Annotated in this window: 56 protein-coding genes (2 of these 56 cut by a window edge); 32 read left to right on the top strand and 24 right to left on the bottom strand. The window is 56.4% G+C overall.

The genetic code is table 11. The features are described from left to right. The 4 genes in view from BM205_RS13795 to BM205_RS13780 are tightly spaced (at most 33 nt apart) and all read left to right on the top strand, a layout consistent with a single transcriptional unit that may run on beyond the window. Positions 1 to 49, top strand: the final stretch of a protein-coding gene (locus BM205_RS13795) for a response regulator transcription factor (protein ID WP_092415357.1). Its footprint begins 686 nt before the window's first position; 49 of the gene's 735 nt are visible here — the last part of the coding sequence; the start codon falls outside the window, past its left edge; it ends in the stop codon at positions 47 to 49. Between the two features lie 9 nt (positions 50 to 58). Then, the gene (locus tag BM205_RS13790; RefSeq protein WP_092415355.1) at positions 59 to 1606 is read left to right on the top strand and encodes a sensor histidine kinase; all 1548 of its coding nucleotides are present in this window, start codon (positions 59 to 61) and stop codon (positions 1604 to 1606) included. 33 nt (positions 1607 to 1639) lie between these two features. Continuing rightward, positions 1640 to 1906, top strand: a complete 267-nt coding sequence (locus BM205_RS13785) for a DUF4212 domain-containing protein (protein WP_254783885.1) — start codon at positions 1640 to 1642, stop codon at positions 1904 to 1906. Continuing rightward, positions 1903 to 3939 (top strand): sodium:solute symporter family protein, encoded by a 2037-nt coding sequence (locus BM205_RS13780; RefSeq protein WP_092415353.1) that lies wholly within the window; start codon positions 1903 to 1905, stop codon positions 3937 to 3939. Before BM205_RS13785 ends, BM205_RS13780 begins: the two co-directional genes overlap by 4 nt. A gap of 24 nt (positions 3940 to 3963) precedes the next feature. On the opposite strand, the gene BM205_RS13775 is transcribed toward BM205_RS13780, so the two are convergent. The 4 genes from BM205_RS13775 to BM205_RS13760 form a co-directional block, all read right to left on the bottom strand. Further along, positions 3964 to 4908, bottom strand: coding sequence for a transglutaminase family protein (locus BM205_RS13775; protein ID WP_092415351.1), 945 nt, complete (start codon positions 4906 to 4908; stop codon positions 3964 to 3966). Further along, positions 4905 to 7451, bottom strand: coding sequence for a circularly permuted type 2 ATP-grasp protein (locus BM205_RS13770; RefSeq protein WP_092415349.1), 2547 nt, complete (start codon positions 7449 to 7451; stop codon positions 4905 to 4907). The genes BM205_RS13775 and BM205_RS13770 overlap by 4 nt, the downstream gene beginning before the upstream one ends. 127 nt (positions 7452 to 7578) lie before the next feature. Continuing rightward, positions 7579 to 10932, bottom strand: coding sequence for a transglutaminase family protein (locus BM205_RS13765; protein ID WP_092415347.1), 3354 nt, complete (start codon positions 10930 to 10932; stop codon positions 7579 to 7581). Between the two features lie 60 nt (positions 10933 to 10992). Next, positions 10993 to 12216, bottom strand: a complete 1224-nt coding sequence (locus BM205_RS13760; protein WP_092415345.1) for a polyhydroxyalkanoate depolymerase — start codon at positions 12214 to 12216, stop codon at positions 10993 to 10995. 166 nt (positions 12217 to 12382) lie between these two features. Between BM205_RS13760 and BM205_RS13755 the strand changes: the two genes are divergently transcribed. The 6 genes from BM205_RS13755 (at position 12383) to BM205_RS13730 (ending at position 18009) form a co-directional block, all read left to right on the top strand. After that, positions 12383 to 13036: a glutathione S-transferase family protein gene (locus BM205_RS13755; protein WP_092415343.1), complete on the top strand. Its 654-nt coding sequence runs from the start codon at positions 12383 to 12385 to the stop codon at positions 13034 to 13036. Between the two features lie 15 nt (positions 13037 to 13051). Continuing rightward, on the top strand, positions 13052 to 13507 hold the full coding sequence (locus BM205_RS13750) for a cupin domain-containing protein (protein WP_092415341.1): 456 nt from the start codon (positions 13052 to 13054) through the stop codon (positions 13505 to 13507). 247 nt (positions 13508 to 13754) lie between these two features. Next, entirely contained in the window at positions 13755 to 15170 is a 1416-nt protein-coding gene (locus tag BM205_RS13745; protein ID WP_092415339.1) for a circularly permuted type 2 ATP-grasp protein, read from the top strand. A 1-nt stretch (position 15171) separates the two neighbouring features. Continuing rightward, positions 15172 to 16188 (top strand): alpha-E domain-containing protein, encoded by a 1017-nt coding sequence (locus BM205_RS13740; RefSeq protein WP_092415337.1) that lies wholly within the window; start codon positions 15172 to 15174, stop codon positions 16186 to 16188. A gap of 8 nt (positions 16189 to 16196) precedes the next feature. After that, positions 16197 to 17009, top strand: coding sequence for a transglutaminase family protein (locus tag BM205_RS13735; protein ID WP_092415472.1), 813 nt, complete (start codon positions 16197 to 16199; stop codon positions 17007 to 17009). Between the two features lie 127 nt (positions 17010 to 17136). Then, positions 17137 to 18009: a proteasome-type protease gene (locus BM205_RS13730; protein WP_092415335.1), complete on the top strand. Its 873-nt coding sequence runs from the start codon at positions 17137 to 17139 to the stop codon at positions 18007 to 18009. A 97-nt stretch (positions 18010 to 18106) separates the two neighbouring features. Here the strand turns inward: BM205_RS13730 and panB are convergent, their stop codons facing one another. The 7 genes from panB to BM205_RS13695 form a co-directional block, all read right to left on the bottom strand. Then, positions 18107 to 18961, bottom strand: a complete 855-nt coding sequence (gene panB, locus BM205_RS13725; RefSeq protein WP_175511263.1) for a 3-methyl-2-oxobutanoate hydroxymethyltransferase — start codon at positions 18959 to 18961, stop codon at positions 18107 to 18109. A 2-nt stretch (positions 18962 to 18963) separates the two neighbouring features. Beyond that, complete coding sequence (locus BM205_RS13720; RefSeq protein ID WP_092415333.1) at positions 18964 to 19611, bottom strand: deoxynucleoside kinase; 648 nt, start codon at positions 19609 to 19611, stop codon at positions 18964 to 18966. Between the two features lie 91 nt (positions 19612 to 19702). Next, the gene (folK, locus tag BM205_RS13715; RefSeq protein WP_092415332.1) at positions 19703 to 20200 is read right to left on the bottom strand and encodes a 2-amino-4-hydroxy-6-hydroxymethyldihydropteridine diphosphokinase; all 498 of its coding nucleotides are present in this window, start codon (positions 20198 to 20200) and stop codon (positions 19703 to 19705) included. Next, positions 20197 to 21576 (bottom strand): polynucleotide adenylyltransferase PcnB, encoded by a 1380-nt coding sequence (pcnB, locus tag BM205_RS13710; RefSeq protein WP_092415330.1) that lies wholly within the window; start codon positions 21574 to 21576, stop codon positions 20197 to 20199. The genes folK and pcnB overlap by 4 nt, the downstream gene beginning before the upstream one ends. Next, positions 21573 to 22247: a histidinol-phosphatase gene (locus BM205_RS13705; RefSeq protein WP_092415469.1), complete on the bottom strand. Its 675-nt coding sequence runs from the start codon at positions 22245 to 22247 to the stop codon at positions 21573 to 21575. Before BM205_RS13705 ends, pcnB begins: the two co-directional genes overlap by 4 nt. 2 nt (positions 22248 to 22249) lie before the next feature. Next, complete coding sequence (gene hda, locus BM205_RS13700; protein ID WP_092415328.1) at positions 22250 to 22945, bottom strand: DnaA regulatory inactivator Hda; 696 nt, start codon at positions 22943 to 22945, stop codon at positions 22250 to 22252. Positions 22946 to 23067: 122 nt separating this feature from the next. Beyond that, positions 23068 to 24150, bottom strand: a complete 1083-nt coding sequence (locus BM205_RS13695; protein WP_092415326.1) for an AI-2E family transporter — start codon at positions 24148 to 24150, stop codon at positions 23068 to 23070. A gap of 264 nt (positions 24151 to 24414) precedes the next feature. Between BM205_RS13695 and purM the strand changes: the two genes are divergently transcribed. Then, on the top strand, positions 24415 to 25467 hold the full coding sequence (gene purM, locus BM205_RS13690) for a phosphoribosylformylglycinamidine cyclo-ligase (RefSeq protein WP_092415324.1): 1053 nt from the start codon (positions 24415 to 24417) through the stop codon (positions 25465 to 25467). A gap of 118 nt (positions 25468 to 25585) precedes the next feature. On the opposite strand, the gene can is transcribed toward purM, so the two are convergent. The 5 genes from can to grpE form a co-directional block, all read right to left on the bottom strand. Beyond that, positions 25586 to 26254, bottom strand: coding sequence for a carbonate dehydratase (can, locus tag BM205_RS13685; RefSeq protein WP_092415322.1), 669 nt, complete (start codon positions 26252 to 26254; stop codon positions 25586 to 25588). A 134-nt stretch (positions 26255 to 26388) separates the two neighbouring features. Further along, positions 26389 to 26988 carry a chalcone isomerase family protein gene (locus tag BM205_RS13680; RefSeq protein ID WP_254783884.1) on the bottom strand — a complete coding sequence of 200 codons (600 nt, stop codon included), beginning with the start codon at positions 26986 to 26988 and terminating at the stop codon, positions 26389 to 26391. Between the two features lie 235 nt (positions 26989 to 27223). After that, entirely contained in the window at positions 27224 to 28351 is a 1128-nt protein-coding gene (gene dnaJ, locus BM205_RS13675; protein WP_092415467.1) for a molecular chaperone DnaJ, read from the bottom strand. 132 nt (positions 28352 to 28483) lie between these two features. Beyond that, complete coding sequence (gene dnaK / locus BM205_RS13670; RefSeq protein WP_092415318.1) at positions 28484 to 30418, bottom strand: molecular chaperone DnaK; 1935 nt, start codon at positions 30416 to 30418, stop codon at positions 28484 to 28486. A gap of 96 nt (positions 30419 to 30514) precedes the next feature. Then, positions 30515 to 31054, bottom strand: coding sequence for a nucleotide exchange factor GrpE (gene grpE, locus BM205_RS13665; RefSeq protein WP_092415316.1), 540 nt, complete (start codon positions 31052 to 31054; stop codon positions 30515 to 30517). A gap of 144 nt (positions 31055 to 31198) precedes the next feature. Here grpE and BM205_RS24310 point away from each other — a divergent pair, with 144 nt between their 5' ends. Further along, complete coding sequence (locus BM205_RS24310) at positions 31199 to 31603, top strand: hypothetical protein (RefSeq protein WP_092415314.1); 405 nt, start codon at positions 31199 to 31201, stop codon at positions 31601 to 31603. On the opposite strand, the gene hemH is transcribed toward BM205_RS24310, so the two are convergent. From hemH to BM205_RS13645, 3 genes are all read right to left on the bottom strand, one after another. Then, complete coding sequence (gene hemH / locus BM205_RS13655; RefSeq protein WP_092415312.1) at positions 31597 to 32703, bottom strand: ferrochelatase; 1107 nt, start codon at positions 32701 to 32703, stop codon at positions 31597 to 31599. The genes BM205_RS24310 and hemH overlap by 7 nt on opposite strands. Positions 32704 to 32747: 44 nt before the next feature. After that, entirely contained in the window at positions 32748 to 34418 is a 1671-nt protein-coding gene (gene recN / locus BM205_RS13650; RefSeq protein ID WP_092415310.1) for a DNA repair protein RecN, read from the bottom strand. Positions 34419 to 34482: 64 nt separating this feature from the next. Beyond that, positions 34483 to 35412 (bottom strand): NAD kinase, encoded by a 930-nt coding sequence (locus BM205_RS13645; RefSeq protein WP_092415466.1) that lies wholly within the window; start codon positions 35410 to 35412, stop codon positions 34483 to 34485. Between the two features lie 67 nt (positions 35413 to 35479). Between BM205_RS13645 and BM205_RS13640 the strand changes: the two genes are divergently transcribed. From BM205_RS13640 to BM205_RS13630, 3 genes are all read left to right on the top strand, one after another. After that, positions 35480 to 36223, top strand: a complete 744-nt coding sequence (locus BM205_RS13640; RefSeq protein WP_254783882.1) for an HAD family hydrolase — start codon at positions 35480 to 35482, stop codon at positions 36221 to 36223. A 79-nt stretch (positions 36224 to 36302) separates the two neighbouring features. Beyond that, a complete protein-coding gene (hrcA, locus tag BM205_RS13635; RefSeq protein WP_092415306.1) occupies positions 36303 to 37325 on the top strand; it encodes a heat-inducible transcriptional repressor HrcA in 1023 nt (340 codons plus the stop codon). Between the two features lie 28 nt (positions 37326 to 37353). Beyond that, the gene (locus BM205_RS13630; RefSeq protein ID WP_092415304.1) at positions 37354 to 37725 is read left to right on the top strand and encodes a TfoX/Sxy family protein; all 372 of its coding nucleotides are present in this window, start codon (positions 37354 to 37356) and stop codon (positions 37723 to 37725) included. Between the two features lie 48 nt (positions 37726 to 37773). Here BM205_RS13630 and fur read toward each other — a convergent pair whose 3' ends face one another. Then, on the bottom strand, positions 37774 to 38199 hold the full coding sequence (gene fur / locus BM205_RS13625; protein ID WP_092415302.1) for a ferric iron uptake transcriptional regulator: 426 nt from the start codon (positions 38197 to 38199) through the stop codon (positions 37774 to 37776). 80 nt (positions 38200 to 38279) lie between these two features. Between fur and bamE the strand changes: the two genes are divergently transcribed. The 17 genes from bamE (at position 38280) to bfr (ending at position 54035) form a co-directional block, all read left to right on the top strand. Further along, on the top strand, positions 38280 to 38852 hold the full coding sequence (gene bamE, locus BM205_RS13620) for an outer membrane protein assembly factor BamE (RefSeq protein WP_371326491.1): 573 nt from the start codon (positions 38280 to 38282) through the stop codon (positions 38850 to 38852). Between the two features lie 41 nt (positions 38853 to 38893). After that, positions 38894 to 39700 (top strand): 4-hydroxy-tetrahydrodipicolinate reductase, encoded by an 807-nt coding sequence (dapB, locus tag BM205_RS13615; protein ID WP_092415300.1) that lies wholly within the window; start codon positions 38894 to 38896, stop codon positions 39698 to 39700. Positions 39701 to 40079: 379 nt separating this feature from the next. Continuing rightward, positions 40080 to 41615, top strand: a complete 1536-nt coding sequence (locus BM205_RS13610) for a DUF535 family protein (RefSeq protein ID WP_092415298.1) — start codon at positions 40080 to 40082, stop codon at positions 41613 to 41615. Positions 41616 to 41878: 263 nt separating this feature from the next. Next, a complete protein-coding gene (gene leuS, locus BM205_RS13605) occupies positions 41879 to 44524 on the top strand; it encodes a leucine--tRNA ligase (RefSeq protein ID WP_092415296.1) in 2646 nt (881 codons plus the stop codon). Between the two features lie 103 nt (positions 44525 to 44627). Next, positions 44628 to 45212, top strand: a complete 585-nt coding sequence (gene lptE, locus BM205_RS13600) for an LPS-assembly lipoprotein LptE (protein WP_254783881.1) — start codon at positions 44628 to 44630, stop codon at positions 45210 to 45212. Positions 45213 to 45230: 18 nt separating this feature from the next. Beyond that, entirely contained in the window at positions 45231 to 46247 is a 1017-nt protein-coding gene (holA, locus tag BM205_RS13595) for a DNA polymerase III subunit delta (protein WP_092415292.1), read from the top strand. Between the two features lie 19 nt (positions 46248 to 46266). Further along, complete coding sequence (locus tag BM205_RS13590; RefSeq protein ID WP_092415290.1) at positions 46267 to 47532, top strand: glutamate-5-semialdehyde dehydrogenase; 1266 nt, start codon at positions 46267 to 46269, stop codon at positions 47530 to 47532. Positions 47533 to 47759: 227 nt separating this feature from the next. Then, positions 47760 to 48182 (top strand): CopD family protein, encoded by a 423-nt coding sequence (locus tag BM205_RS13585; protein ID WP_092415288.1) that lies wholly within the window; start codon positions 47760 to 47762, stop codon positions 48180 to 48182. 28 nt (positions 48183 to 48210) lie between these two features. Beyond that, a complete protein-coding gene (locus BM205_RS13580; protein ID WP_092415286.1) occupies positions 48211 to 48813 on the top strand; it encodes a 2-hydroxychromene-2-carboxylate isomerase in 603 nt (200 codons plus the stop codon). Between the two features lie 74 nt (positions 48814 to 48887). Continuing rightward, the gene (locus BM205_RS13575) at positions 48888 to 50123 is read left to right on the top strand and encodes a THUMP domain-containing class I SAM-dependent RNA methyltransferase (protein WP_092415284.1); all 1236 of its coding nucleotides are present in this window, start codon (positions 48888 to 48890) and stop codon (positions 50121 to 50123) included. Between the two features lie 309 nt (positions 50124 to 50432). Further along, on the top strand, positions 50433 to 50630 hold the full coding sequence (gene hemP, locus BM205_RS13570) for a hemin uptake protein HemP (RefSeq protein WP_092415282.1): 198 nt from the start codon (positions 50433 to 50435) through the stop codon (positions 50628 to 50630). A 96-nt stretch (positions 50631 to 50726) separates the two neighbouring features. Further along, positions 50727 to 51047, top strand: a complete 321-nt coding sequence (locus BM205_RS13565; protein WP_092415280.1) for a hypothetical protein — start codon at positions 50727 to 50729, stop codon at positions 51045 to 51047. Between the two features lie 110 nt (positions 51048 to 51157). Further along, positions 51158 to 51388, top strand: coding sequence for a (2Fe-2S)-binding protein (locus tag BM205_RS13560; protein ID WP_092415278.1), 231 nt, complete (start codon positions 51158 to 51160; stop codon positions 51386 to 51388). A gap of 21 nt (positions 51389 to 51409) precedes the next feature. Then, the gene (locus BM205_RS13555) at positions 51410 to 52099 is read left to right on the top strand and encodes an energy transducer TonB (protein ID WP_092415276.1); all 690 of its coding nucleotides are present in this window, start codon (positions 51410 to 51412) and stop codon (positions 52097 to 52099) included. A gap of 93 nt (positions 52100 to 52192) precedes the next feature. Next, the gene (locus BM205_RS13550) at positions 52193 to 52933 is read left to right on the top strand and encodes a MotA/TolQ/ExbB proton channel family protein (RefSeq protein ID WP_092415274.1); all 741 of its coding nucleotides are present in this window, start codon (positions 52193 to 52195) and stop codon (positions 52931 to 52933) included. Continuing rightward, entirely contained in the window at positions 52933 to 53349 is a 417-nt protein-coding gene (locus BM205_RS13545; RefSeq protein ID WP_092415464.1) for an ExbD/TolR family protein, read from the top strand. The genes BM205_RS13550 and BM205_RS13545 overlap by 1 nt, the downstream gene beginning before the upstream one ends. A gap of 215 nt (positions 53350 to 53564) precedes the next feature. After that, positions 53565 to 54035, top strand: a complete 471-nt coding sequence (bfr, locus tag BM205_RS13540; RefSeq protein WP_092415272.1) for a bacterioferritin — start codon at positions 53565 to 53567, stop codon at positions 54033 to 54035. Positions 54036 to 54119: 84 nt separating this feature from the next. On the opposite strand, the gene BM205_RS13535 is transcribed toward bfr, so the two are convergent. The 4 genes from BM205_RS13535 to BM205_RS13520 form a co-directional block, all read right to left on the bottom strand. After that, positions 54120 to 54479, bottom strand: coding sequence for a DUF167 domain-containing protein (locus tag BM205_RS13535; RefSeq protein WP_092415270.1), 360 nt, complete (start codon positions 54477 to 54479; stop codon positions 54120 to 54122). Between the two features lie 18 nt (positions 54480 to 54497). After that, positions 54498 to 55040 carry a YggT family protein gene (locus BM205_RS13530; protein WP_092415462.1) on the bottom strand — a complete coding sequence of 181 codons (543 nt, stop codon included), beginning with the start codon at positions 55038 to 55040 and terminating at the stop codon, positions 54498 to 54500. 335 nt (positions 55041 to 55375) lie between these two features. Next, the gene (locus BM205_RS13525) at positions 55376 to 56137 is read right to left on the bottom strand and encodes a histone H1-like repetitive region-containing protein (RefSeq protein WP_092415268.1); all 762 of its coding nucleotides are present in this window, start codon (positions 56135 to 56137) and stop codon (positions 55376 to 55378) included. 515 nt (positions 56138 to 56652) lie between these two features. After that, a protein-coding gene (locus tag BM205_RS13520; RefSeq protein ID WP_092415266.1) for a ribonucleotide-diphosphate reductase subunit beta crosses the window boundary here: on the bottom strand, positions 56653 to 57040 show its 3' portion. It continues 770 nt past the right edge of the window; only the last 388 of its 1158 coding nucleotides appear in the window; the start codon falls outside the window, past its right edge — the gene reads right to left on this strand; it ends in the stop codon at positions 56653 to 56655.

Raw genomic sequence — 57040 nt, 5'->3', positions numbered from 1 at the left:
AATTTCCGCCGCACCGCTGTCCCCGGTGGATTCGTCCAGCCGCCGTTAATACTTGCCCATGCGCGACACTCAATCCCTGGCCGCGCAGCCAAGCCCGACCAACCCATCTGTCAACCACACTGAAGAGCGGGTACAACGCTCCCTGTTCGGCGAGATCCTGGACTGGATGCTGGTGCCGCTGTTGCTGCTATGGCCGATCAGCATCGCGATTACCTATGTCGTCGCGAAGTCGATCGCCAACCAGCCCTTCGACCAGGCGCTGGACGATAGCGTAACGGTATTGTCGCAGCAGGTCAGCGAAGTCAACGGCAAGGTAGTGACGCGCCTGACCAATCCATCCCGCGATTTCCTGCGCGCCGACGATGTCGATAATGTCTATTACCTGATCACCGGGCCCCATGGCGAATATGTCGACGGCGACCGTGACATGCATTTGCCGGTGACGGAAGAAGATCCCTTGCACCCGGGCACGGTCAGGTTTTTGGACAGTTCCGTGCACGGCAACGATGTCCGTATCGCCTACACCTATGTCGATCTGCGCAGTGCGCTCGACGCCAATGACGCTGCCGGCAAGAAAGAACCGCCACGGCTAGCGCTGGTGCAGGTAGGAGAAACGCTGGAAAAGCGCGCCCGGCTGGCGAACGAAATCATCAAGGGCGTGATCCTGCCGCAATTCCTGATCCTGCCGATCGCGCTGGCGCTGATCTGGTTTGCCTTGTCACGCGGGCTATCGCCATTATCCGAATTGCAGCAGCGGATCCGGGCCCGGCGCCCGGACGACCTGAGCCCGATCGATTCAGGGCAGGTGCCCGAAGAAATCTCGCCGCTGGTGCGTTCACTTAACGATATGCTGTCGCGCCTTTCACTTTCGATTCAGACCCAGAAGCGTTTCATTGCCGACGCCGCGCATCAAATGAAAACGCCGCTGGCCGGCATGCGCATGCAGTCCGAACTGGCATTGCGGCAGACCAGCCACCACGATATTCACCGGTCACTAGAACAATTGGCAAAGAGTTCTGAGTCGGCGACCCGGTTAGTCAATCAATTGTTATCTCTGGCGCGGGCGGAAAACCAGTCGCAGGAGAGCGCGCCGTTTGTGCAAGTCGATTTATCCGAATTCGCGCGTGCCGTGGTGCAGGACTGGGTCCAGGCTTCATTCACCCAGCGTATCGATTTCGGCTTTGAACAGGCAGATCACGCGCTGCCGGTCTTGTGTAACCCGCTCATGTTGCGCGAACTGCTTGGCAACCTGATCGACAATGCCCTGCATTACACGCCGGTCGAGGGCAGCGTTACGGTCCGGGTGCGCGGCGAGCCGGCAACAGGATTGGCGATACTCGAAGTCGAGGATACCGGCGCCGGTATTCCGCCAGCCGAGCGCGACCACGTGTTCCAACGCTTCTACCGCATCCTCGGCAGCGGCGGCGGCAATGGCAGCGGCCTGGGGCTGGCAATCGTGCGCGAAATCGCGCAGCAGCATGATGCAGAAGTGACGATTTCCTACAATCCGCGCAGCACCGATCCGGAATTGCCAGGCAGCTTGTTCCGTGTCAGCTTTCGCTTGTTGGAAAATCCTGTTTCAGAATCCAATACAGATTTCCACTAACGACAACCATTAGTCATCGGATTAGAACTACGTATGATGAAAACCCGCCCGCGCTATCCCGCCAGTCACTGGCAAAGCACCAGACGACTGACGTTGGGGCTGTTGCTGATCTGGTTTGCGCTGACCTTCTCCGTCATCTTCTTTGCACGAGAGCTGTCGCATATAAGCCTGTTCGGCTGGCCGCTATCGTTTTACATGGCGGCGCAGGGACTGGCGCTGATCTACCTGCTGATCGTCGCGGTATATACCTGGCAAATGAAAAAAACAGATCAACGGCAGCCGGACCGCGAGCAGCAATGAACGATAAATCTTTCTTCTGGCGGCTGGTACGCTATTACGGCTGGTATACAGGCGGCTTCATCCTCTTGCTGGTGGTATTGGCGATCCTGGAAAAAGAAGGCTTGCCGCGCACCTGGATCGGCTATCTGTTCATGTTTGCGACTATCGTCCTGTATGCCGGCATCGGCATCGTCAGCCGTACTTCGGACGTATCGGAATACTATGTGGCAGGACGGCGCGTGCCGGGGCTGTTCAACGGCATGGCAACCGCTGCCGACTGGATCTCTGCCGCCACGTTCATCAGCCTGGCCGGCGGTCTCTACTTGCAGGGTTTCGACGGCCTGGCTTACGTCATCGGCTGGACCGGCGGCTATTGCCTGGTCGCCTTGATGATCGCCCCGTATCTGCGCAAGTTCGGCCAATACACGATCCCGGATTTCCTCGCCGCGCGCTACCGCGGCCACACCAACAGCAATCCCATACGAATAGTTGCGGTGGCGGCAACCGTAGTGATTTCTTTCATCTATGTAGTGGCGCAAATCTACGGCGTCGGCCTGATCACCTCACGCTTTACCGGCGTTGATTTTTCCGTCGGCATTTTCCTCGGCCTGGCCAGTATCCTGGTCTGCTCCTTCCTGGGCGGCATGCGGGCGATTACCTGGACCCAGGTAGCGCAGTACATCATTATTCTGTTTGCCTATTTGATTCCGGTCATCTGGCTATCGACCGTGCATACGCACAACCCGGTAGCGCCATTTTCCTACGGCTCGGTGCTGTCGCAAATCGACAGCATCGAAAAGAAACTGGATAAAGATCCGAAAGAAATCGAAGTACGGGCGATGTTCAAAGCCAACGCCGATGACTTCGATACGCGCCTGCGCAATCTGCCGAAATCCTGGGAACAGGGGCGCATAGATGCACAACGACATCTCGAACTACTCAAGCGTAACAACAGTTCACTGATCGAGATCCGCGCCGCCAATCGCGCCTTGAACAACTATCCGAAAACGCCGGAGGAAGCCGAGCGCAAGTGGCAGCAGGATAAAGCCGCCAACCTGGCGCGCGCCGAACCGCCGCTACCGCAGGTAACACCATATCCCGGCGCGACCCAGGAGGCATCGGATATCAAACGGAATAATTTCCTGGCTTTGGTGTTTTGCCTGATGTTGGGTACGGCTTCCCTACCGCACATCCTGATGCGCTACTACACCACGCCATCGGTGCAAGAAACCCGCAAATCGGTATTCTGGACGCTGTTTTTCATCGTGCTGATCTATCTCACGGTGCCGGCGCTGGCGGTGCTGGTGAAATACACCATCTACACCTCGCTGGTCGGCTCCCAGTATGCGCACCTGCCGGAATGGGTATCGTACTGGGCTAATATCGACAAGAGCAATCCGCTGGTCAGTATTATCGATCTTAACCATGACGGTATTGTGCAGCTGTCGGAGATCAACCTGGACGGCGACATGATCATGTTGGCGACGCCAGAGATCGCCGGGCTGCCCTATTACATTTCCGGACTTGTGGCGGCCGGCGGACTGGCGGCAGCGCTATCGACCGCTGACGGCTTGCTGCTGACGATTTCCAACGCTTTGTCGCACGATGTCTATTACAAGATGATCGATCCGCATGCCTCCAACGCCAAGCGCGTCACCGTATCCAAGTTGCTGTTGCTGGTGGTGGCGTTGCTGGCGGCGTACACCGCCTCCTTGAAACCGGGCGACATCCTGTCGATGGTAGGTGCGGCATTTTCGCTAGCGGCGTCGACCTTGTTCCCGGTGCTGGCGCTGGGTGTGTTCTGGAAACGCGGCAACCAGCAAGGCGCGATAGCCGCCATCGTGGTTGGCTTCAGCACCTGCATCTATTACATGCTGCACACCTATCCTGCGCTCGGCGGCTCGGTCAGCGGTCAATGGTTCCATATCGCGCCAATGGCTGCCGGTGTTTTTGGCGTGCCGGCAAGTTTGTTGACGCTGATTGTTGTGAGTTTGCTGACACCGCCGCCGGATCCGCGCGCGGTTGCGTTGCTGCATCAGATTCGGGCGCCTTAATACAGGTACCCGGAACTTGTCGCCTTACACCGCAAAACCAAACCCCGGCGCCTCGTGCGCCGGCAATACCGTCACTGCCACATCCATGGTTTGCTGGCCGCCGCCGATCAACACTCCGCGCAAAGGCGAGACGTCGAGAAAATCGCGGCCCCAGCCGAGCGTTATGTGGCTGGTGTCCGGAAAGATGCCATTGGTCGGATCGGCATCTATCCAGCTGCTGGGCTGGCCATCGACGCTTGGGCAATATACCGATACCCAGGCATGTGAAGCGTCGGCGCCGATCAGACGCGGCTGTCCCGGTGGCGGTTCGGTCAGCAGATAGCCGCTGACGTAGCGCGCCGCCAAACCCAATGAACGCAGGCAGGACAGCATGAAGTGCGCGAAATCCTGGCATACGCCGCGTCTGGTGGCAAACACTTCGGTGACCGGGGTTGATACCGTGGTGGCCAACGGGTCGAAGGTGAATTCCTGGAAAATCCGCGTCATCAAGGCCTCTATCCCTGCCAACAAAGGTAACCCAGGTGTAAACGACTCTGCGGCATAAGCCAGAAGCTCGCGTTTGATCCGCACGTGCGCCGATTCAAACAGATAACGCGTGGCTTCCAGATCGTCGGGCAACAAGAACTGGCCTGCGTGATACGAAAGCGCGGCACGCGCCTGCTCCCAGGTTGGCGTGACTGCAGGCAATTGACGCGACGTCAACGTCACCCACGATTCAGCTAGTGCACGCAGATCGGTATGGTCGCTTTCCAGGGAAAACGATTGCATCGGATTGCCGAAACTATCCAGCAGCAATCGCAGGTTTTGCGGTTCGGGCGTAATACTGATGCCGTGCGAAGTACAGGTTTGCCATGGCAACGAACGCGGCGTCAGGCGTAGCATCTGATGCGACAAGCGCACTGCTTGCGAATACGCATAATGCGTATCGTGACGAATGTGATAAGTATAAGAAGAATGCTCGCTCATCATGACACTCCCTGGCTCACCGGCGCGTTCAGGGGCGTGAAGAAATGCCGCGCCAATTCGTCGGACAGAGAAAAAGCGCCGGCAATCGCATCGCGCATCAGTTGCACCAGGCGGGCGTGGGCGTCGGCCACGAATAAGGAATCGTGGCTTAAGTCCTGCAATTCAAACTCACGCAGCAAGGCCGATAAATGTGCCGGCGTATCCATGTTGAGGGTACCGAGTTGTTCCGCGATATCGCTCAAATAGCGCTCCAGCATATGGAACTGGAATGCAATGCCATGCGGATTGCTGACGTCGAACACCAGCAGATGCAATACCGGCAGCCATTCCGGCGCCCGCCGATAGCGCACGCGATAAGTGACCACGCTATTGGCAGACTCCAGCAACCACGGCAGCGCCCTGTTCTGACGCTCCGTAGGCAACCGCAGGAACTGGCCGAACAAGGTCGCCAGATGGGTCATGCGCTCTATGTGCCGGCCCAGCATCAGGAAATGCCAGCCTTCGTCGCGTGTCATGTCGTCCAACGCGTGCCCGGCCAGGCCCACGCAAGCCTGGATTACGTTGTTCAGTATGGTCAATGCGCCGACAGGCGTCGCACCGGCGTGAGCACCGCCGTCCGCCGTCAGGCCTGGCATGCGATTGAGTGCCTGCCAGTTATCCAGCGAAAGATGTTCGCGCACCTGGTAACCGCAATGATGCAAATGACGCAGATTGGCAGCGATGCTGACGCTCGCGGTTGGGTCGACGATGGCGGCAATCAGGCCTTGCTGCATGGCGTTGACGGTTGGCCGCCCTGCCAGTGATGCGCTTGGCAAAGTAATCCCGAGGCCGCGGCAGATTTCGCAGAGCTGGTAGAAGGTCTCGCGCGCTTCACCCTGCAGATCGCTGCTGCGCTGCAGGGTCGCCCTGAGCAAATGCGCCAGGTTATCGCAGCGCTCGGCGTAGCGCCCCATCCAGAACAGGTTTTCGCCGGCATGCGATGAAATATCGACGGTGCTGTAAATCGTATCCAATGAGCGCTGCCGGGCGTCGATGGACTCTAACGGTGCTGCCAGTGGCGCGGCCGCTTCGCTCACTTCCGGGCGCATCTGACTCAGCACCCAGACATCTTTGCTGGCGCCACCCTGTTGCATCGAGACCACATCCTTGCGCTGGCGCGGTGCGACCCGTGTCAGGCCGCCCGGCATCACATGGTAGCTACCGTCGGCAGCAGCGACCACGAATACCCGCAAGCTCACCGCGCGGCTCATCAAACGATATTCGCCGCTGCGCGACAATACTGGCGCCTGCGACAAGCGCACCCATTCCTGCGCTACATAGGCGTGCGGTTGGGCCAGCAAGCTATCGATCACGCGTTGGCGCGATTGTGCATTCAGGCTGTGGCCATAGACCGGTTGCATGCGCATCGATGGAAACGCCGGCATGATCACCAGCTGCTCCAGATTGGCCAGGGTGTAATCTAACGCCGGCTTTTCGCCGCACCACCACGACGCCACTGCCGGCAGCGCTAGCGGCTGGCCCAGCAAGCGTTCGCAGATGGCTGGCAGGAAACCATGCAAGGCGCCAGATTCGAGCACGCCGCTGCCGAGTGAATTGGCAATCAGCACATTGCCGAGACGTGCCGCCTGCACCAGGCCCGGAATGCCGAGGGCCGAATCGGCGCGCAATTCGAGCGGATCGCAATAATCGTCATCCAGCCGCCGCAGGATCGCATGGACGCGCCGCAAACCGCTTAGCGTCTTCAGGTACACCATGTCGCCACGCACCATCAGGTCAGCCCCTTCGACCAGCGGGAAGCCCAGGGTATGCGCCAGGAATGCGTGCTCGGAGTAAGTTTCGTTGTACGGCCCCGGGGTCAGCAACACCACCAGCGGCGGTTCACCGCCGGCCGGCGCCAGCGTGTTCAGGCTGTCGTGCAGTGTGTGAAAAAATTTCAACAGGGATTGGACATGCATGTCGCGCACCGTATCCGGCAATGCGCGCGACATGATCTGCCGGTTCTGCAAGGCATACCCTGCACCTGACGGTCCCTGGGTGCGATCCGACATGACCCACCAATGGCCATCCGGTGAACGCGCCAGATCAATCGCGTACAGGTGCAGATGTATGCCGGCCGGCGGTTCTATGCCGCGGCAGGGCCAAAGGTAGCCATGCTGGCCGAATACCAAGGCTGGTGGCAGCAATCCTTCGGAAAGCAGTGTTTGCGGGCCGTACAGATCGGCCAGCACCGCGTTGAGCAGACGCGCACGCTGGGTTACTGCGGCGGACAAGGTCTGCCACTCATCCGCGGAGATGATTTGTGGCAACAGATCCAGTTCCCACGGGCGGTTGGCGCCTTGCGGATCGGCGTACACATTGTAGGTAACGCCTTCTGCAGCAATCGCTTCGCGCACCTCGCGGGCGCGGCGGCGCAGAATCTCTGGCGACAAGCCTTCCAGCTGATCGATCAGCGTACGCCAATGCGGCCGCAGGCGACCGCCGGCTTCAAGCATTTCGTCGTAACGATCCGCTTCTGCGGGGTAACTTTCAAGTAAGCGCTGGTACATAGTTGATCGCTTGCGTCACCTGGAACGATTTAAATGCAAGCTCTACCACCAGCAGTCCCGAAAAATCGCAGCGCCGCATGAAAATAGCCGCGCTACGATCTTCCTGCACCCTGCCTGTAAAACTTGATCAGAAGTGACGTAAGTCTAACGTAAATGGGAACTCGATGGACGCTATCGGCATAGTTACCTGCATCTGTCCCGGGGTGTGATTGAGGCGGAAATAACGTGCCAGCCGCCGGCTTTCGGCTTCGAAAGCATTAACCGGGAACGTCTCGTAGCTACGTCCGCCCGGATGCACCACGTGATATTGGCAGCCACCCAGGCTACGGCCGTTCCAGGTGTCCACCAGATCGAAGGTCAGCGGCGAATCGATGCCGATGGTCGGATGCAGGGCTGACGGTGGTTGCCAGGCGCGGTAACGCACGCCGCTGACAAACTCGCCGACGCGCCCTGTCGGCTGTAAAGGCACGGGTACGCCATTGCAGGTCAGCACATAGCGATCCGGCGCCATGCCGCTTACTTTCACCTGCAACCGTTCGAGCGAGGAGTCGACGTAACGGGCGTTGCCGCCGGAGCGGCTTTCCTCGCCCAGCACATGCCATGGTTCCAGCGCCGTGCGCAGTTCGAGGGCGATGCCATTGACGGCAAAATCGCCGATCTTTGGAAAGCGGAACTCGAAGTGCGGCGCAAACCATTCCGGCTTGAGCGCATAACCGGCCTGCTGCATATCGTCCATCACATCGCAGAAATCCTGCCAGATGAAATGTGGCAACAAGAATCGATCGTGCAACTCGGTGCCCCAGCGCACCAGGCGAGACGGCTTGTATGGTGTTTTCCAAAAGCGCGCTACCAGTGCCCGCAGCAGCAATTGCTGGGTCAGGCTCATGCGTGCATGCGGCGGCATTTCAAATGCGCGTAATTCCAGCAAGCCAAGGCGGCCGGTGCTGCTGTCGGGCGAATACAGCTTATCGATGCAAAACTCGGCGCGGTGCGTGTTGCCGGTCACGTCGATCAACAGATTGCGCAGCAGCCGGTCCACCAGCCATGGTGCGCAACCATCAGCGGCGAGTTGCTTATCCATCTCTGTGAACGCCAGTTCCAGTTCGACCACGGCATCGTTACGCGCTTCGTCCACGCGCGGCGCTTGCGAAGTGGGGCCGATGAACATGCCGGAAAACAGATAGGACAACGACGGATGGTTATGCCAATAACTGATCAGGCTACGTAACAGATCGGGGCGCCGCAAGAATGGCGAATCGCCGGTGGTGGCGCCTCCAAGAACCAGATGGTTACCGCCGCCGGTGCCGGAGTGATGACCATCGAGCATGAATTTCTCTGTGGTCAAACGAGTCTCGCGAGCGACGTCGTACAGGTAAGTAGTGTTGGCAACCAGCTCGCTCCAGCTATGCATGGGCTGGATATTTACTTCAATCACACCGGGATCGGGAGTGACGCTGAACTTGCCCAGACGCGGATCGTTCGGCGGTTCATAGCCTTCCATTAACAACGGCTGCTTCAATGCCTGGGCTGTGGCTTCGATCGCTGCCACCAGTTCCAGATAATCTTCCAGCCGGGCCAGCGGCGGCATGAACAGATACAGCACGCCCTGCCGCACTTCTGCGCACAAGGCAGTGCGCGCAATCTCATCGGCAGACTCGAATGGCGCCGGCGCCGCCGGTGTTTCGCTGGCGAAGGCAGAACTATATTTCGGCGCATCAGCCGCGGCTGTCTTATCCTTGCCGGCTGTAGATGCCGGTGTCGCAAGTCGATGCCGGATTTGCTGGGCAATCGGCAGCGGCTGGAAGGCCTGCGTAGGATCGGGTTGATGCACGTAAGGGTAATCATCAGTCTTGACCCAAGGCTGCGAATCGAGCGGCAGCCGGTAGCCTAACGGCGAATCGCCGGGCAGCAGATAACAGAACTCGCCGCGCAAATACCAGCTACCGCTTTTCCACTCGCGTTCATCGTTGCTGCGGGCCAGCGGCAATACGTAGCCGGCAACTTTGCGCAAGCCTTGCGAAAAGACTCGTGCCAGCCTGGCGCGCTCCTGCTTGTCATCCAGCCGCGCATCGGACGGATCGACGTTAATCGCCAGACGGCGCTCGCGCCACAGGTAATAGTAGATATCTTCATAGGCGGCAAAAACGTGTTGACGATCCAGCGACAGGCGCGCGGCAACGCCTTGCAAGAAACGCTCGGCGACATTGTCATCGCCGGCTTTCACTTGTGCCTGCGTTTCGTCGGCGATCAATGCCGGCGTGGTCCAGATCGGTTCGCCGTCGCGACGCCAGTAACAATTGAGCGACCAGCGCGGCAACTGTTCGCCCGGATACCATTTCCCCTGGCCGAAATGCGGCAAGCCTTGCGCCGCATATTGCTGCCGCAGCCGATGATAGAGTTCAGCGGCCAGCGGTTTCTTGGTGGGGCCCATCGCAGCCGTGTTCCATTCCTCGCCATCCGGATGATCGAGCGCGACAAAAGTCGGTTCACCGCCCATCGTCAGGCGCACATCGAGCGTATCCAGGTCGTCGTCGATGGCATGGCCCAGTTCTTCAATCTCCTCCCATTGCTGTTCGCTATACGGCTTGGTGACGCGCGGCGATTCCCAGATGCGACGTACGCTCATGGCGTGTTCGAATTCTACTTCGCATGGCTCGACCATGCCGCTGACCGGTGCTGCCGACGACGGCTCCGGCGTGCACGACAGCGGGATGTGCCCCTCCCCTGCGAACAAACCGGAGGTTGGATCGAGACCGATCCAGCCGGCGCCGGGCAGGTACACCTCGCACCAGGCATGCAGGTCGGTGAAATCGGTTTGCGGTCCGGATGGGCCGTCCAGCGATTTCTGGTCGGCCGTCAGCTGGATCAGGTAACCCGATACGAAACGCGCTGCCAAACCCAGGTAGCGCAGTATCTGCACCAGCAGCCACGACGAATCGCGGCAGGAACCTGAACCAAGGCCGAGCGTCTGCTCCGGCGTTTGCACTCCCGGTTCCATGCGAATGGTATAGCTGATCATTTGCGCCAACTGCTGGTTCAAGCTGACCAGGAAATCCTCCGTGCGGATTCTTTCACGCGGCACCTGATCCAGGAATTTTTGCAGCAACGGCGTCAGCGGCAATTTCTTGCGGTATGGCTCCAGCTCGTTCTGCAATTCCGGTGCGTAGGAAAACGGTACTTTCTCGGCATACGGCTCAAGAAAAAAATCGAAGGGATTGAGTACCGACATTTCGGCGACCAGATCGACTTCAATGCGGAATTCACTGGCCTTTTCCGGAAACACCAGCCGCGCCAGATAGTTGGCCTGCGGGTCTTGCTGCCAGTTGATGAAATGCGGTTCCGGCAATATCCGCAGCGAATAACTCAGGATCCGGGTGCGGCAATGCGGCGCCGGCCGCAAGCGGATGATTTGGGGACCCAGGCTGATCGGACGTTCGTAGCGATAGGTGGTGAGATGATTGAGTGCTACGTGAATTGACATGGATATCCTCTGCGACAATCAATAATTTTTTCGTAGCGTGGGTACAAAGGCGTGCCCACCCTACTGGTGGCTATAAATAAATTCGCGCAGGCGCGGATAAATTTCCTTGTCCCACCGGTGGCCATTGAATACGCCATAGTGGCCGACCCCGGTTTGCACATGATGCGTCTTCATGTACGGCCGTATGCCGCTGCACATGTCCTGCGCCGCCACGGTCTGGCCTACCGCGCAGATATCATCCTTCTCCCCCTCTACGGTAAACAATGCGGTGCGGCGAATCGCCGCCGGTTCTATCGTACGCCCTAATGCCTGCATTTCGCCAAGCGGCAGTGCGTGATCCTGGAAAACGCTTTGTACCGTTTCCAGATAAAACTCTGCCGCCAGATCCGACATGGCGAAATACTCAGCATAGAAAGTCTTGATGACATTGGCTTTGTCGTCTTCGCCTTCCACCAGATAGTTGTACAGGTTTTGAAAAGCCTTGAGGTGGCGTTCCAGATTCATGCTCATGAATGCATTCAGCTGCAGGAAACCGGGATAGACCTGGCGCTGGCTGCCGGCGAAACGGCCGGGCACGGTACTAACCAGGTTGTCTTCAAACCAGGAAATCGGCTTGCTTTTCGCCAGGTGATTGACTGCTGTCGGATTGATTCGGGTATCGATGGGGCCGGCCATCAAGGTCATGCTGGATGGCTGCGCCGGATGCCGTTCGGCAGCCATCAGCGCTACCGCCGCCAGCGCCGCCACAGTTGGCTGGCAGACCGCCACCAGATGCGTGCCGGGGCCGATCGTCTCGATGAAACGGATCAGGTGCCCGACATATTCGTCGAAGCCGAAACGGCCGTCGCTCAAGGCCACGTCGCGCGCGTTGTGCCAGTCGGTGATGTACACATCATGATCGCGCAAGAGCGTGCTCACAGTGCCGCGCAGCAAGGTGGCGAAATGTCCCGACATCGGCGCCACCACCAGTACACGCGGCTGCACTACCTCGCTGTCTTTGCGGAAATGCAACAAAGTACAGAATGGCGTCTGCTCGGCTACTTCTTCATGCACCGAAACCGTGCAACCATTCTCTTCCACGCTGCTTATCCCGAATGCGGGGCGTTGATGCGTCAACTGGGTGCAAGAAAACACTTCGCAGGCGGCGGCCAGCCTGCGCAGCGCCAGGCTGTCAGGCCATCCTTGCCACTTGTAGCCCAACACCGGTGCGGCCATGCCAGCCCACACACGCATCGGATCGCTAAGATCCGAATAGCCCTGATATGCCTGGTAAATTTTAGTCATGGGACTACCCTGTTATTGGAATGCGGGCAAACGCTACATATGCAGCTACATTGACAGCCACTTCTGCAATATCCATGCCCATATCTCTGGCACGGCCTTTGCTCAGTAGTTGTCAAACCGGTTTGCCAATCACGTCACTTTCGATCCAATACGGAAGAATATTGCCATGCCTAAGACCACATTGAGCATTACCAGTAAAAATTATTCGTCGTGGTCGTTGCGCGGCTGGCTGATGACGCGGTTTTCCGGTCTTGAGTTCCAGGAAAACCCGATCTCGCCGGACGATCCGGATGCGCGCGCCGAAATCCTGCTGCTGTCGTCGTCGATCCTGGTGCCCTGCCTGTATCACGGCAATATCGTGGTGTGGGATACCTTGGCTATCGGTGAATATCTGCACGAAATCCGGCCCAAGGCCGGGCTGCTGCCGGCGGACCGTGCCGCGCGCGCCCACTGCCGTTCGATCTGCGGCGAAATGCATTCCGGCTTCAGCGCCTTGCGTTCGGCGCTGCCGATGAACATCAAAGCGCATTTTCCCGACTTCAAGGTGTGGTCACGCGCCGAAGCCGACATCAAACGCATCACCACCATCTGGAAACAATGCCTGGCGACCTACGGCGGACCATTCCTGTTTGGCGAACGCTCGATAGCCGATGCCATGTATGCACCAGTGGCGACCCGGTTTTTGACGTACGATGTAAAACTGGATTCCGTCTGCAGCGCCTATTGCAAGCGTATCCTGGCCATGCCGGAAATGCAGGAGTGGATCAAGGCCGCCAAGCTTGAACCGGACGATATCAATGAACTGGATGTAGAGTTTTGAGAAAGGATAGCTGCGATGGATACAAGCACAAGTACAAGCACAACTGCCAGCCCGGCCACCTCGTTCTCGCATGTCCGCGAGGGTGACACTGAATTCGAATCCGGCGGCCTGCGTGATTTTTTCCTGTATCGCGATCTCGGGATTGCCGCCGCCACCGGCGGCCAGGTGGTGGCGCATCTGGTGAAAGCCAACATGGCGCCGGAAGTAGGCACCGGCTGGCACCGGCATGAAGCCAATTTCCATATCGTCTACATGCTCAAGGGCTGGGCCCGTTTCATGTACGGCGATAAAGAAACGCTGGTCAAGGCCGGCGACTGCGTGCACCAACGCCCAGGCATAGTGCATTTTTTATTCGACTACTCGGAAGACATGGAGTATCTTGAAATCGTTAGCCCGGCGGCATTCACTTCAATCGACATGCCGGCACCGTGCGCCGTTCCGGCGCCGACGCCATGGGTTAAGTCTGGTTGAGCTGCATAGGACACCAGGTTTTTGCAATCAAAACATCATGGAGGACGCCACCCAGATTACGCAAAATTTGCTAAGTGCTGACCCGGCATTGCTGAAATAAAGCCTATTCAAATTACAACATCGCATGTTAATCTTTGAATAATTTTTTACACAAGCCAAAGCTTGAACGTCAGCCAGCAGCGTGCAACAGGCACGCTTCTTGATAGCTACTTGATAGTTTCCGATCAAACCACAGCAAAGCAAGATCATGGCAAATTTTTTCGATGAAATGTACTCCGATGGCAAATCGTCGGTGCGCCCGCACTATGACGAATTTTCCAATTGGCTCAACGCTCAGACCGCCGAAACCATCGCCCGCAAACGCGCCGAGGCCGACCTGATTTTCCGCCGCGTCGGCATTACCTTTGCGGTCTATGGCAATGACGCCGGCACCGAACGTCTGATCCCCTTCGACATCATTCCGCGCATCATCCATGCGCAGGAGTGGGCGACACTCGAAGCCGGCCTGATACAGCGCGTCAAGGCGCTCAACATGTTCATCCACGATATCTATCATGGCCAGAACATCGTCAAGGCAGGCGTGATCCCCGCTGAACAGATTTTCCGCAACGCCCAGTATCGCCCGGAAATGCAGGGCATCTCGGTTGCTTCGGATATCTATGCGCATATTGCCGGGGTCGATATCGTACGTGCCGGCCAGGGCGAGTTTTACGTGCTGGAAGATAATCTGCGGGTACCTTCGGGCGTGTCCTACATGCTGGAAAACCGCAAGATGATGATGCGGCTGTTCCCCGAATTATTCTTGCGCCACAAGATTGCACCGGTCGACCACTATCCTGACCTGCTGCTGGACAATCTGCGTTCGGTGGCGCCGGTTGGCGTGACCGATCCGACCGTGGTGGTGATGACGCCGGGGATGTATAACTCGGCCTACTTCGAACATGCTTTCCTGGCGCAGCAAATGGGTGTCGAACTGGTAGAAGGCCAGGATCTGTTCGTCAACGATAACGCGGTCTACATGCGCACCACGCGCGGCCCGAAACGGGTCGACGTGATTTATCGCCGGATCGACGACGACTATCTCGATCCGCTCGCCTTCCGTCCCGATTCGTCGCTGGGCGTGCCTGGCCTGCTGTCGGTGTATCGCGCCGGTAATGTCACGCTGGCCAATGCCATCGGTACCGGTGTCGCCGATGACAAGTCGGTGTATCCGTTCGTGCCTGACATGATCCAGTTTTATTTGTCGGAAAAGCCGATCCTGAACAATGTCCCGACTTACCAGTGCCGCAAAAAAGACGATTTGCAGTACACCCTGGATAACCTGAAGGATCTGGTCGTCAAGGAAGTGCATGGCGCCGGCGGTTACGGCATGCTGGTCGGACCGGCATCGACCAAGCAGGAAATCGAAGATTTCCGCCAGCGCGTGATCGCCAAGCCGGACGGCTATATCTCCCAGCCGACCCTGGCTTTATCGGCTTGCCCGACCTATGTCGAATCCGGCATCGCCCCACGTCACCTGGACCTGCGACCGTTTGTGCTGTCCGGAAAAAATGTCTCCCTGGTGCGCGGCGGCCTGACCCGCGTCGCCCTCAAGGAAGGTTCGCTGGTGGTTAATTCATCCCAAGGCGGCGGCACCAAAGACACCTGGATTCTGGAGAAATAACATGCTCAGTCGCACCGCCGATCATTTATTCTGGATGTCCCGCTACACCGAGCGGGCAGAAAACACTGCACGTATGCTGGATGTACACGTACAAACCGGGCTGTTGCCGCAATCGGTTGAAGATGCGGAAATAGGCTGGCGCGCGATCCTTGGCATTTCCGAACTGCAGCAGGCTTTCGACAAAAAATATAGCGTGCTGACGCAAAAAGACGTGATTGATTTCATGGTGCGCGATCCGAGCAATTCCTCCTCGATCGCATCCTGCCTGAAACAGGCGCGCGAGAACGCCCGCGCGGTGCGCGGCGCGCTGACTACCGAAGCATGGGAAATCCAGAACGCCACCTGGATCAAGATGCAGGGTTACTTGCAGACCGATGCTCTGGAGCGCAATCCGAGTGAATTTTTTGAATGGGTCAAACACCGTTCGCATCTGTCGCGCGGGGTAACCATCGGTACCATGCTCAAGGATGAAGCATTCCACTTCATTCGCCTTGGCACATTCCTGGAGCGCGCCGACAATACCGCACGCATCATCGATGTCAAATTCCACGGGGCGAAAAAAGGCCAGTACAAGAAAAACCACCAAAACGGCCAGCAACAAAGCACCGAACAGCGACACGCCGAGGAACGCAAGGATGCGATTGCCGAACCGCAGGTCGATTTCTACTACTGGGCGGCGATCCTGCGTTCGGTGTCCGGCTTTGAAATCTACCGCAAGGTGTATCGGGATGTGATCACACCGGCGCGCGTGGCAGATTTGCTGATCCTGCGGCCGGACATGCCGCGCTCATTGCTGGCCTGCATGACGCAAGTGATCGGCAATCTGAAACATGTGCATAACGACATTTCTGCCGATACTGAGCGCTTTGCCGGCAAGCTGCATGCCGATCTCAAGTTCAGCAGTCTCGATGAGATTCTGGACGCCGGACTGCATGACTACCTGACGCAGTTCTTCGAGCGCATTTTCGAACTCGGCAATCGCATCAGCCGCGATTTCCTGGTACCCCTCAATCCCTGATGCCCGACATGCTACTCACCATACGGCATGAAACGGTTTATCACTACACCGCAGCGCTGACCTACACGATTCAGCAACTGCGGCTGACGCCGCGCGCGGAAGTGCAGCAGCGTACCCTGGCCTGGAATATCCGCAGCTCGGGTACGCGCCATCCTTTCACCGATGCTTTCGGCAACCTGAGCCATACGCTGACCATCACCAGACCGCACCACGAGGTCCGCATCATCGCCGAAGGGACGGTGGCGGTCGCTCCGTTGCATCTGGGCCGCCTGCCGCAACCTGGTGAATTTTCGCCATTGGTATTTACGGTGCCGACGCAACTGACGCAGCCTACCGTCGCCGTGATGGATTTTGCGCATCGACACCTGCAGTCTGGCGCCGGCAACACGCAGCTACTGGACCTGGCGCAAGCGATCTGTGCGGCTGTGGCCTACCAGAGCGGATCGACTGCAGTCACCACCAGCGCCGACGACGCGCTGGCCCTGGGACAAGGAGTCTGCCAGGATCACGCCCACCTGTTCCTGGCTTGCTGCCACACGGCGGGCATTCCGGCGCGCTACGTATCCGGCTATATCGATCCCGGTAACACCAATCATGCGGAAAGCCATGCCTGGGTGGACGTGTGGGTTGAGGAACATGACTTTTCCGGCTGGATCAGTATCGATGTGACCCATGCTTGCTTTGCCAGCAATAACTATTGCAGGCTGGCAATTGGACGGGATTACGATTCGGCTGCGCCGGTACGCGGGGTACGGCGCGGTGGCGGTGAAGAAACGTTGACCGTGCAAGTCAATGTTTCTGCATTGCCATCAGATCAATGAGTCGACACGCGTTAATGCACGATTAATTCGTGAAAATTTGTCACATGGCCAACAAACTGTGGCAATCTGACCAGGATACGGATTTGGCTTCCTGTAAAATCTCGACTTTGCATTTTTCTCATACATCATGACTTACTGCGTAGCCCTGCGCCTCGATTCCGGCCTGGTTTTCCTTTCCGACTCACGCACCAATGCGGGAGTTGACCACGTCGCCGTCGCGCGCAAGATGAGCGTGTTCGAAAACCCGGGCGAACGCCTGATGGTTTTCATGACCGCCGGCAACCTGTCCATTTCGCAGTCGATCAAGGAAATCATCGGCGAGCGTGTTAACGCCGCCGGCAAAACCATCTGGACCGCCGACTCGATGTACGAAGCCGCGCAAATCGTCGGCGAGGCAATCCGTACCGTGCATGACCGCGAAGCTGCGGCACTGGAAAAATTCGGTATCGATTTCAACGTCAGCATTATTTTCGGTGGGCAGATCAAAGGTGAGCGTTGCCGCCTGTTCCAGATTTATTCGGCCGGCAATTTCATCGAATCGCACAACGAGAATACCTACTTCCAGATCGGCGAATCCAAATACGGCAAACCGATACTTGACCGCGTCATCACGCCCTCCTCATCGCTGGACGAGGCAGCAAAATGTGCGCTGATTTCGATGGACTCCACCCTGCGCTCCAACGTCTCGGTAGGCTTGCCGCTAGATATGCTGCTGTATGAAAACGATACGCTGGCAGTCACCCGCTTTGTGACGATCGGCGAAAAGAACCAGTACTTCCAGATGATTCGGGAAAACTGGGGCAAGCAGCTCAAAAGCGTGTTCGACGGCATCGCCGATCCGGTCTGGAATGCCGATCCGGAAACCACCGCCAACGTGCTGTCGGCACAAGGCTCGCGTAGCGAACCGCTGGTGGTAATGCCGCCGCAAGAATTGAGTACCGAGAACCCACCGGCGCCGCTGCAAACGCTGGCGCAGGGAACCAACGGCAGGCAGCATTAATATCAGGCGACACGAGCCGCAGCTGCATCAAATACAAACGGCGCCGGATCTTGGATCGCGGCGCCGTTTTCAATTCAAGCTCTCACTCCAGGCAATCTCAGAAGCAGTGTTCAGGCGCCGGAAACGATTTGTCCTTCACCGCGCTGACATACGCCAGCACGGCGGCATCGATGCTGCTCTGGCCCTGCATGAAGTCTTTCACGAAGCGCGCTTTGTGGCCGGGGAAAACACCCAGCAGATCGTGCATCACCAGTACCTGGCCGGAGCAATCCGGGCCGGCGCCGATGCCGATGGTCGGAATGCGCAACAGGTCGCTGACTTCCTTGCCCAGCCCAGCCGGAATCGCTTCCAGCACCAGCAAGCTGGCGCCCGCTTCCTGTAGCGCCAGGGCGTCAGCTTTCAATTGCTCCGCTGCCGCGACCGACTTGCCCTGTACCTTGTAGCCGCCCATCTGATGCACCGATTGCGGCGTCAGGCCGAGATGGGCACAGACCGGGATCGCGCGTTCAGTGAGGAAGCGCACCGTGGGCGCCAGCCAGGCGCCGCCTTCGATCTTGATCATTTGTGCGCCAGCCTGGATCACCGGTACCGCGTTCTCGAATGCGCTTTCCGGCGTGGCATAAGTGCCGAACGGCAGGTCGGCCAACACCAGCGCGGTACGATTGCCGCGCGCCACGCTGGCGGTGTGGTACACGATGTCTTGTATGGTTACCGGCAAGGTCGAATTGTGGCCCTGGCAAACCATGCCGAGCGAATCGCCAATCAGCAAGGTTTCAACGCCGCAGCGATCCATCAAGGCGGCAAAGCTGGCATCGTAGCAAGTCAGCATGGTGATTTTTTCACCCTTTTCGCGCAAGGCTTGCAGGGCCGGGATGGTGACCGGTTTGCTGCGGGTATGTGATTTCGCTGCCGGATCGCTAGCTGGGTCACTACCTTGTATATATCCTGCCATTATCATTCTCCACGATTGAAAAATTCACGCTTGCCGCGCATGCCGTCGATGCGGGCCAGCAGTAAGCTGAAATCGGCTTCGTTGCCGGCCAGGTCCAGATGTTCGTTGTTGACGATCAGCAGCGGCGCATCGTCGTAGTGATAGAAAAAGCGGCTATAGCTTTCGCACAAGCGCGCCAGGTATTCTTGCGAGATCGCGGCTTCCATTTCGATGCCGCGCTTTTTGATGCGCTCTCCCAAGGTTTCCGGCTCGGCCTGCAGGTAAATCACCAGGTCCGGCGTCGCCACCTGCGGCCGCAAATGCTCGTACATTTGCTGGTACAGCTTGAGCTCTTCGTCGGCCAGCGTCAGGCTGGCGAAAATCGGATCCTTGGCCAACATGAAATCGGAGACCAGATGGCTGGGGCTGTCGAACAAGTCATTCTGCGCCGATTCGCGCAACTGGTTGAGGCGCTGGAACAGGAAGAACATTTGTGTCGACAACGCGTAGCGCGGAGCGTCACGGTAGAATTTTTCCAGAAAGGGATTGGCTTGCGGTTGCTCCAGCAAGACTTTGCCGCCCAAATGCATGGCGATCTTGTTCACCAGCGTGGTCTTGCCGACCCCGATCGGGCCTTCTACGACGATGTATTTATAACTGTCTAGATTCATGTTTAAAAGTGAGGCGCTACAGGCGTGAGAGGGATAGTGTGCCAGAAGCTGCCGGACTCGGCTCGTCTTCGGCAAACAGCCATCCAGGTTGTTATATTTTATGGATGACCTGGTCCACCACCAGCGGGGCAAACTGATGTGCCGGGCCGTGGTTGGGAATGACGATGAAAGGATCGATCTGCAATAGCGGAATCAGGACGAATGCACGTTGTGTCATGCGCGGGTGCGGTACCGTCAGCACTGCATCCGCGAAGGTCGACTGACCATATAGCAGCAGATCCAGATCCAACGTACGCGGAGCATTGGGATAAGGACGCTCACGGCCGAAATCCTGTTCAATCTGTTGCATGCCCTGCAGCAAGGCATGCGCACTGAGGCAGGTTTTGACACGCGCCACGGCGTTGATGTAATCATCGCCGCCCGCGTCCAGCGGCGCGGTGCAAAACAAACTGGATTGCGCGTCCAGGCTGGTGTCGGGCAGCTTGCCGAGTTGCAGGATGGCGCGCTGGACCTGGGCGCTGGCATCACCCAGATTGGCGCCTATGCCGATATAAGCCGTGACCAGTTCAGCCGAAGACATCGCTGTCATTGACCACCTTGGTCGTCATTGCTGCGGCCGCCCGGATTGGCGGTCTTGGCGCCGCTGCGCGATCCACGCCGGCGCGGACGTTTTTTAGGTGGCGCAGCTTCAGCTGCCACTTTCGGTTTTTGCGCCAGCAGCACTTCACGTTCAGCGCTGTCGCCCTCCATGAATGCAGTCCACCATTCGCCGATTTCGCTATCGATCTCGCCGGAGGCGCAACGCAACAGCAGGAAATCGTAACCGGCGCGCAGGCGCAAATGCTCCAGCAACTTGTATGGCGCCTTGCCGGTCCGGCGTTCAAAGCGCGGCTGCATGGCCCAGATGTCACGCATGTCGGAGGCGATCTTGCGTTGCAAGGCCAGCTTGTCGGTTTGCGCTTCCAGGACATCGTCGGCCGCCAGATGCAGCGCCGGGATCGGGAATTCGCCGGCCGCCTTGTAGGCAGTCCACTTTTCCAGCACCTGATGCCACAGCAACGAAGCGAACAGGAAGCCGGGAGAAACCGGTTTACCTTGTTGCACGCGGACGTCGGTATTGGCCAGCGCCAGCGTCACGAATTTCTCACCCAGCGGCTGTTCCAGCACCACATCGAGCAACGGCAGCAAACCGTGATGCAGGCCTTCCTTGCGTAATTGCTGCAGGCAAGCCAGCGCGTGGCCGCTCATCAGCAGCTTCAGCATTTCATCGAATACGCGTGCCGCAGGGACGTTATCGATCAGGGCCGCCATCACCGGTATAGGCGCCCGGGTGGCCGGATCGATCGTAAATTTCAGCTTGGCGGCGAAACGCACAATACGCAGCATGCGCACCGGGTCTTCCCGGAAACGGGCTTCCGGATCGCCGATAATGCGCAAGGTCTTGGCGCGGATATCGTCGATGCCGCCGTGGTAATCGAGCACGCTCTCGGTGGCCGGATCGTAGTACATCGCATTGATCGTGAAATCGCGCCGCACCGCATCTTCATGCTGCTCGCCGAAGGTGTTGTCACGCAAGACGCGGCCGTGCTCGTCTTTCGGCGAACCGTCGGATGAAGCACCGCGGAAAGTGGTGACTTCCAGCAGATCCTGGCCAAACATCACGTGCACGATCTGGAACCGTTTGCCGATGATGAAAGCGCGCCGGAACAAACGCTTGACCTGTTCCGGCGTGGCGTTGGTGGCAACGTCGAAATCCTTCGGTTTCACCCCCAGCAACAGATCGCGCACCGCACCGCCGACGATGAAGGCTTTATAGCCGGCATCCTGCAACGTCTTGGTGACGCGTATCGCATTGGAGGAAACCAGTTTCGGATCGATGCCGTGCTGTTTCGGGCCGAGTATCAACGGTTTGGTGGGATCTTTTTTCTTTTTCCCAAGGATGGAGCGAATCAGCTTCTTGATCATTGCGCGTCGAATAAATTCAGGATTGGCCAGCCGTTCGCGCTTGCGTGCGCTTTCAACAAGGCGTTTGGGTTGGTGGCAATAGGATCTGTGACCAGCAGCATCAACGGCAGGTCGTTGTGCGAATCGCTATAGAAGTAACTGCGCGGGAAGCTGGCCAGCGTCATGTCCATGGTGGCCAGCCAGGCATGGGTATGGATGACTTTGCCGGGACCGTAAGTCGGCGTATCTGCCAGCTTGCCGGTAATCTCGCCGTCACCGGTGGTTTCCGGGTCCGAGGCGATCAGGAAATCGACGCCCAGCGCCTTGGCGATCGGCTCGGTCACAAAACTGTTGGTGGCCGTTACTATCGCGACCAGGTCGCCGGCATCCTGATGTTTTTGCAGCAAGGCGCGCGCAGCCGGGGTAATTTGCGGCTCGATCACTTGCTTCATGAATTGTTCATGCCAGGCATCGAGCTGTTTGCGTGGAAATTTCGACAGCGTGCCGAACGCGAATTCCAGGTATTTGACCGGGTCCAGCGTACCGGCCTGGTATTGGGCAAACCATTCTGCGTTGCTCTTTTCAAAGGCGTCCGGATCTACCGCGCCGATGCGTACCAGGAACTGCCCCCATTCATAATCGGAGTCGACAGGCAGCAGCGTATGGTCAAGGTCAAATAGAGCCAGGTTCATGGTCATTGTTTATCTTCGGATTCGAGTTGCAACAAGCTGCGTAGCAAAGGCAGCGTTATGGGGCGCTGGGTCTCCAGCGAATAGCGGTCCAGCTCGTCCAGCATGGCCGATAAAGACCGCATATCGCGCCGGAAATGCGTAATCAGGTAGGGTAACACGCCGCTTGACAGATGCAGGCCGCGCACCTGCGCCGCATGCGTCAGGGCGGCGATTTTTTCTTGATCGCTCAAACCGTGCAACTGATAGATCAGGCCCCAGCCGAGGCGGGTCCGCAGGTCTTCGCGCACACTCAGTTCGGACGGCGGCAACTCGCCGCTGGTGATCAGCCAGCCGCCATGCTCGCGAATCTGGTTAAACAGGTTAAAAGCTTCGATCTGGTCGTCGGCCGATAATTTATCGCAGTCGTCAATCAGGTAGCCGGGTACATCCGGCGAGAAATTGAACGCCTCGGCGTCGTCGTTGGGACCGTGGATCAAACGTGCATTGGTGCTGCTGGCCAATGCCTGCAGCACATGGCTTTTGCCGGCGCCGGCCTGGCCCCAAAGGTACACAAAACGGTCGCCCGGTGCGGTGAGGGATTTTGTCGAAGGCGCGACCAGACGCTGCAAGAACTGTAAGGCTTCTTGGTTCTGCCCGACCACGAAAGTGGCCAGGGTCTGCGGCTCATCCGCAGTAATGTCCAGCGTTAGCTGCCTCATTCTTGTTTCTTCACTATTACTATTACTTAATCAATTGGGGAGCAATGTTGCTCCAGATTTCTTGTTTCTTTAGCTGGCTACCGGCTACTGGCGGAGCAACGAGTAACTGCCATTTATCTATTCTATGTATTATAAAAACTGCTTTTCAAGTAGTGCGCGCGGACATGCTTGACCACCACCGACATGATCGCTGAACAGGGCAACGCCAGCAGTATCCCGACAAAGCCGAATAACTGGCCAAAGGCCATCAACGCAAAAATCACGACCAGCGGATGCAGGCCGATGCGCTCGCCTACCAGACGCGGCGTCAGGATAAAACTTTCGAGTACCTGGCCGATGCCATACACGATGGCGACCGCAATCAATCCATGCCAGCCACTGAACTGCAACATCGCGGCGATCACCGCCAGCGCCAATCCCAGGCCGAAACCGACATAGGGGATGAATACCAGCAAACCGGTAATAATTCCCACAGGCAACGCCACATCAAACCCGGCAATTGCCAGCCCGGTCGAATAATAAATCGCCAGAACCAACATTACCAGCAATTGACCGCGTAAATACTGCGCCAGCAGGCCATCCACCTCCTGCGTCATGTTGCCGGTCTTGCCTTGCCAACGGCGCGGCACCAGCCGGCTCGCGCGCGCGACGATCGAATGCCAGTCCTGCAGCAGGTAAAACAGTACGACCGGCACCAGCAAGATGGTCGCCAGCCAGCCCAGTACGGCCGTGCCACCAACCTTGACCGAGGCTAGTACCGAAGTCCAGATTTCATCGCCGCTGGTCGACAGCTGCTTGGTCAGCATCTCTTTGATGCCCGTGCCGTCCAGCCGTACATTAATGCCGAAATCCTGCAAATGCGGGCCGATGAAGCCATCCAGCTTGTTGAGGAAGTTCGGAATCTGGTCTTGCAATAGGGGAAATTCCTTACGCAACACCGGAATCACGATCAGGATCACTGCCAGGATCGCGAACACCAGCAGCAGGATCACGACCAGCACTGCCAGCGCGCGCGGAAACGGATATTTGCCGATGCGCCTGCGCGACAGCCAGTCAACCCCCGGATTAAGTGCATAGGCGAGGATGGCGGAGGCGATGAAAGGCGTCAGGATCGGCCCCAGCGCGACCATTAATGCCACAAGTAGCAGCCCAATTCCTAGCCACAAAGCCGTTTGTTTTTGTTCGTCGGTAAAAGAAAATGGCATGGAATCGAAAGTTTGATGGATCGGTTTGATAAAATACCGCTTTTACCGCGCAATAACCTGGCCGAAACCAAGCGATTGATAAGCTAAAAAACAAGACAAAACCCTGGGAAAAGCTGTATTTCCCGCTGTTTTACCTCTTGTTTGGCTGTTTTTGACCAGTTATTTGATCTGATTTACAACACTAGGTACAACTTAGTACAGTGATGCAAATCCGATGCGTGGCCGAATTTCCTCTATTTTACCGCCTCTGCCGCCAATCACATCATGACTTCCACTTCAAACGTTTCCAACGTGCCACTCTCTTATCGTGATGCCGGTGTCGATATCGACGCTGGCGACGCTCTGGTCGAGGCAATCAAGCCGTTCGCCAAACGCACCATGCGCGAAGGCGTGATGGGCGGCATCGGCGGTTTCGGCGCCTTGTTCGAGATCAGCAAGAAATTCAAGGAGCCGGTACTGGTCTCCGGTACCGACGGCGTCGGCACCAAGCTGAAGCTGGCATTCCTCCTGAAACGCCACGACACGGTTGGTATCGACCTGGTGGCAATGAGCGTCAACGACATCCTGGTGCAAGGCGCCGAGCCGTTGTTTTTCCTCGATTACTTCGCTTGCGGCAAACTCGATGTACCGAGCGCCACCGATGTCATCAAGGGCATCGCAAAAGGTTGCGAGCTGGCAGGTTGCGCGCTGATCGGCGGCGAAACCGCTGAAATGCCAAGCATGTATCCGGACGGCGAATACGATCTGGCCGGCTTCGCGGTCGGTGCGGTTGAAAAATCCAAGCTGATCGATGGCACCAAGATCGTGCCGGGCGACGTAGTGCTGGGCCTGGCATCGTCGGGCGCGCATTCCAACGGCTATTCGCTGGTGCGCAAGATCATTGAAGTTGCCAAGCCTGACCTGGATGCCGATTTCCATGGCCGCAAGCTGGCCGACGTGCTGATGGAGCCTACCCGCATTTACGTCAAGCCGCTGCTGGCGCTGATGGAGTCGATGGAGGTCAAGGGCATGGTGCATATTACCGGCGGCGGCCTGGTGGAAAACATTCCGCGCGTGCTGCAAGACAACCTGACTGCGGTATTGGACAGCACCAGCTGGACCATGCCACCACTGTTCACCTGGCTGCAGCAGCATGGCCAGGTTGCCGACGCGGAAATGCATCGAGTCTTCAACTGCGGTATCGGGATGACTGTCATCGTCGCCAAGGAAAACGCCGACGCTGCGATCGCGCAATTGCAAGCTGCCGGGGAAACCGTCAACCGGATCGGTGAGATTCGCGCGCGTGCCGAGGGTGAGGCGCAGACTATCGTGGTCTGAACTTTGCCGGACATCCACGGTAGCGTGGAATAAAAAAAGACGAAAAACGAAGACGAAAAAAAGACGACCGATTTACCGGTCGTCTTTTTTTGTTTGATGATTGATTGCGGCGAAGGTTTTAGTCTTCGTAACGCTTCAGACTTGCCGCCATACCCTTGTCCAGGTCGGACATACAGCTGACAGTGACTTCCAGATCGCGTAGCAAGCCGTCCCGCACGCTATACACCCAGCTATGGATGGTCAGGGGCTGGCCGCGGTCCCAGGCATCCTGGACGATTGTGGTGCGGCAGATGTTGGCGACCTGCTCCATGGAGTTGAGCTCGCACAGACGATCATGGCGCACGCTTTCCGGCAACACATCACCGAGGTAGCGCTCATGCTTCTGATGCACGTCCTCGACATAACGCAGCCAGTTATCGGCCAGTCCGACGCGGCGCTTGGTCAGTGCCGCGTGCACGCCGGAACAGCCGTAATGGCCGACGACAAAAACATGTTTTACCTTCAGTACATCAACCGCAAACTGCAATACCGACAGACAATTCAGATCGCTATGCGCAACCACGTTGGCGATATTGCGGTGAACGAATAACTCACCCGGCAGCAAGCCCAGCAATTCATTTGCCGGCACCCTGCTGTCGGAACACCCAATCCAGAAATACTCTGGCGCCTGCTGCGACGCCAGTACTTTAAAAAAATCCGGATCGCGGGCGGTCATACCGGCCGCCCACTCACGGTTTCTCTGGAAAAGGTCTTCTCGGGTCAGGGATTGCTTGTTGTTTGCTGTCATCGGTTTCTATTCAATAAAGTTCCATCTGCATGTTATTTGTACAATACATGCAAGACATCGTAGGCCTTATTTTATAGAAACTTGGCAAATCCCATCGGCTTTTATCCGATAGTCGCCATTCCTTTCAGCCGAACCTATCCCGCCTGACCAAGCAAGGAGAGTTTCAATTTGCTGTCGGCCGGCTTTTCACCCAGCCAGATTTTCAGTAAAGAATTATAGAAAATCTGGTCGGGCAAGGTCTCGGACACGGGTTTGCCGTTGAAATGAATCTGCGTGCCGACCCCTGGAATCCAGTCGGTCGTCAACACGTCTCCCTTTTTCAGCTCCGGAATCGAAGCAAACAATTCACCAAATTTCAGCAACTGGTTGATGATCTTCGATTTGTCGGCTTTATCCACATTGTTTTGGATGCCCGCCATGAAAGCGCGACTGAAGTCTTCGCTGCTGACATCGCGCAACATGACCAGTTCGATACGCCGTGCGCCTGGCGCAGCCAGCACGTCCGGCACAGTGGTTTTTTTATCAGCTAAATACAATGCAGCGGTATACACTTTAAAGATGACTTTATAGCGGATCCCGGCGCCATTGAGCTTCAAGTCCTGATTGCCGACTTTGGCTGTTTCGTCGATCTTGACGCCGCCAACATCCAGCGCAAATGCGCTCTGCGCCAACACCAGTGCGGAAAATACGCAGGCACAAGCCCCTGCACGTTTCAAGCGAGCAACTACTTTCATGTCTCCCCCTATGGTTTGTATATGGTGGGTTTGTTCTGATCGCGAATAAAAGAACGATCGTTTTATTATTGCACTATACAGAATAGAGAGCAGAACAAAATTATGCAATAAGGAATTTGTTAATCGTTGTCAGACCATCGGCTAAAGCAACCAAGGCAATGAAGGAAAAATGCAAAAAAAAAAACCGCCAACCTTACGCGATTGGCGGCTTTCATACGGTTCAGAGCGGACGTACTTACTCGAAGAACTCTTTTACCTTATCTTTCCAAGATTTGCTCTGCGGGCTGTGTTTGGCGCCGCCTTCGCTGGTCAGTTGCTCGAACTCCTGCAGCAACTCCTTCTGCCTGTCGCTCAGCTTGACCGGCGTTTCCACCACGACGTGGCAGAACAGATCGCCGGCATAACCTGAGCGCACGCCTTTAATACCCTTGCTGCGCAGACGGAAAGTCTTGCCGGACTGAGTACCGTCGGGAATCGTGAAGGACGCTTTACCGTTCAATGTCGGTACTTCGATTTCACCACCCAAGGCAGCTTTGGCGAACGAGATCGGCATTTCGCAATGGAGATCGTCGCCTTCGCGCTGGAATACCGCGTGCGGCTTGATGTGGATTTCCACATACAGGTCGCCGGTCGGTCCGCCGTTCATGCCTGGCTCGCCATTGCCGGAAGAGCGAATCCGCATGCCGTCGTCGATACCGGAAGGGATCTTCACTTCCAGTGTCTTGTTACGCTTGATACGGCCGGCGCCGGCGCAGGATGTACATGGTTCAGGAATGATCTTGCCGTTGCCGTGGCATTTCGGACAAGTCTGCTGGATGCTGAAAAAGCCTTGCTGCATCCTGACCTGGCCGTGACCGCCGCAAGTCGGGCAGGTGATCGGCTCCGTGCCGGGCTTGGCGCCGCTGCCATGGCAGGGTTCGCACTCATCCCAGCTAGGCACGCGGATCGTGGTGTCGAAGCCGTGTGCCGCCTGTTCCAGCGTAATTTCGAGGTTGTAGCGCAAATCGGCGCCGCGATACACTTGCGGGCCAGCGCCACGACCGCCGCGGCCACCGCCGCCGCCGAAAATATCACCGAAGATATCGCCAAATGCATCGGCGAAACCGCCGCCACCGCCACCGCCGCCACCCATGTTAGGGTCGACGCCGGCATGGCCATAGCGATCATAGGCTTCGCGCTTTTGCGGATCGGTCAGCATCTCGTAGGCTTCTTTCGCCTCTTTGAATTTGTCTTCCGCACCTTTGCTATCCGGATTACGGTCCGGATGATGTTTCATTGCGAGTTTGCGATATGCCTTCTTGATTTCATCATCAGAAGCATTTTTTGCAACACCCAGAATTTCGTAAAAATCACGCTTCGCCATCTTTTCTATACCCTGTTGTTTAAGCGAAAACGCCGAACAGTGCTGCAATAGCATCTGCCCGGCGATTCCTCGCACCGGTTTGCCGATTCAAATTGCGACTTGAAGACCGGCAAACCAGCGCTGACGAAGATCTTACTTGTCTTTCACTTCCTTGAAGTCGGCGTCAACTACGTCGTCCTCTTTCGGCTTGGCTTCTGCACCGGCAGCACCCGCTTCACCGCCGCCTGCTGCCGCTTGCTGCGCCTGCATGTCGGCATACATCTTTTCACCGAGCTTTTGCGCGGCAGTGGTCAGGGCGGCTGTCTTGTTATCGATGGCGGCCTTGTCGCTGCCCTTCAATGCTTCTTCCAGTTCCTTGATCGCCGCTTCGATGCTTGCCTTCTCTCCGGCTTCCAGCTTGTCGCCGTATTCCGTCAGGGATTTTTTGGTCGAATGGACCAGTGCATCGCCTTGGTTATGCGCTTCAGCCAATCCCTTCAGGCGCTTGTCTTCTTCGGCATTCGCCTCGGCGTCGCGCACCATTTTCTGGATTTCTTCTTCGGTCAGGCCGGAGTTAGCCTTGATCGTGATCTTGTTTTCCTTACCGGTTGCCTTATCCTTGGCGCCCACGTGCAAAATACCGTTGGCATCGATGTCGAAGGTAACTTCGATCTGCGGCGTGCCGCGCGATGCTGGCGGGATCCCTTCCAGATTGAATTCGCCCAAGCCCTTGTTACCGGCAGCCATCTCGCGCTCACCTTGGAACACCTTGATGGTGACGGCCGGCTGATTGTCGTCGGCAGTCGAGAACACCTGGCTGAACTTGGTCGGGATAGTGGTGTTCTTCTGGATCATCTTGGTCATCACACCGCCCATGGTTTCAATACCCAGGGACAACGGTGTAACGTCCAGCAGCAGCAAGTCCTTGCGGTCGCCCGACAAGACCGAGCCCTGGATCGCAGCACCGGCAGCGACGGCCTCATCCGGATTAACGTCCTTGCGTGGATCCTTGCCGAAGAATTCCTTAACCTTTTCCTGCACCTTAGGCATACGGGTCATGCCGCCGACCAGGATGATGTCGTGGATGTCGGAAATCTTGACGCCGGCATCCTTGATAGCGATGCGGCAAGGTTCGATCGTCTTGGCAATCAGTTCTTCCACCAGCGATTCCAGCTTGGCGCGGGTCATCTTCAGGTTCAGATGGACCGGTGCGCCGTTCGCCATGGCGATGTACGGTTCGTTGATTTCAGTCTGTTGCGACGACGACAATTCGATCTTGGCGCGCTCAGCCGATGCCTTGATGCGTTGCAGCGCAATGGCGTCCTTGCCGAGGTCGATACCGTTGATCTTCTTGAACTCGTCCAGGATGTAATCGATGATGCGTTGGTCGAAGTCTTCGCCGCCGAGGAAAGTGTCGCCGTTAGTGGACAGCACTTCAAATTGCTTTTCGCCATCGACATCGGCGATTTCGATGATCGAAACGTCGAAAGTACCGCCGCCCAGGTCATACACGGCAATCTTGCGATCGCCTTTTTCTGCTTTGTCCAGGCCGAATGCCAGCGCAGCCGCTGTCGGCTCGTTGATGATGCGCTTGACGTCCAGACCGGCGATACGGCCGGCGTCCTTGGTTGCCTGGCGTTGCGCGTCGTTAAAGTAAGCAGGCACGGTGATCACGGCTTCGGTGACTTCTTCGCCGAGGTAGTCTTCTGCGGTCTTCTTCATCTTGCGCAGCACTTCCGCAGCGATTTGCGGCGGCGCCAGTTTTTGATCGCGTACGGCAACCCATGCATCGCCGTTGTCGGCTTTGATGATCTTGTAAGGCATCAGCGCGATGTCTTTTTGTACTTCTTTTTCGTCGAACTTACGGCCGATCAAACGCTTGGTTGCGTACAGCGTGTTGGTCGGGTTAGTGACAGCCTGGCGCTTGGCCGGAGCGCCAACCAGGATTTCGCCATCTTCTTGATAAGCGATGATGGACGGCGTAGTACGTGCGCCTTCCGAGTTTTCGATCACTTTCGGTTGACCGTTTTCGATAACCGAAACGCAAGAATTGGTGGTACCCAAATCAATGCCGATAATTTTACCCATGGTGTATATCCTTTACTGAAATCTGATTAATGTTTTGATGGTCTGAATATAGGGAGCAAAGCAGCGCTTTCAAGCACTAAAATGCGCACATGTTTTTTATTTTGCTTGGGCCACCACGACCAGTGCAGGCCGCAGCAGGCGGTCGGCAATGGTGTATCCCTTTTGCAGTACCGTCACCACGGTATTGGCATCTTGCTCTGCAGGCACGGTTGAAATTGCCTGGTGCTTCATCGGATCGAGCTTTTCACCCACTTGTGGCGAGATTTCCAGCAAACGATTTCTTTCGAAAGCTGAAGACAGCTGCTTGAGCGTCATTTCCACGCCTTCCTTGATCGATTCAATCGACGGCGTTTCGATTTTCAGCGCCATTTCAAGGTTGTCCTTGACCGGCACCAGCGCTTCGGCAAATCCCTCGATCGCAAATTTATGCGCACGTGCAATATCTTCCTGGGCGCGGCGACGAGTATTTTCTGCTTCGGCCTTGGCGCGCAAGAACGCATCTTGCATTTCCGCGATCTTGGCTTGCGCTTCCGACAACTGGATTTCCAGCGAGGATTCAGGAATTACCGTTGCATCTTCGCCAACAGGATTCTTTTCCGTTTGCGCCTGTTCGTTCTGATTTTCCATGTGTTCCATTCAAAAATCTCCAACAATCAATAACTTACTAAGTATAGGAAGCCAAATGAGGCTATACCCCTATTTTTTCAAGGGTTAAATCAGGGGATAAAAACGCGCACCCGATTTTGTCCTGATTTCCGTCCCAACTCCAATGAATAAAGGATGCCGGCAGCATCAACGTCCGGCAACAAATTGAAACAAAATTTACCTGCCAAGGGTTTGCTGCAACGCGACATTGGAACTATGCTGAAGGTGTGGACTCAAACAGAAAAAATTAACCCGCAGCAACTAAAAAAAGGGGAATATCATGAAACTATCGCTAATATCCGCGCTTCTGGTCGTTTATATTTTGCTGGCAGCAAGCTGGATCAGCTATTCGCAACTGGTCGCACTGTATTGACTATAGCTAATTGGTTCAGCACTTACCAATTGCAAAATGATCAACAATCCTTCATGCGCACCCGGCATTGGGCGCTCATTATAATTGCGCCTAGTCGGAGCGGCGCACATCCACTCAAAATTTCTGCAGCAAACCAGGACCTGTTAACAGGCCCTAAGGTCTATTGACTTGCGCCCAGGCGCACAGCTTGCTGCCGTGACGCTTCCGCCTGTTGTTTCGATGCCTCCCGTTCGCTCTCTGTCAGATGCGTGGGCCAGCCAATCAAATGTTCCTCTACCACACTGGCCATGGCTGAAATCCAGGCCGGCGACTGGTTCAGGCAAGCGATGAAGTGAAACTCCTTGCCACCCGCCCTGAGGAAATCCTGTTTCGCCTCTATCGCGATTTCCTCCAGCGTTTCCAGGCAATCGCTGGTGAACCCGGGACACATCACGTCGACACGGCCGACACCTTGTTTTGCCAGCTTCTGCAAAGTCGGCGCGGTATATGGCTGTAGCCACTCCGCCTTGCCAAAGCGCGACTGGAAAGTCAGTTGATATTGTTCGGGCCCCAGTCCCAGCTCCTGCGCCAGCAAGCGCGCGGTTTTTTGACATTCGCAATGATAGGGATCGCCCAGTAGCAAGGTGCGCTTCGGCACGCCATGAAAACTCATGATCAGCTTGTCCGGCGTGCCGTGCATGGCCCAATAGGCCAGCACCGACTCTTTCAACGCCTGGATATATGCCTCGTGATCGTGATAATGCTTGATGAAACGTAATTCAGGCACATTGCGTACTTGCGCATAATGCGCAAATACCGCGTCGTAAATCGACGCCGTGGTGGTGGCCGAATATTGCGGATACGCCGGCAAGATCAGGATCCGCTCGCAACCGTCGGCTTTCAACTGCTCCAGAACCTCCGGTATCGCCGGCGCGCCGTAGCGCATGGCGTAAGCCACTTGCACCTGATGCCCGCGCTGGCCCAGATAACCGCGCAGCAAAATTGCCTGCTTGCTGGTGTGGACTTTGAGCGGCGAACCTTCATTGCTCCAGATAGAGGCGTATTTGTGTGCCGACTTGCCGGACCGGAACGGCAGGATCACGCAATGCAAAATCCACCACCAGATCGCCCGCGGAATTTCCACTACCCGGGGATCTGACAGGAATTGCTTCAGATAAGAACGCACCGCCTTGGTTGTCGGTGCATCCGGCGTGCCCAGATTGACCAGCAGCACTGCGGTTTTACCGGTCTTGCCATGCGTGAAAGGAGGTTCTTTACGAAATGCCATGCGGGGATACCCAAAAAATAAGAGCCGATTTAGAGTGCAGGTATCTAGAGTGCCAACAATTCGCGCGCATGCTTGCGCGTAGTTGCGGTAATTTCCAGGCCACCCAGCATGCGGGCGATTTCTTCAATCCGGTTCTTGGCATCGAGGCCATCAATTGCCGACACCGTCTTGTTACCCAGGCTTTGTTTGCTGACCTGGAAATGCTGATTAGCCTGGCTGGCAACCTGCGGCAAATGGGTCACGCACAATACCTGGCGATCCTGGCCCAGGCGCTTCAACAACCGCCCGACTACTTCCGCCACGCCGCCGCCGATGCCGCTGTCAACTTCATCGAATATCAAGGTCGGCGTCGCTGTCGCGCTGGAGGTAATCACTGAAATCGCTAGCGCGATCCGTGCCAGTTCGCCGCCGGAAGCCACTTTAGCCAACGGCCGCGGCGCCACGCCGGCATGGCCGGCAACCAGGAACTCGACTTGCTCGACACCATAACCGGCCGCTTCGCAGGGATTCAACGCAATCGCAAAACGGCCGCCGCTCATGCTCAAATCCTGCATCGCGGCAGTGACTGCCGTGCCCAAAGCCTGGGCCGCCTTGGCGCGCGCTTTCGACATCTTTTGCGCCAGCGCCAGATACGCAGCTTTCAACTTTTCTTCTTGCGCCCGCATGGCGTCGAGATCGCTGGCATCCGCCAGTTGGCGCAGTTGCGCCGACAACGTCTCCAGTTCCTGCGGCAGTTCATCTGGCGCCAGACGGAATTTGCGGCCGGCAGAATGGATCGCTTCCATCCGGTCCTCGACCTGATGCAGACGCGCCGGATCAAGCTCGACCCGGCTCAAATAATCGTTCAGCGCGTAGACCGCTTCCTGCAACTGGATACGAGCCGGCTCCAGCGCTTCCAGCACTGGCTTGAGGCTGCTGTCGACATCGACCAGCTTGCCGATTTTCTGATTCAGCGCCGACAATTGTGACAACATCGGCGGCGTGTCGTTGGCGTCGTTTTCGGAAATCACGTTGAGTGCTTCCTGAGCGCCTTCGATCAGGCTGGCAGCATGCGACAAGCGGCTGTGCTCATTGGTGATTTCATCCCATTCACCTGGTTTGACCGCCAGCTTTTCCAGCTCGCCAACCTGCCACTCCAACCGCTCGCGCTCCAGCAATACATTCTTGGCATTGGTTTCAAACTCTTCGCGTTGGCGCGCCAGCGAACGCCAGCTTTTAAAAGCGCCCGCAAGCGTCAGCAAATCGTCCTGCAGTCCAGCTTGCCCATCCAGCAAGAGACGTTGCGCATCGCTCTTCAACAGAGACTGATGCGCATGCTGACCGTGAATATCAACCAGCATTTCACCCAACTCCCGCAGTTGCGCTGCGGTTGCAGCAACGCCGTTGATAAAGGCTTTGGAGCGGCCGGCATTGTCAATCACGCGCCGCATCAGGATCACGCCTTCCTCGCTGGCAAACTCGTTTTTCTCCAGCCAGTCGTTAACCTCGCCGTCAGCCGCGCCGGCCAGTGTGAATTCCGCCGTCACATCGGCCTTGGCCGCGCCTTCGCGCACCACGCTGGCGTCGCCGCGGCCACCCAGCGCCAAAGCCAGGGCATCGATCAGGATCGACTTGCCGGCGCCGGTTTCGCCGGTGAAAACGGTAAAGCCAGCAGCGAACTCAAGTTCGATGGCGTCGACGATGACAAAATCGCGTATGGAAAGTGTGCGCAACATGGGAATGTGGAAGTGGCTTAAAAATGGGTGTAAAAATAGCGTTGAAAAATGACCTGCGAATGACTTACTTCAGTTGCCCTTCCGCCGACGGATATTCGTTCCAGTGCAACTTTTGCCGCAAGGTATCGTAATAACTCCAGCCGGCCGGGTGCAAGAAGGTGATGGCGTGTTCGGAACGCCGTATCAGGATGCGGTCGCCGTGCTGCAGGCTAGCCAGCGATTGCATGTCGAAATTGGCGCTCATGTCGCGGCCGTTCACAATTTCAATCACGATTTCACTGCTGTCCGGAATCACGATAGGCCGGTTCGACAGCGCATGCGGCGCAATCGGCACCAGCACGATGCCGCCCAGCGAAGGATGCAACAAAGGCCCACCCGCCGACAAGGCATAAGCGGTGGAGCCGGTCGGCGTCGCCACGATCAAGCCATCGGAACGCTGGTTGTACATGAAGCGGCCATCGACCTCAACCATCAGTTCCGCCATGCCGGAAGCCGCGCCACGTGACACCACTACATCGTTGAATGCCAGGGCGCTGAAGATTTGCTTGCCGTCGCGCATGACCGCCCCTTGCAACAGGCTGCGGCGCTCCGATTCGACATTCCCATCCAGCATTTCACCCAGCACCGGCAGCATCCGCTCCAGCGAAATATCGGTAATAAACCCAAGCCGCCCCTGGTTGATGCCAATCAAAGGCACGTTATACGGCGCCAGTTGACGGGCGATCCCGAGCATGGTGCCGTCGCCGCCGACAATAATCGCGGCGTCAGCCCGTTCGCCTATCTCGGCCGGGGTCATGGCTGCAATGCCGGCCATCGCGACATTCTGCGCGGTCTCGGCTTCGAGCACCACATGGTGACCGCGATCTTGCAGGAAATCGACGATTTCGGTCAGCGATTCGGAAATGCCGACTGCAAAATATTTGCCGACGATAGCAATGGTTTTCGGCATGGAGGTTGACGATCCGGGTTGAGAAGATGATTTTATAGGCCGCATGCTGGCGATTAGACCATAATTTAGGCTTGCAATGAAGGATACGCACATAGCGCTTGCTAATAATCTTATGAATAATTTAACCATCTTCCCACCATCCCGACCCGGCAAACCGCTTGCCATCAAGGCCGTGCTGTTCGACCTCGACGATACGCTGTGGCCAATCGTGCCGGTGATTGCACGCGCCGAACAATTGCTGTTTGACTGGATGCGCGAGCATGCCCCTGCAGTTACCCGCCAATTCACGATAGAAAGCCTGCGTCAACAACGCCTGGATCTGGTAGCGACCAACCCGGTCTTCAAATTCGATCTTTGGAATTTGCGCCACGCAGCGCTGACCGCCAGTTTCAACAGCGTCGGCGAAGACGCCCGCAAAGTGGATGCGGCGATGGCGGTATTTTCCGAAGCGCGGCACGCTGTGACGTTGTTCGACGACGTCGAACCGGTATTGGCCCGTCTGCAGCAACGCCACCGCCTGCTGCTGGGCACGGTCTCGAATGGCTTTGCCGATCTTGACAAAATCGGCCTGGCCCGGCATTTCCAGACATCGATCGCAGCGCATAGCTTTGGCTGCGCCAAACCCGACCCAAGCATTTTCCATGCAGCTTGCGCAGCCTTGAACGTGACGCCGGAAGAAACCGTATATGCCGGCGATGATCCCTTGCTGGACGTGGTCGGCGCCCAACAAGCGGGCTTGCGGGCGGTCTGGATCAATCGTTTTGACCGCGTACTGCCGGCCGGAGTCAGCGCACAAGCCAGTTGCACCAGCTTGCATGAGCTGGAAGCATGGCTGGAACAAACTGCTATTGGCTGACAAAAACAGTGTATAAGTGCATTAAGAGCGTTCATAAGCGGCTGGCATACAAGCCCCGCGCTCGTTAAAATAGACCACTATGCAACTAGATAATCGCGCTCAAACCCTGCTCAAAGCCCTGGTCGAACGGTACATCGCCGACGGCCAGCCGGTTGGCTCGCGCGCCCTGTCCAAGATTTCCGGCCTGGAACTGTCGCCGGCGACGATCCGCAACATCATGGCGGATCTGGAGGAAATGGGTTTCGTCGCCAGTCCCCACACTTCCGCCGGCCGGGTGCCGACGCCGCGCGGCTACCGCATGTTCGTCGATACCTTACTGACGGTTGAACCGATTGACGAAAGCGCGCTGGAATCCAAAATGCAGGCCCGCCTGCAGCCAAATTCGCAACAGAAGATCATTGCCAATGCTGCACAAGTATTGTCATCGCTCTCACATTTTGCCGGGGTAGTGCTATCGCCACGGCGCGAATCGATCTTCCAGCAAATCGAATTCCTGCGGCTCTCGGAAAAGCGCATCCTGCTGGTGATCGTCAGTCCGAACGGCGACGTCCAGAACCGGCTGCTGCTGACCGATGTCGATTACAGTCCCGCCAAGCTGGTGCAAGCCGCCAACTACATCAACCAGCATTACGGCGGCCTCAGCCTGGACGACGTCCGCATGCGCCTGCAAGGCGAGTTGCGCAAGCTGCGCGACGACATGACCTGGCTGATGCAGGCGGCGGTGGAAGCCGGCAGCGACGCCATGACCGACAATAGCGATGAAGTGGTGATTTCGGGCGAGCGCAACCTGCTCAGCGTCACCGACCTGTCGTCCAATATGGATTCCTTGCGCAAGCTGTTCGACATGTTCGAACACAAAACCAGCTTGATGCAATTGCTCGACATCTCCGGCAAGGCGACCGGCGTCCAGATTTTCATCGGCGGTGAATCGCAACTGGTGCCGATGGATGAAATGAGCGTAGTGACCGCGCCGTATGAAGTCAACGGCAAGATCGTCGGCACGCTGGGGGTGATCGGCCCTACCCGGATGGCCTATGAGCGGGTGATCCCGATTGTGAATATCACCGCCAAATTGCTGTCGAATGCGTTGAGCCACAGCTGACGCTGTTGCTAATACTGTTGCCGGAAACGTGTCCCAAAACGAAGCAATCATCGACTATATCCGCGAGCTGCTGGCGCCGCTTGGCGCTATTAGCGCTCGCAGGATGTTTGGCGGCTATGGCATTTACTACGATAGCGTGATGATCGGCCTGGTTGCCGATGGCACCCTGTTTCTCAAGACTGATGAGGAAACCCGGCCGCAATTCGCGGCTGCCGGTTGCCGGCCTTTTGTCACCGAGAGCAGAGGAAGGTCGATTGAAATGAGCTACTGGTCGGCGCCTGAAGACGCCATGGATGCCGCCGCTGCAATGACCCCGTGGGCGCGGCTTGCTTATGCGGCTGCGGTGCGTAAGGCAAATTCAAAGCCGGCGCCCAAGGCACCTAAGACGCGTAAGCACTAAACGGTAACGCGGCAAAGCGACGCATCAGCCCGGTGCTTTACGCTTCTTTTAACCCTTCTTCTTGCGGCAATCCCGGCAATGGCCGTATAAAGCCAGCGCATGGTCGGCGATTTCAAAGCCATGTTCCTTGGCAACGACTTTCTGACGTTTTTCAATTTCTTCGTCATAAAATTCCTCAACCAGGCCACAATCCAGGCAAACCAGATGGTCGTGATGTGAGCCTTCGTTAAGTTCAAACACGGCCTTGCCGGTTTCAAAGTGGTTGCGCTGCAACAACCCGGCCTGCTCGAATTGGGTCAGTACACGATACACGGTTGCCAGACCGACATCGAGATTGTCGCTCAGCAAAATTTTATAGACGTCTTCAGCGCTCAGGTGACGCACCTCGCTATTCTGGAAAATTTCCAGGATTTTCAGGCGTGGCAAGGTGGCTTTGAGGCCGCTGGCTTTTAGTTCGGATGGATTGTTCGGCATGTTTTGGTCACAAATGGATGATCTGCTTTATCATATAGCGTTTTAGCACTGTTGCTCAATCAATTGAGATCCTTATGCGCATGTTGCTCTCCCCAGTACGTACCTCCGCTTTGACCGCTGCAGTTGTCTTCATGGCCGCTTTGGCCGGTTGCGCATCAAAGAATCCGCTGATTGACCAGCCCACTGCTGCTGTCCCCGCCGGTACCGCCGCGGACACGGCAGCCGCTTCTGACACCAGCGGGGTTCAAACTATCAAGCATCGCCGCTTCCTGGGCATTTTTTCTCCTTATCGGATAGATATCCAGCAAGGAAACTTCGTCTCGAAAGAAATGTTGGCGCAAGTTAAAGAAGGCATGACCCGTGAACAAGTGCGTTTTGCGCTCGGTTCGCCTTTGATTACGGACGTGTTCCATGAAGATCGCTGGGATTACGTGTTCCGCCTGCAAAAGGGTAACGGCGAAGTCACCACCAGCCGCGTCAGCGTTTTCTTCAACGGTAACCTGCTGGCACGCGTTGATGGCGGCAACCTGCCTACCGAAAACGATTACCTGGATAAAATTTCGGGCGGCGCCGCAGAAGCCAAGAAGAGCCTGAAGAACCTGGAAATGGCGCCAACCGCGCCTGCCGCACCGATGCCGGGCAAAACTAATTAAGTAATCAAAATTAACCAATTGTTCAGATCGTCGAATTAACAATGACTCAGATGAAAATAGCCGTTGCAGGTGCATCGGGGCGCATGGGGCGCATGCTGGTTGAGGCAATTCAAAACGCCGACGATGCGCAGCTGGCCGGTGCGCTGGGCCTGCCGGATGCACCGGAATTGGGAACTGACGCCGCCGCATTCCTGGGCAAGCCGGCCAATGTCCTGATTGAAGCCGATTTGGCCAAGGGCCTGGCGCAGGCAGCTTATCTGATCGATTTCACGCGCCCCGAGGGCACGCTGAAGCATCTCAACTATTGCGCCGCCCATGGCATCAAGATGATTATCGGCACCACCGGCTTCGATGAAGCCGGCAAGGCGGCGATCGCGGCAGCGGCAAAAAAGACTGCCATCGTGTTCGCGTCCAATATGAGCGTTGGCGTCAATGTCACGCTGAAATTGCTGGAAATGGCAGCCAAGAGCTTTTCCCACGGCTACGACATCGAAATCATCGAAGCACATCATCGCCATAAGGTCGATGCTCCGTCCGGCACCGCGCTGATGATGGGTGAAGTCGTCGCCGATGCACTCGGGCGCAAGCTGGATGACGTCGCGGTCTATGCCCGCGAAGGCATCACCGGGGAACGCGATCCATCCTCTATCGGTTTTGCCGCTATCCGCGGCGGCGATATTGTCGGCGACCATACGGTGCTGTTTGCCGGCATCGGCGAACGCGTTGAGATCACGCACAAATCCTCTAGCCGCGTTACTTACGCACAGGGCGCCTTACGCGCCGCACGTTTCTTGCGCGACAAGAGTAACGGACTGTACGACATGCAAGACGTGCTGGGCCTGCGCTGAATATCTGAATATCGGCCGCCACCGACAAACTGCTTGCAGCATTCTGAAGCTGGCCTTCAACAAACTGTCTCTAAAGTAATTCTCCGCACCCGGTGGCCGCCTGGCCTTACCGGGTTCGTCCCCTGCCCGCATCACATCTCCCTCTTCACAATCTCCCTCCGCTGGTCCCGCATTTCGCGCCAGCGTCATTAGTTTCCACTTGGCAATTTAATAATTTCATCAAACGATACTCCTTTGCAGATTTGCATGTAACATTATATTTTTATATGTATCTTAATGTGTCACAAAAGTCACAAAGCAAACATCTGCCCTATCTGTTTGCATTTTAATCATGATTTTTGCACCATTCCACATCCCCCCTTTTTAATCGCCCAGGCATATGACTCTGTCCTCTTACAATCACCTGTTGTGGTCGACATTCAATGCTCCTGCCGGATACATCGGCATTCCGTTCATGCTGGCGTTGGCAATCGCTGAATGGGGGGTATATCTGGTGCCGACCAGCCTGGTCGCCTTATGGATTAACGGCAGTCGGACCACCCGCCGCCTTTCTCTCAAAGCGATCGTCACGACAGCTGCCGCGGTATTGGCCAGCAAAGTCATTGCGCTACTCTGGAGCGCCCTGGTCCCGGACGAGCGGAACAATTACCTGTACCAGGCCAAAAGCGCGCACTGTGTTTCGCCTAACGTCACGATTGCCGTCATCCTCGCCACCGGATTAACGCTGTGGACCGCAAAAGCCATCAAAATCAAATGGGTCGGTGTATTGCTGGTGATACTGTCGCTTGCCGTTAGCTGGGCCAAGATCTTTCTTGGAATGCACTATCCGATGGATATTTTTGGCGCCGGCCTGGTCTCCCTGGCGATAATGCTCGCCATGAACAGCAGGTACGGCAAGCTGGTCAGCCACGGGGCCATCAGATTTCTCAACGGCAGCCTGCAAAACCTGACATTACTATCGGAAATATCCCATCTTTTGTATCCACAACCGGCCTTACCGAGAATCCGCAACAGCGGGCCGCGCATTACGCTGCACACTTGCCTGAAGCACTCGCCGCGCGGCCTGTCCTACTTCGCCAAACAGCTGAAACTGAGCGTCCGCACGGTGCTGTATTATCAACAGACACAGCGCTGGCTGGCCTATTGGAATACAACGCCGATGCATGCCAGGCTGGCGCAAGCCACGCCCAGGCTGTTGCAAAAAATCTACCGTCCCTACCAGTCGTTGCGTCTGCGCAGCCAGGACCGGCTGAATATTCTGGTCAGCCACTACGACTTCATTTTCAGGCAAGGTCTCGGCCCCCTGGTCTTGCACGCATCGCTAACACCGCAGCTGCTAGGCAGTTTTAGCGGCAAATCCGGGACTACCTATGAACTCCGGCTGTCGGCGATTGAAAGGCTGGACCGGGAAGGCGAACTGACGCTTGACCTGTGCAGCGACCAAAAACTCTTGTTCTCGGTAGCCTTCACTTTCTATGGCAATGAACTGGTTCCCTGCATCGGCATAGGTTGCCTGCAAGGCCCACGTGGCAGCGATTCCCAAGAACGGGTGCGCAATGCCACCCGCGACATGTTCGGACTGCGGCCAAAGGGCCTGATGCTGCGACTGGTGCGAGAAATCGGCCATGCCTACGGCTGCAAGAAGCTGATTCTGGTGGGAAATCAAAATCGCGTCATGTTCCATCAAGTCCGCGCTGGCCAGGTATTCGCCGATTATGATGATTTTTGGCAAGAAATTGGGGCTGTCCGCCGCCCGGACGGTGAATATCAGCTTGCATGCGACGCCATTGCCGCTCCCAACCTGCAAGAAATTCCCTCGCATAAGCGCTCGGAAGCGCGTAAACGCATCGAACTGACAGAACGCGCTATACAGGCTGCCCTGACAGGCTTTTCGAGCACATTCAGCGCTGCCTGAACCGGTTCGGTTCCCGAGCCAACCATCAAGTATCGCGTGACTCCACGTGTACCTTACGCTAAAGCGGCATCCGAACCAGTATAATCACCGGTTCGGATGCCAAGAATATTGGCTCAGCAAGTTCCCATTCCGATTCGCAACGACCAAGGCTATCAGATTCGTCCCGGCTGCCGTACGATTTACTACGGCGACCTTTAGTGCCGACGACCTGACGCCTTGTTCTCTTTGCAACGCGGAATAACATTCACCTTTTAGCTCCCGTCATGCAAGAAAAATACAGCCCAACCGACGTCGAAAAATCAGCGCAAGACTATTGGCAATCCATAGACGCCTACAAGGCGGTCGAATATGCCAAGGACAAGAACGGCCAGGACAAAAAGAAGTTCTACGCCTGCTCGATGCTGCCCTACCCTTCCGGCAAGCTGCACATGGGTCATGTGCGTAACTACACCATCAATGACGTGATGTACCGCTACTTGCGGATGAATGGTTACAACGTCTTGATGCCGATGGGCTGGGATGCGTTCGGCATGCCGGCGGAGAACGCTGCCATGGCCAATGGCGTGCCGCCAGCGCAATGGACCTACGCCAACATCGCCCACATGAAGACACAGTTGCAGGCGATGGGACTGGCGATCGACTGGTCGCGTGAAATGACCGCCTGCACGCCGGAATACTATAAGTGGAACCAATGGATGTTCCTGAAGATGCTGGAACAAGGCATCATCTACAAAAAGACCGGTACCGTGAACTGGGATCCGATCGACCAGACCGTATTGGCCAACGAACAGGTAGTCGACGGCCGCGGCTGGCGCTCCGGCGCGCTGATCGAAAAGCGCGAAATTCCGATGTACTACGCGAAGATCACCGACTACGCCGAAGAGTTGCTGGAACACGTAGAAACCAAATTGCCGGGCTGGCCGGAACGGGTGCGCCTGATGCAGGCCAACTGGATCGGTAAATCGACCGGTGTGCGTTTCGCCTTCCCGCACAAGATCGAAGAAAACGGCCAGCTGATCCAGGACGGCAAACTGTGGGTATTCACCACCCGCGCCGACACCATCAAAGGCGTGACTTTCTGCGCCGTAGCGCCGGAACACGCCCTCGCTACCTTTGCTGCCAAGAGCAATCGGGAACTGGCTGAATTCATCGCCGAATGCAAAAAGGGCAGCGTCATCGAAGCCGACATGGCAACGATGGAAAAGAAAGGCATGCCGACCGGCTTGTACGTTTCGCATCCGCTGACCGGCCAGCAAATCGAAGTATGGGTTGGCAATTACGTCTTGATTACCTACGGCGATGGCGCCGTCATGGGTGTGCCGGCGCACGACGAGCGCGATTTCGCGTTTGCCCAGAAATACGTGCTGCCGATTCGCCCGGTCATCGCGGTACCAGGTAAAACCTACTCCGACGAAAGCTGGCACGAGTGGTATGGCGACAAGGAAAACGGCGTCTGCGTCGATTCCGGCAAATACGACGGCCTCAACTACCAGCAAGCAGTCGATGCGGTTGCTGCCGACCTGGCAGCGCACGGTCTCGGCGAAAAGAAAATTACCTATCGCCTGCGCGACTGGGGCATCTCGCGCCAGCGTTATTGGGGCACCCCGATCCCGATCATCCACTGCGGCGAGTGCGGCGATGTGCCGGTACCGGAAAAAGATCTGCCGGTCATTCTGCCGGAAGACTGCGTGCCGGATGGCAGCGGTAATCCGCTCAACAAAAACGAAAAATTCCTGCATGTCGATTGCCCCAAATGCGGCAAGCCGGCGCGGCGCGAAACCGACACCATGGATACGTTCGTCGACTCATCCTGGTATTACATGCGTTATTGCTCGCCGAAGAGCAACGACGCCATGGTCGATTCGCGCAACGACTACTGGATGCCGATGGACCAGTACATCGGTGGCATCGAACACGCCGTGCTGCATTTGCTGTACGCCCGTTTCTGGACCAAGGTCATGCGCGACTTCGGCCTGATCAAGTTCGACGAACCGTTCACCAACCTGCTGACGCAAGGCATGGTGCTCAACGAAACCTATTTCCGGGAAGATGTCAGCGGCAAGAAGACCTGGCATAACCCGGAAGACGTCGAACTGACGTTTGACGACAAGGGCCGGCCGTTGACGGCCATCTTGAAAGCGGATGGCGCGCCGGTTGAAATCGGCGGCACCGAAAAGATGTCGAAGTCGAAAAACAACGGTATCGATCCGCAAGCCCAGATCGACCAGTACGGCGCCGACACGGCGCGTTTGTTCACCATGTTCGCCTCGCCGCCGGAACAAACCCTGGAATGGTCGGGTACCGGTGTGGAAGGTGCGAATCGCTTCCTGCGCCGGGTCTGGGCATTCAGCTTCGCCCGTGCCAGCAGCGTTGTCCCAGGCGTCACCGCGGATTTTTCCGGATTGAGCGACGTGCAGAAAACCTTGCGCCGTGAAGTGCACAAGATTTTGCAGCAAGCCGACCATGACTTGAAGCGGATCCAGTACAACACGGTGGTCTCGGCCTGCATGAAAATGCTGAACACCCTGGAAGCTGCCAAGCTGGACCAGTCGCCGGCCAGCAACGCGGTATTGACGGAAGGCCTGTCGATCTTCCTGCGCGTCCTCAATCCGGTAGCGCCGCACATCACCCACACGTTGTGGCAAGAGCTCGGCTTTACCGCAGTGCATGGCGACATCCTCGACGCCAGCTGGCCGCAGGTGGACGACAAAGCGCTGGAACAGAGTGAAATTGAAATGATGATCCAGGTCAACGGCAAGCTGCGCGGCAGCATCACCGTTGCCAAGGATGCCGACAAGGCAAGCATCGAGGCCGCAGCGCTGGCAAACGAAAATGTTCAGAAATATCTCGAAGGGCCGCCGAAGAAAGTCATCGTGGTGCCTGGGAAGCTGATCAATATCGTTGCGTAGTGTACTAGTTCGCAAGTACTTCCAAAGCAGGGCCGGATGCATGCGTCCGGCCTTCAATCTTGAAACAAGGAATGTCCGAATGTTGAATAGAATGCCTCTCAGAATGCCTGCAGATTCCGGCACATGGTTGCGCTGGCCCTTGATACTGGTCATGACGGCGATGCTGTGCGCCTGCGGTTTTCATCTGCGCAATTCGGCTAATTTGCCATTCAAGTCCCTGTATATGACGTTTGGCCCCAACTCCCCCCTGGGAATCGAGTTGAAACGCAATATCCTGGCCAGCGGCGATACGCAGGTGTTGACGTCCGCAAAAGGTGCAGAGGTAATACTGGAAGTACTTGGCGAAACCCAGGAGAAAGTCATCCTGACTCTCAACAGCTCCGGCCGCGCGAGCGAATATATGCTGTATTACAGACTGACTTTCCGTGTGACTGACGCGGAAAAGAAGGAATTGTTGCCGGCGACGCTGATTACATTGAAGCGCGACATCAGCTATAACTCGTCGCAAGAATTGTCCAAGGCAGCGGAAGAGGTGCTGCTGTACCGCGACATGCGAAGCGACATGGTGCAACAGGTTCTGCGTCGCCTGGCAGCGCTCAAGACAGCGCAGCCAACCCAACCGGATCAGCAAAACCAGCCAGCGGAGGTAACCCCGGCTACCGTTCCAGCCACCGTTCCTGTCAAATAACCAGCTAAAGGTCAGTTAATGCAATTGCGGTTCGACGCGCTCGACGGCCATCTGGCGAAAACCCTGGCGCCCTTGTACGTAATCACCAGCGACGAGCATCTGCTGGCGCTGGAGGCATCCGACAAGATACGCAAGAGCGCGCGCAGCAATGGCTGCAGCGAGCGCGATGTGCTGGTGGTCGACCGTAGTTTCAAATGGGGAGAACTGCTGGCTGCCAATCAGTCGCAATCGCTGTTCGGCGATAAAAAACTGATCGAATTGCGCATCCCGACCGGCAAACCTGGCAAGGACGGCGGCCAGGCTTTGCAAAACTATACCGCGACGCTGAATCCCGATAACGTCACGATCATTAGCTTGCCCAAGCTGGACTGGGCGACGCAAAAAGCCGCCTGGGTCGCCACGCTGCAGCAGAGCGCTATGTATATAGATATTCCGTTGGTGGAGCGAGCCCATTTACCCAATTGGATCGGGATTCGCCTGGCGGCTCAGCAACAAAGCGCAGACCGGCAATCGCTGGATTTCATCGCCGATCGGGTCGAAGGCAATCTGCTGGCGGCGCATCAGGAAATCCAGAAACTGGCTTTGCTGCATCCTCCCGGCAAACTGAGTTTCGAACAGTGCCACGATGCAGTCCTCAACGTCGCGCGTTATGATGTCTTCAAGCTCAATGAGGCGATGCTGGTCGGCGATACGGCGCGCCTGGTGCGCATGATGGACGGTTTGAAAGGCGAAGGCGAAGCCTTGCCGCTGGTGCTGTGGGCGGTCTCCGAAGAAATCCGCACCTTGTTGAAATTGAAATCGGCAGCCAGCCAGGGACGGCCGATATCCGCGCTGCTGAAGGAATATCGCATCTGGGGACCGCGCGAAAAACTGATGGAGCCGGCGCTGCGGCGCCTGAGCCTGTCGACGCTGGAAGCGGCATTGAAAGATGCCGCGCAAATCGACAAGATGGTCAAAGGTTTACGTGCCAAAGCGTTTTCCGGCGATGCCTGGGACGCTTTGCTGCAGCTGGGTTTAAAAGTCGCACATAATTGATAGTTAGTTGATAGAACATATGAACATCCAACACTACATGACCGAAGTCGGACAACGTGCCCGCGCCGCATCGCGCGCCATGGCGCGTGCCGACAGCGCCGTCAAGAACCGCGCACTGAGCCTGATTGCCGCCGCCATCCGGCGCGATGCCGACCTGTTGCGCGCGGCTAACCAGATCGATCTGGAAACCGCACGCGCCAACGGCCTGGCGCCAGCGATGCTGGATCGCCTGACGCTTTCGGAGCAAGCCATCGCCACCATGATCGCGGGGCTTGAGCAAATTGTCGCCCTGCCCGATCCGATCGGCGAAATCTCGAACATGAAGTACCGTCCTACCGGCATCCAGGTAGGCCAGATGCGGGTACCGCTGGGTGTCATCGGCATCATTTACGAAGCACGTCCGAATGTCACGGTAGACGCCGCCGGCCTGTGCATCAAGAGCGGTAACGCCACCATCTTGCGCGGCGGCTCGGAAGCCCACCATTGCAACCAGGCACTGGCCAAGCTGGTGCAAGAAGGCCTGGCCGGTGCCGGCCTGCCGCAGGATGCGGTACAAGTGGTCGACACCACTGACCGCGCTGCCGTTGGCGCCCTGATCACGATGCCGCAATACGTCGACGTTATAGTGCCGCGCGGCGGCAAGGGCCTGATCGAACGCCTGATCAAGGAAGCCACGGTGCCGATGATCAAGCATCTCGACGGCATCTGCCACGTCTATATCGACGATCAGGCCGATCTCGACAAAGCCGTGAAGATTGCCTTCAATGCCAAATGCCATCGTTACGGCACTTGCAACACAATGGAAACCTTGCTGGTGGCGCGCGCAATTGCGCCACAGGTATTACCGCAGCTGGCCATGCTGTACCAGTCTAAAGAGGTCGAACTGCGCGCCGACGATGAAGCGCGTGCCATCCTGGCGGGCTACCCTCACCTGGCCGCCGCTACCGAAGAAGATTGGGGTACCGAGTATCTGGCGGCGATCCTGTCCGTCAAGATCGTGGCCGACGTGGATGAGGCAATCGCCCATATCAACACCTACTCCTCACAGCATACGGACAGCATCGTCACCGAAAATCATTCGCGGGCGATGCGTTTCTTGCGCGAAGTCGATTCTGCCTCGGTGATGATCAATGCCTCGACCCGTTTTGCGGATGGTTTCGAATTCGGCCTGGGCGCTGAAATCGGTATCTCCAACGATAAATTGCATGCGCGCGGACCGGTCGGCCTGGAAGGCCTGACTTCGCTAAAATATGTGGTGTTCGGGCACGGCGAAGTACGCGAGTAACAAGTAGCACCCAACGTGCGCCACGTAGCTTGAAGTACTTGCAGCTACCGCGGTTACGGCCCTGAATCATCCTTTGCATCAGGGCCAGGGACATTCTGCAATGTCACAGCGGAAAACCCTGGCCGATTACGCTATTGCCCAATATCTGTAGAACCGACTTGCTAGTACTCTTGTCTTATATGCAATCGAATTCACCCTTCCCGTAATAATCAAAAAAAGGAATCCCCATGCTTTGGATCAAGTCGCTGCATATTGTCTTCATCGCCTCATGGTTCGCCGGTCTGTTTTATCTGCCAAGAATCCTGGTCAACCTGGCGCAGGAAACAGATACTGCGGCAACCCAAAGATTGTTGTTAATGGCGCGCAAGCTGTATCGCTTCATGTCGATCCTGTCGTTGCCGGCGATTGTGTTCGGCGCGTGGCTGTGGCTGGGTTACGGCATCGGCAAAGGTCCTGGCAATGGCTGGATGCATGCCAAATTATTCCTGGTGATTCTGGTGATTGGCTATCACCATGCCTGCGGCAGCTTGCTGAAGAAATTTGAAAACGGGGTGAATACCCGCAGCCACACCTGGTTCCGCTGGTTCAATGAAGTACCGGTCCTGTTGCTGCTGGCCATCGTGATTCTGGTTGTTGTCAAACCGTTCTAATCGTTCTAATACTGTCCGAGGATTAGCCATGAGCAAGCTCTGTGAATATTATTTTGCGCCGCACTCGCCGTTCGCCTACCTGGGGCATGCACGCCTGCAGGCTTTGTCGAAACAGTACGACGTAAAAATTGCATTAAAGCCCTGCGACTTATCCAAGGTTTTCAACACCTCGGGCGGCTTGCCTTTGGCCAAACGCGCGCCTCAGCGCCAGGCCTATCGGCTGGAAGAACTGCGGCGCTGGAGCGAATACCTGCAAGTCCCGCTGAACCTGCAACCGACTTTCTTCCCGGTACAGAGCGACGATGCCGCAAAACTGATCATCGCAACCCAACTGGCGCACGGCACGGAAGCCGCCATGATATTGACCGGCGCTATAATGCGTGCAATCTGGGCCGAACAACGCAATATTGCCGATGGCGCTACCTTGATCGCGATTGCCTCGGAGCTTGGCCATGACGGCAAGACCTTGCTGAAATCGGCCGAAACCGCCAGCGTCCAGAGCGAATTCGATCGTTTTACCGATGATGCCATTTCCGCCAATATGTTTGGCGCGCCTTGGTACGTAGTTGACGGCGAGCCGTTCTGGGGCCAGGACCGGCTGGATTTTGTAGAACGGGCATTCGCCAGATAGTTATTTTGTAAGGTGGGCACCTGGTGCCCACCTTACCCAAATTTGTAGTACCACAACGGATAAAAGGTCCCCCCATGTCACATAAGTCTACCGATAAGCACTCCTATTTTTGCCCCTGCCCGCGCGGCTTGGAAGGTGCACTGGCTGAAGAGCTGAATGAAATAGCGCAGTTCAGCGCGCCCGACGTCACTCTCAAGGTCCACACCCAGGTGCCCGGCGGCGTCCATTGCTCCGGTTTGCTGAGCGATGCCTGGCGCATCAACCTGCACTCGCGTATTGCCAGCCGGGTGTTGCTGCGTCTGACGCATGGCGCCTATAAGAATGAAAACGATATTTACGACATGACGCTGGAGCAGGAGTGGGAGAGCTGGTTCCCGGTCAGCCACACGATCCGGGTCGACGTCACCGCCGTGAAATCGCCTTTGCGCAGCCTTCAATTCACCACGCTCAAGATCAAGGATGGCATCTGCGACCGTTTCCGCGACCTCTGCAATGAACGGCCTTCCGTCGACACCGGTACGCCGGACATGCGTATCGTCGGCTTTCTCGATGCCCACAACTTCACGCTGTACCTCGATACCTCCGGCGAAGCCTTGTTCAAGCGCGGCTGGCGCGCCGAAACCGGCGATGCGCCGTTGCGCGAAAATCTCGCCGCCGGCCTGCTCCGTACCTCCGGCTGGAAACCAGGTACGGTCTTGTTCGACCCCATGTGCGGCTCAGGCACTATTTTGATCGAAGCGGCCCAAATCCTCGCTGGTATTCCAGCCGGTGCGCGCCGTCACTTCGCGTTTGAGAAATTCAACGATTTCGAAAGTGAAAAATGGCTGGCAATCAAAGGCAGCTTCAAGCCGCGTCCGCTACCGACCACGCCGACCATCTTCGGCAGCGACATCTCGGGCGATATGGTGCAAATTGCGGCTAACAATCTGCGCAACGCCGGCATCCTGTTTGAAGTGCCGATCAAGCAGATCGAGGCACAGGAAGTCAAACCGCCGAGCGATGCCGAACACGGCATCATGCTGACCAATCCGCCGTACGGCGAGCGGATCGGCGTGCGTGGCGACAGTACGTTGACCAGCGACGACTTGTTGACCGCCTTTTTCAGCGCATTCGGCACCACGCTGAAACAGCGCTTTGCCGGCTGGAGCGTATTTCTGTTTTCTGCCGACCTCAGCTTGCCGAAGTTGCTGCGCCTGAAAGAAGCACGCAAGACGCCTTTCTTCAATGGCGCACTGGAATGCCGCCTGTTCCGCTTTGATATGGTGGCGGGCTTTAACCGCCGTGAAGCGGCCAAGCCAAAGACCGAGTAATAGTCAAAGTACAACGAACGAACAACTCAGTCTCACTCAGCAATCCTCAATAAAACCAGCGCATTCTCTGCGCTGGTTTTGCATCAGGCAGTTTGGCCGGACGCCTTGTCGCCCTCCCTCGAGAAGCCAAACCTGATATCCCCCACAAGTAATATTTCCCTTGTGCATCACACTATGCACAGCGCCTGACATTGCCTATTCAGCATCACTTCGCAATTACCCAACGCCGACACTAAAAGCGCTTGCATTCCCCGTCCAGCTGGCTAATAATACAAATACGAATTGTTCGCATTTACAGAAAGGACTATAATGAGCCAGACGATACGACGCGAAGCGCAAGTTGAAAAAACACCTGTGTCCAGCATCACGAAGTCAGTTGCATCAGCAGTCACGCGAATCAAGAGCCAGGATCTGTTCAAGCAAATGCGTGAGCTGGAAATCGATCATGGCGGCCGGATTTATAAGCTGCGCCTGACGCAACTGAACAAATTGATCCTGACCGCTTAAGCACTGTAGTTTTTATTTGGCCGCATTTAGCTAACCGCAGCCAACCCTAGCCCGCCGTAGTCGCCAGCCAGCAAGATACTGATATAGGAGTGCTTGATGGTATCGGAAAAAATCAACCCGGCTTTGGTGGAGCCGAACGGCGCACCGGCACAGCCGGAGCTGCTGGTTTCGGCAGTGTTGCACCTGATGTCGCATTACACCGCGCATAACCAGGAAACCAGCGGTTGCGTCAAGCTGGCCTCGGTGATTGAGCGCCACTTGAAGGCGCTGGCAGATTTACCGAACCTGGCGCCGGTATTACGCGCAACCTGCCTGCAGTTGTCGGAGCAGTGGGGAACAGTAGTAGAGAACACCATGCCGCCGCCGGAAAAATACAATCTGTTCAGCAGATTCGTGGCCGCAAACAGGGTGTGCTGAAGTAGTACCGCGCCGTACCGAATAAGTGTTAATAACCGCCACAAGAACATTCTTGTCGGCCGATTTCTATCTTTTTAATCTGCCTTTTAACTATGGCAGTAAGGTGCAAAATGATTGTTTGTGTTTGCAATAACGTATCGGATCGAAAAATTCGGCAGGCAGTCGATGAGGGCATGTCCTCCATGTCTGAACTGCGCGAGAACCTGGGTATCGGCACCTGCTGCGGGAAGTGTCGTTCCTGTGCAAAAAGCGTATTGCGTGAATGCCTCGGCAACCAGGCGCCGGCTGCCCTGCGCCATGTTCAAGCCATGGTGTTTCAACAAAACATACAGGCCGCGTAATCTCGCAGGGTAAGCTTAACTATGTCGTCTGCAGCAATCAGTTATCCCGCGCTTGCATGGAAACAAGTCAGGCGTATCGGGCCATTAGGCACCATCCTCTTGGTGCACGTAGCTTTTTTCTGGGCCTTGAAAAGCGGTCTGATCCATCAGGCTGCGCAAGCCATGCCGAAGGAAATCTTCGCCAGCTTCATCACGCCGGAAAAGGCGCCTGAGCCAACACAGCCAAAACCACAGCCGGCCGCACCAAAGACCGTCGCTGTAGTAAAGAGGAACATCAACCCGCCGCGCCCTACGCCGGTCGTCAATAACACACCGTCGGAAGCCGCCATTTCAGTACCGACGCCGGCTCCGCAACCGCCGCAGCGCGAAGAACCGGTTGCAGCTGCGGCGCCGGTTGCACCTGCTGCTGCAGCAGCTGTGGCCCAGCCACGCACCATCACGTCCGGGGTCGAATATATCCAGCCGCCTGATGTGAAATATCCCGCCGTTTCCAAGCGCATGGGCGAAGAAGGCAAGTCGATCATCCGCGTTCTGATCAATGAAAAGGGCCATGCCGAGCGCGCCGAGGTGCAAAAGTCTTCTGGCTCAAGCCGTCTGGATGACGCCGCCAGACAGGCGGTAATGCGGTCTTTATTCAAGCCCTACATGGAAGACGGCAAGCCGATGCCGGTATTTGCCATCGTTCCTATCAATTTCCAGTTATCCAATTAATCAATGCCGCTTCTGGCGTTTCGCCAGAGCAGCCGCAGCTTATCTACAGCGGTCCATCTACAGCAGTTCATCTAGAATACAGGGGAAATTATCATGGAAATAAGTCCATACGGATTGGAAGCGCTCTGGGGCCAAGGCGATTTCGTCATTAAAAGCGTCGCCGTGCTGCTGGTGGCGATGTCGATCGCATCCTGGTATGTGATCCTGACCAAGGCTTTGCAAATCCTGCGCTTCCAACGTGCCGCACACGCCGCAGGCCATCAGTTCTGGGATACCACCAGCTTGCCGGAGGGCATTGCCACGCTAGGTACGGAAAACCCGTTTGCCGAAGTAGCTCAGGCCGGCGTCTCCTCGATGCGCCATCACGCTGCCCACAAAGGACATTTGCACGACCAGCTGTCAGTCAGCGACTGGGTCACCTTGTCATTGCGCCAGGCGATTGACGAAGTCTCAGGCAAATTGCAGGCCGGCATGGCGGTACTGGCGTCAGTTGGCTCGACCGCGCCGTTTGTCGGCTTGTTTGGCACGGTCTGGGGCATTTATCATGCGCTGGTATCAATCGGCACCTCCGGCCAGGCTAGCATCGACAAGGTCGCCGGACCGGTCGGTGAGGCACTGATCATGACCGCGCTCGGCCTGGCGGTGGCGATCCCGGCTACCTTCGGCTATAACGCACTGGTGCGCGGCAATAAAACCATCATCGCCAAGCTGAATAAATTCGGCTTCGACCTGCATGCGCTGTTTGTTACCGGTTCCCGCTCAAGCAATACCGAATCCGACAATCCGAACGGTTCGAACAATGGCGCCAGACTGGTCGCTGTGAAAGGCGCATGATGGGCATGGGTTCCCTGTCCGATTCGGACGACGATTTCAATCCGGAGATCAACACCACGCCGCTGGTCGACGTCATGCTGGTGCTGTTGATCATCTTCATCATGACCATCCCGGTGATGAATCACGCGGTAAAAATTGATTTACCGCGTGCCACCAACCAGCCGGATCAGACCAAGCCGGAAAACATCAATCTGTCTATCGATGCCGACGGCAAACTGTTCTGGAATGAAGAAGCAATCGATCGTAACGAACTCAATTCGCGGATTGCCGTTGCAGCCCAAAAGCAGCCGCAGCCTGAATTACATTTGCGCGCAGCGCGTACCGTGCAATATGAAAAAGTGGCTCAGGTAATGGCAGCGGCTCAATCCGGAGGGCTCGGGAAAATCGGCTTCGTTACCGATCCCGACGCCAAGTAAGCATGCCGGGGCGCGGCCCCTTGATGCACAAATCACAATGAAAATGATTCGCGCTATCTGATGATGAAAAAGCCTATGGCATGCGCTATCATGGCTGCGATTTCGGTTGATTGCCGGTTAAACGGCATACCGATCACGTGAGAAGCCAGCATAAAATCTAGTAATCCCCGATTTTATGGCTGCGCGCTCCGCATTCCTAATATAGCGAGGTTCCCATGCAAGGCGAAAAACAAATCATCACGCTGCTCAATGCGCAGTTAACCAATGAACTGACTGCGATTAATCAGTATTTCCTGCATGCCCGCATGTACAAGCACTGGGGCCTGGAAAAGCTCGGCAAGAAGGAATATGAAGAGTCGATCGGCGAAATGAAGCACGCCGACAAACTGATCGACCGCATCCTGATGCTGAATGGCCTGCCGAACCTGCAGGCATTGCACAAGCTGATGATCGGCGAATCGACGCCGGAGATGCTGCAGTGCGACCTGAAGCTGGAGCAAGGCGCGCAAAAGACTGTCAAGGAAGGCATCGCCGCTTGCGAAAAAGCCGGTGATTATGTATCGCGCGAACTCTTCGTGGAAATCCTCGAAGATACGGAAGAACATATCGACTGGCTGGAAACCCAGCTCGACCTGATCGATAAAGTCGGGCTGCAGAACTATCTGCAAAGCCAGATGGACGCTTAACTGGCGTCGACACCAGACTCAGGCTCGAACTCAGACTCGCGGCTTCCGACTTATCCTCGGAAGCCGTTTTTCTTTGCGCCCCGCCTACGCGACCAAAGCCAGCAAGCTGCGCATGACAGCATCTGCTGTCAATGAGACATCTTGCATCTCGACGATTTTCCGCTTATTGGTATGGCCGTGGGTGATCACAATCCTGCTGCGCGGCACATCCAGCAGCTCTGCCAGATAGCGAATCAACGCTTCGTTTGCCTTACCCTCAATGGGTTGCGCCTGTAAGCGTACTTTGAGTACGTCCTCTTGGGGCCCGATGACCTGGCTTTTCTTGGCATTAGGCGTTACCTGCAGTGCCAGCCTGACACCGCCGGCAATATCGGAGCACCATGCATGCAATCTTTGGCCCTGCACGGGCGCCGCGCCTGCACCTGCGCCCGCCTTGTGTTTCATTTGCGGCTCATTTGTAATTCACGTCAGCGACATGATCAGATAGATCACCAGCTGGTGCACTACTCTCAGCAGTATCAGCGCTGCCAGCGGCGACAGATCGATATTGCCAATCAGCGGGATAATCCTGCGCAAAGGCCGCAGCAACGGCTCATTCAACGCTCGTACGAAGGGCGCCAGGGGTGCGTTCGGATTCACCCAGCTGAAGATCGCTTCAATAATCAATAACGCGATCAGTCCATAAAATACCCATTGGAAAAACAGCAGTGCCGACAGGCTGAAAATCAATGTGGCATTCAATGCCGACCTGACGCCGAGTTCCAGCAAGATGCAGATGACGGCCACCAGGACCGCGCCGATCAGGCTGGCCCAGTCGTAGCCGCCAACCCCGGGCAACAAGCGCCGCATTGGGCGCACAGCCCAGTCAGACAGGGTAAAGATGAACTGCGCCAACTGTTGCGGCGGCCGTACGCGCACTGCCTGGATCCAGAATCGCAGTAACAGGACTCCGCCCAGGACGCTGGCGATAGTTTCGATAATCAAGGTGAAAATATTCTGCAACACGACGTGTTTCCCTTCCCATATGAAGCAATGATTCAGGCTTGCGAACATCGACGCGTAACGGTCCGGCGCGCCAATATACTGATAACTTACCCGAATTCGGGCGCAAGATGTAATTCGGAGACGTAGGCGAATGCCACGGATTCAGGAAAAGTACGAGTGTACCAGCTGGCTGTCGTAGCAGTTATTTCGACTTGGCTGCGCTAGCTGACGAACCTGCTCACGCGCCACTCACATCGCCCTCACATCGCGTACCCACAAATAAAAACCCGCTGGACAGCGCGAAGCTGTACAGCGGGTGATACCTGAATTCAATCAGGCAAACCGACAAACGCTAATTACGGGCGTGTGCCAGTTGGGAACGGCCAAGCTGCTGCCGGGTTGAGCACTGTCTTTACTGCTGGCTCAGCTGCAGGTTTTGCCACTGGTTTTTTGGCTGCAGGTTTCGCTGCGGCTTTTTTAACAGCTGGCTTAGCTGCTGCAGGTTTGGCGGCAGGTTTAGCTGCTGCCTTAGCTACCGGCTTTTTTGCTGCTGGCTTAGCCGCAACTTTCTTAACTGCCGGCTTTTTGGCCGCTGGTTTAGCTGCTGCTTTGGCTACCGGCTTTTTGGCTGCAGGTTTAGCTGCTGCTTTCTTAGCTACCGGCTTTTTCGCTGCTGGCTTAGCTGCAGGTTTAGCTGCTGCTTTCTTAGCTACCGGCTTTTTGGCCGCGACAGCTTTCTTAGCTACTGGCTTCTTGGCCGCTGCTGGTTTGGCTGCTGCTTTCTTAGCTACCGGCTTTTTAGCTGCTACTGCTTTCTTAGCTACCGGCTTTTTGGCCGCGACAGCTTTCTTAGCAACTGGCTTCTTGGCCGCTGCTGGTTTGGCTGCTGCTTTCTTAGCTACTGGCTTTTTAGCCGCGACAGCTTTCTTGGCAACTGGTTTCTTAGCTGCTGGTTTTGCTGCTGCTTTAGCTACTGGCTTTTTAGCCGCGACAGCTTTCTTAGCAACTGGTTTCTTAGCTGCTGGTTTTGCTGCTGCTTTAGCTACTGGCTTCTTGGCCGGTGCTGCTTTCTTCACAGCGGGTTTCTTCGCTGCGGGTTTCTTTGCTGCTGTTGCCATTTTGTTTCTCCTTCACGTGATGGAAAAAATCAAGCTCCAAGTTGGAAACCCGACGAACCCATCGCGATGGGAACGGCGGATTATTCATCGGCGCAATCAACTCTGCTTGCGCTAATGAATTCGGCACCAGCTGAACTGCTCCATCCCCTCATTGATGCAGCACTTCAGCCATAATCGGCTAAGGTCTTTTCCCGGTTTCCAGGACCTGGGAAGAGTCTCGAATTTCGAGTTTCGCGCCACCTGTAGGCTGCGATCCTTGGCCAAAAAACGCCAGCGGCTAGGCCGGCGTCGGAATTCTGTTACAAAAACGTTTAGTTTTTTCCAAAGAAAACGCCGCCAAACCCGATTGAATCGGGGTAAGCGGCGACAACAGATAAGTACGCTTCTGTCTTTGGCTGTTCATTAAGTTTGGAAATCACCTTTCAGTTTGCAGACTTTTTTATAGTACTAAGCGCTGCAGGACTCCAGCAACCTCTTCCATCCACCTCGTTATTCTTGTCCGAGATCTGAAGCCTTTATTCCCAGTTCAGTGCACCGCCGGTTTGATATTCGATTACACGAGTCTCAAAAAAGTTGCGTTCTTTTTTCAGATCGATCATCTCGCTCATCCAGGGGAAGGGATTTTCTTCCTGAGGGAACATTGGGTCCAGTCCGATTTGTTGCGCGCGGCGATTTGCAATGAACCGCAAATAACCTTTGAACATTGGCGCATTCAAACCGAGCACTCCACGCGGCATTGTATCCTCTGCGTAGCGATATTCCAACTCTACTGCGCTTAAAAACAACGCTTTAATCTCATCGCGGAATTCCGGCGTCCACAAATGCGGATTTTCCATCTTGATTGTGTTGATCAAATCGATGCCGAAGTTACAGTGCATCGACTCATCGCGCAGAATGTATTGG

The organism is Collimonas sp. OK307, assembly GCF_900113705.1.
GTDB lineage: Bacteria > Pseudomonadota > Gammaproteobacteria > Burkholderiales > Burkholderiaceae_D > Collimonas.
The sequence above is the reverse complement of the archived record's forward strand: the minus strand, read 5'-3'. Positions and strand labels throughout refer to the sequence as shown.

Bases quoted from the DNA above. Each gene is read 5' to 3' on its own strand.
- hda (WP_092415328.1), bottom strand. From the start codon at position 22,945: ATGAGGCAGCTAACGCTGGACATTACTGCGGATGAGCCGCAGACCCTG.
- hrcA (WP_092415306.1), top strand. From the start codon at position 36,303: ATGCAACTAGATAATCGCGCTCAAACCCTGCTCAAAGCCCTGGTCGAA.
- grpE (WP_092415316.1), bottom strand. From the start codon at position 31,054: ATGGAACACATGGAAAATCAGAACGAACAGGCGCAAACGGAAAAGAAT.
- holA (WP_092415292.1), top strand. From the start codon at position 45,231: ATGCAATTGCGGTTCGACGCGCTCGACGGCCATCTGGCGAAAACCCTG.
- BM205_RS13555 (WP_092415276.1), top strand. From the start codon at position 51,410: ATGTCGTCTGCAGCAATCAGTTATCCCGCGCTTGCATGGAAACAAGTC.
- recN (WP_092415310.1), bottom strand. From the start codon at position 34,418: ATGTTGCGCACACTTTCCATACGCGATTTTGTCATCGTCGACGCCATC.
- BM205_RS13790 (WP_092415355.1), top strand. From the start codon at position 59: ATGCGCGACACTCAATCCCTGGCCGCGCAGCCAAGCCCGACCAACCCA.
- BM205_RS13560 (WP_092415278.1), top strand. From the start codon at position 51,158: ATGATTGTTTGTGTTTGCAATAACGTATCGGATCGAAAAATTCGGCAG.
- leuS (WP_092415296.1), top strand. From the start codon at position 41,879: ATGCAAGAAAAATACAGCCCAACCGACGTCGAAAAATCAGCGCAAGAC.
- BM205_RS13770 (WP_092415349.1), bottom strand. From the start codon at position 7,451: ATGTACCAGCGCTTACTTGAAAGTTACCCCGCAGAAGCGGATCGTTAC.
- BM205_RS13545 (WP_092415464.1), top strand. From the start codon at position 52,933: ATGGGCATGGGTTCCCTGTCCGATTCGGACGACGATTTCAATCCGGAG.
- BM205_RS13645 (WP_092415466.1), bottom strand. From the start codon at position 35,412: ATGCGGCCTATAAAATCATCTTCTCAACCCGGATCGTCAACCTCCATG.
- BM205_RS13580 (WP_092415286.1), top strand. From the start codon at position 48,211: ATGAGCAAGCTCTGTGAATATTATTTTGCGCCGCACTCGCCGTTCGCC.
- BM205_RS13780 (WP_092415353.1), top strand. From the start codon at position 1,903: ATGAACGATAAATCTTTCTTCTGGCGGCTGGTACGCTATTACGGCTGG.
- BM205_RS13575 (WP_092415284.1), top strand. From the start codon at position 48,888: ATGTCACATAAGTCTACCGATAAGCACTCCTATTTTTGCCCCTGCCCG.
- panB (WP_175511263.1), bottom strand. From the start codon at position 18,961: ATGGCAGGATATATACAAGGTAGTGACCCAGCTAGCGATCCGGCAGCG.
- lptE (WP_254783881.1), top strand. From the start codon at position 44,628: ATGCCTGCAGATTCCGGCACATGGTTGCGCTGGCCCTTGATACTGGTC.
- BM205_RS13735 (WP_092415472.1), top strand. From the start codon at position 16,197: ATGCTACTCACCATACGGCATGAAACGGTTTATCACTACACCGCAGCG.
- BM205_RS13765 (WP_092415347.1), bottom strand. From the start codon at position 10,932: ATGTCAATTCACGTAGCACTCAATCATCTCACCACCTATCGCTACGAA.
- BM205_RS13720 (WP_092415333.1), bottom strand. From the start codon at position 19,611: ATGAATCTAGACAGTTATAAATACATCGTCGTAGAAGGCCCGATCGGG.
- BM205_RS13740 (WP_092415337.1), top strand. From the start codon at position 15,172: ATGCTCAGTCGCACCGCCGATCATTTATTCTGGATGTCCCGCTACACC.
- BM205_RS13695 (WP_092415326.1), bottom strand. From the start codon at position 24,150: ATGCCATTTTCTTTTACCGACGAACAAAAACAAACGGCTTTGTGGCTA.
- purM (WP_092415324.1), top strand. From the start codon at position 24,415: ATGACTTCCACTTCAAACGTTTCCAACGTGCCACTCTCTTATCGTGAT.
- BM205_RS13760 (WP_092415345.1), bottom strand. From the start codon at position 12,216: ATGACTAAAATTTACCAGGCATATCAGGGCTATTCGGATCTTAGCGAT.
- BM205_RS13590 (WP_092415290.1), top strand. From the start codon at position 46,267: ATGAACATCCAACACTACATGACCGAAGTCGGACAACGTGCCCGCGCC.
- dnaJ (WP_092415467.1), bottom strand. From the start codon at position 28,351: ATGGCGAAGCGTGATTTTTACGAAATTCTGGGTGTTGCAAAAAATGCT.
- BM205_RS13775 (WP_092415351.1), bottom strand. From the start codon at position 4,908: ATGATGAGCGAGCATTCTTCTTATACTTATCACATTCGTCACGATACG.
- dapB (WP_092415300.1), top strand. From the start codon at position 38,894: ATGACTCAGATGAAAATAGCCGTTGCAGGTGCATCGGGGCGCATGGGG.
- BM205_RS13550 (WP_092415274.1), top strand. From the start codon at position 52,193: ATGGAAATAAGTCCATACGGATTGGAAGCGCTCTGGGGCCAAGGCGAT.
- BM205_RS13610 (WP_092415298.1), top strand. From the start codon at position 40,080: ATGACTCTGTCCTCTTACAATCACCTGTTGTGGTCGACATTCAATGCT.
- pcnB (WP_092415330.1), bottom strand. From the start codon at position 21,576: ATGATCAAGAAGCTGATTCGCTCCATCCTTGGGAAAAAGAAAAAAGAT.
- hemH (WP_092415312.1), bottom strand. From the start codon at position 32,703: ATGGCATTTCGTAAAGAACCTCCTTTCACGCATGGCAAGACCGGTAAA.
- BM205_RS13750 (WP_092415341.1), top strand. From the start codon at position 13,052: ATGGATACAAGCACAAGTACAAGCACAACTGCCAGCCCGGCCACCTCG.
- BM205_RS13745 (WP_092415339.1), top strand. From the start codon at position 13,755: ATGGCAAATTTTTTCGATGAAATGTACTCCGATGGCAAATCGTCGGTG.
- BM205_RS13785 (WP_254783885.1), top strand. From the start codon at position 1,640: ATGATGAAAACCCGCCCGCGCTATCCCGCCAGTCACTGGCAAAGCACC.
- fur (WP_092415302.1), bottom strand. From the start codon at position 38,199: ATGCCGAACAATCCATCCGAACTAAAAGCCAGCGGCCTCAAAGCCACC.
- BM205_RS13585 (WP_092415288.1), top strand. From the start codon at position 47,760: ATGCTTTGGATCAAGTCGCTGCATATTGTCTTCATCGCCTCATGGTTC.
- can (WP_092415322.1), bottom strand. From the start codon at position 26,254: ATGACAGCAAACAACAAGCAATCCCTGACCCGAGAAGACCTTTTCCAG.
- BM205_RS13755 (WP_092415343.1), top strand. From the start codon at position 12,383: ATGCCTAAGACCACATTGAGCATTACCAGTAAAAATTATTCGTCGTGG.
- BM205_RS13730 (WP_092415335.1), top strand. From the start codon at position 17,137: ATGACTTACTGCGTAGCCCTGCGCCTCGATTCCGGCCTGGTTTTCCTT.
- BM205_RS13535 (WP_092415270.1), bottom strand. From the start codon at position 54,479: ATGAAACACAAGGCGGGCGCAGGTGCAGGCGCGGCGCCCGTGCAGGGC.
- BM205_RS13705 (WP_092415469.1), bottom strand. From the start codon at position 22,247: ATGAACCTGGCTCTATTTGACCTTGACCATACGCTGCTGCCTGTCGAC.
- bamE (WP_371326491.1), top strand. From the start codon at position 38,280: ATGTTGCTCTCCCCAGTACGTACCTCCGCTTTGACCGCTGCAGTTGTC.
- BM205_RS13680 (WP_254783884.1), bottom strand. From the start codon at position 26,988: ATGAAAGTAGTTGCTCGCTTGAAACGTGCAGGGGCTTGTGCCTGCGTA.
- hemP (WP_092415282.1), top strand. From the start codon at position 50,433: ATGAGCCAGACGATACGACGCGAAGCGCAAGTTGAAAAAACACCTGTG.
- folK (WP_092415332.1), bottom strand. From the start codon at position 20,200: ATGACAGCGATGTCTTCGGCTGAACTGGTCACGGCTTATATCGGCATA.
- BM205_RS13640 (WP_254783882.1), top strand. From the start codon at position 35,480: ATGAATAATTTAACCATCTTCCCACCATCCCGACCCGGCAAACCGCTT.
- BM205_RS13565 (WP_092415280.1), top strand. From the start codon at position 50,727: ATGGTATCGGAAAAAATCAACCCGGCTTTGGTGGAGCCGAACGGCGCA.
- bfr (WP_092415272.1), top strand. From the start codon at position 53,565: ATGCAAGGCGAAAAACAAATCATCACGCTGCTCAATGCGCAGTTAACC.
- dnaK (WP_092415318.1), bottom strand. From the start codon at position 30,418: ATGGGTAAAATTATCGGCATTGATTTGGGTACCACCAATTCTTGCGTT.
- BM205_RS13525 (WP_092415268.1), bottom strand. From the start codon at position 56,137: ATGGCAACAGCAGCAAAGAAACCCGCAGCGAAGAAACCCGCTGTGAAG.
- BM205_RS24310 (WP_092415314.1), top strand. From the start codon at position 31,199: ATGCCGGCAGCATCAACGTCCGGCAACAAATTGAAACAAAATTTACCT.